This is a genomic window from Synechococcus sp. RS9916 (genome assembly GCF_000153825.1).
Classification (GTDB): Bacteria; Cyanobacteriota; Cyanobacteriia; order PCC-6307; family Cyanobiaceae; genus Synechococcus_C.
In genome coordinates, this window is the sequence record NZ_DS022299.1 from 55753 (window position 1) to 107881 (window position 52129).

The 52129-nt window shown below is 56.9% G+C and carries 72 protein-coding genes and 2 pseudogenes (2 of these 74 running past the window's edge); 35 read left to right on the plus strand and 39 right to left on the minus strand.

What is annotated here, in order from left to right; all coding sequences use genetic code 11:
• Positions 1–639 carry the 5' portion of an aminotransferase class V-fold PLP-dependent enzyme gene (locus RS9916_RS00300; protein WP_007097116.1) on the minus strand. It extends 564 nt beyond the left edge of the window, so the window shows 639 of its 1203 coding nt (coding positions 1–639); its start codon is at positions 637–639; the stop codon falls past the left edge of the window.
• A gap of 180 nt (positions 640–819) precedes the next feature.
• On the opposite strand from RS9916_RS00300, the gene RS9916_RS00305 reads away from it, so the two are divergent.
• A complete protein-coding gene (locus RS9916_RS00305; RefSeq protein ID WP_232199479.1) occupies positions 820–1917 on the plus strand; it encodes a tyrosine-type recombinase/integrase in 1098 nt (365 codons plus the stop codon).
• Between the two features lie 1734 nt (positions 1918–3651).
• Here the strand turns inward: RS9916_RS00305 and RS9916_RS00310 are convergent.
• Entirely contained in the window at positions 3652–3882 is a 231-nt protein-coding gene (locus RS9916_RS00310) for a type VI secretion system tube protein Hcp (protein ID WP_007097120.1), read from the minus strand.
• Between the two features lie 280 nt (positions 3883–4162).
• Here RS9916_RS00310 and RS9916_RS00315 point away from each other — a divergent pair, with 280 nt between their 5' ends.
• The 3 genes and pseudogenes from RS9916_RS00315 (at position 4163) to RS9916_RS14165 (ending at position 6402) form a co-directional block, all read left to right on the plus strand.
• On the plus strand, positions 4163–5284 hold the full coding sequence (locus RS9916_RS00315; RefSeq protein ID WP_007097121.1) for a hypothetical protein: 1122 nt from the start codon (positions 4163–4165) through the stop codon (positions 5282–5284).
• A pseudogene (locus RS9916_RS13645) lies at positions 5241–5461 on the plus strand (PIN/TRAM domain-containing protein); the annotation flags it as partial. The gene RS9916_RS00315 and the pseudogene RS9916_RS13645, both read left to right, overlap by 44 nt.
• Before the next feature lie 617 nt (positions 5462–6078).
• The gene (locus tag RS9916_RS14165; RefSeq protein WP_007097124.1) at positions 6079–6402 is read left to right on the plus strand and encodes a hypothetical protein; all 324 of its coding nucleotides are present in this window, start codon (positions 6079–6081) and stop codon (positions 6400–6402) included.
• A 143-nt stretch (positions 6403–6545) separates the two neighbouring features.
• On the opposite strand, the gene RS9916_RS00325 is transcribed toward RS9916_RS14165, so the two are convergent.
• From RS9916_RS00325 to RS9916_RS14660, 6 genes and pseudogenes are all read right to left on the minus strand, one after another.
• Positions 6546–6806, minus strand: coding sequence for a Nif11-like leader peptide family natural product precursor (locus RS9916_RS00325; protein WP_007097125.1), 261 nt, complete (start codon positions 6804–6806; stop codon positions 6546–6548).
• A gap of 196 nt (positions 6807–7002) precedes the next feature.
• Positions 7003–7272 carry a Nif11-like leader peptide family natural product precursor gene (locus RS9916_RS00330; RefSeq protein WP_007097126.1) on the minus strand — a complete coding sequence of 90 codons (270 nt, stop codon included), beginning with the start codon at positions 7270–7272 and terminating at the stop codon, positions 7003–7005.
• Positions 7273–7455: 183 nt separating this feature from the next.
• Positions 7456–7758 (minus strand): Nif11-like leader peptide family natural product precursor, encoded by a 303-nt coding sequence (locus RS9916_RS13650; protein ID WP_007097127.1) that lies wholly within the window; start codon positions 7756–7758, stop codon positions 7456–7458.
• A gap of 185 nt (positions 7759–7943) precedes the next feature.
• Positions 7944–8225, minus strand: a pseudogene (locus RS9916_RS13655) (Nif11-like leader peptide family natural product precursor).
• Between the two features lie 181 nt (positions 8226–8406).
• Complete coding sequence (locus tag RS9916_RS00335; protein ID WP_007097128.1) at positions 8407–8685, minus strand: Nif11-like leader peptide family natural product precursor; 279 nt, start codon at positions 8683–8685, stop codon at positions 8407–8409.
• A 117-nt stretch (positions 8686–8802) separates the two neighbouring features.
• A complete protein-coding gene (locus RS9916_RS14660) occupies positions 8803–8979 on the minus strand; it encodes a hypothetical protein (RefSeq protein ID WP_007097129.1) in 177 nt (58 codons plus the stop codon).
• Positions 8980–9355: 376 nt separating this feature from the next.
• Between RS9916_RS14660 and RS9916_RS15365 the strand changes: the two genes are divergently transcribed.
• Entirely contained in the window at positions 9356–9466 is a 111-nt protein-coding gene (locus RS9916_RS15365) for a hypothetical protein (RefSeq protein WP_369791598.1), read from the plus strand.
• A 643-nt stretch (positions 9467–10109) separates the two neighbouring features.
• Here RS9916_RS15365 and RS9916_RS00350 read toward each other — a convergent pair.
• Positions 10110–10982, minus strand: a complete 873-nt coding sequence (locus RS9916_RS00350; RefSeq protein WP_156777428.1) for a calcium-binding protein — start codon at positions 10980–10982, stop codon at positions 10110–10112.
• A gap of 408 nt (positions 10983–11390) precedes the next feature.
• Here RS9916_RS00350 and RS9916_RS00355 point away from each other — a divergent pair, with 408 nt between their 5' ends.
• Positions 11391–11636 (plus strand): hypothetical protein, encoded by a 246-nt coding sequence (locus RS9916_RS00355; RefSeq protein WP_007097132.1) that lies wholly within the window; start codon positions 11391–11393, stop codon positions 11634–11636.
• A gap of 18 nt (positions 11637–11654) precedes the next feature.
• On the opposite strand, the gene RS9916_RS00360 is transcribed toward RS9916_RS00355, so the two are convergent.
• The gene (locus RS9916_RS00360; protein WP_007097133.1) at positions 11655–12566 is read right to left on the minus strand and encodes a histone deacetylase; all 912 of its coding nucleotides are present in this window, start codon (positions 12564–12566) and stop codon (positions 11655–11657) included.
• Positions 12567–12591: 25 nt separating this feature from the next.
• Positions 12592–12795 carry a hypothetical protein gene (locus RS9916_RS00365; protein WP_038023908.1) on the minus strand — a complete coding sequence of 68 codons (204 nt, stop codon included), beginning with the start codon at positions 12793–12795 and terminating at the stop codon, positions 12592–12594.
• 183 nt (positions 12796–12978) lie between these two features.
• Here RS9916_RS00365 and RS9916_RS00370 point away from each other — a divergent pair, with 183 nt between their 5' ends.
• From RS9916_RS00370 to RS9916_RS00385, 4 genes are all read left to right on the plus strand, one after another.
• Positions 12979–13239 carry a DUF1651 domain-containing protein gene (locus RS9916_RS00370; protein WP_156777429.1) on the plus strand — a complete coding sequence of 87 codons (261 nt, stop codon included), beginning with the start codon at positions 12979–12981 and terminating at the stop codon, positions 13237–13239.
• A gap of 37 nt (positions 13240–13276) precedes the next feature.
• Positions 13277–13480 carry a hypothetical protein gene (locus RS9916_RS00375; protein ID WP_156777430.1) on the plus strand — a complete coding sequence of 68 codons (204 nt, stop codon included), beginning with the start codon at positions 13277–13279 and terminating at the stop codon, positions 13478–13480.
• Positions 13481–13547: 67 nt separating this feature from the next.
• On the plus strand, positions 13548–15083 hold the full coding sequence (locus RS9916_RS00380; RefSeq protein WP_038022951.1) for a carboxypeptidase M32: 1536 nt from the start codon (positions 13548–13550) through the stop codon (positions 15081–15083).
• Between the two features lie 40 nt (positions 15084–15123).
• Entirely contained in the window at positions 15124–15402 is a 279-nt protein-coding gene (locus RS9916_RS00385; RefSeq protein ID WP_007097138.1) for a hypothetical protein, read from the plus strand.
• Positions 15403–15417: 15 nt separating this feature from the next.
• Here the strand turns inward: RS9916_RS00385 and RS9916_RS00390 are convergent, their stop codons facing one another.
• A complete protein-coding gene (locus tag RS9916_RS00390; RefSeq protein ID WP_007097139.1) occupies positions 15418–15807 on the minus strand; it encodes a hypothetical protein in 390 nt (129 codons plus the stop codon).
• Positions 15808–15979: 172 nt separating this feature from the next.
• On the opposite strand from RS9916_RS00390, the gene RS9916_RS00395 reads away from it, so the two are divergent.
• From RS9916_RS00395 to RS9916_RS00440, 11 genes are all read left to right on the plus strand, one after another.
• On the plus strand, positions 15980–16198 hold the full coding sequence (locus RS9916_RS00395) for a hypothetical protein (RefSeq protein ID WP_007097140.1): 219 nt from the start codon (positions 15980–15982) through the stop codon (positions 16196–16198).
• Positions 16199–16271: 73 nt separating this feature from the next.
• The gene (locus tag RS9916_RS00400; RefSeq protein ID WP_369791584.1) at positions 16272–16487 is read left to right on the plus strand and encodes a hypothetical protein; all 216 of its coding nucleotides are present in this window, start codon (positions 16272–16274) and stop codon (positions 16485–16487) included.
• A 32-nt stretch (positions 16488–16519) separates the two neighbouring features.
• Positions 16520–16774, plus strand: a complete 255-nt coding sequence (locus tag RS9916_RS00405) for a hypothetical protein (RefSeq protein ID WP_038022957.1) — start codon at positions 16520–16522, stop codon at positions 16772–16774.
• 134 nt (positions 16775–16908) lie between these two features.
• Complete coding sequence (locus RS9916_RS00410) at positions 16909–17970, plus strand: hypothetical protein (protein WP_232199480.1); 1062 nt, start codon at positions 16909–16911, stop codon at positions 17968–17970.
• Between the two features lie 13 nt (positions 17971–17983).
• On the plus strand, positions 17984–19060 hold the full coding sequence (locus tag RS9916_RS00415) for a hypothetical protein (protein WP_232199481.1): 1077 nt from the start codon (positions 17984–17986) through the stop codon (positions 19058–19060).
• A gap of 106 nt (positions 19061–19166) precedes the next feature.
• Positions 19167–20099 carry an LOG family protein gene (locus tag RS9916_RS00420; RefSeq protein ID WP_007097145.1) on the plus strand — a complete coding sequence of 311 codons (933 nt, stop codon included), beginning with the start codon at positions 19167–19169 and terminating at the stop codon, positions 20097–20099.
• 121 nt (positions 20100–20220) lie between these two features.
• A complete protein-coding gene (locus RS9916_RS00425) occupies positions 20221–20502 on the plus strand; it encodes a hypothetical protein (RefSeq protein WP_007097146.1) in 282 nt (93 codons plus the stop codon).
• Between the two features lie 108 nt (positions 20503–20610).
• The gene (locus RS9916_RS00430; protein ID WP_007097147.1) at positions 20611–20913 is read left to right on the plus strand and encodes a DUF1330 domain-containing protein; all 303 of its coding nucleotides are present in this window, start codon (positions 20611–20613) and stop codon (positions 20911–20913) included.
• A gap of 123 nt (positions 20914–21036) precedes the next feature.
• Entirely contained in the window at positions 21037–21309 is a 273-nt protein-coding gene (locus RS9916_RS00435; RefSeq protein WP_038022960.1) for a DUF3303 domain-containing protein, read from the plus strand.
• A gap of 243 nt (positions 21310–21552) precedes the next feature.
• Positions 21553–21699 (plus strand): hypothetical protein, encoded by a 147-nt coding sequence (locus RS9916_RS14665; protein ID WP_007097150.1) that lies wholly within the window; start codon positions 21553–21555, stop codon positions 21697–21699.
• A 335-nt stretch (positions 21700–22034) separates the two neighbouring features.
• Positions 22035–22313 (plus strand): hypothetical protein, encoded by a 279-nt coding sequence (locus RS9916_RS00440; protein WP_007097151.1) that lies wholly within the window; start codon positions 22035–22037, stop codon positions 22311–22313.
• Positions 22314–22791: 478 nt separating this feature from the next.
• Here RS9916_RS00440 and RS9916_RS00445 read toward each other — a convergent pair whose 3' ends face one another.
• Entirely contained in the window at positions 22792–24015 is a 1224-nt protein-coding gene (locus RS9916_RS00445; protein WP_007097152.1) for a glycosyltransferase family 2 protein, read from the minus strand.
• A gap of 2 nt (positions 24016–24017) precedes the next feature.
• Complete coding sequence (locus RS9916_RS00450; RefSeq protein ID WP_007097153.1) at positions 24018–24224, minus strand: hypothetical protein; 207 nt, start codon at positions 24222–24224, stop codon at positions 24018–24020.
• 66 nt (positions 24225–24290) lie between these two features.
• Between RS9916_RS00450 and RS9916_RS00455 the strand changes: the two genes are divergently transcribed.
• Both RS9916_RS00455 and RS9916_RS14170 read left to right on the plus strand, forming a co-directional pair.
• The gene (locus tag RS9916_RS00455; protein WP_007097154.1) at positions 24291–24485 is read left to right on the plus strand and encodes a hypothetical protein; all 195 of its coding nucleotides are present in this window, start codon (positions 24291–24293) and stop codon (positions 24483–24485) included.
• Between the two features lie 14 nt (positions 24486–24499).
• Complete coding sequence (locus RS9916_RS14170; RefSeq protein ID WP_007097155.1) at positions 24500–24655, plus strand: hypothetical protein; 156 nt, start codon at positions 24500–24502, stop codon at positions 24653–24655.
• An 11-nt stretch (positions 24656–24666) separates the two neighbouring features.
• Here the strand turns inward: RS9916_RS14170 and RS9916_RS14995 are convergent, their stop codons facing one another.
• Genes RS9916_RS14995 through RS9916_RS00470 form a run of 4 tightly spaced genes read right to left on the minus strand, consistent with a single transcriptional unit; the run spans position 24667 to position 26731 of the window.
• Entirely contained in the window at positions 24667–24867 is a 201-nt protein-coding gene (locus RS9916_RS14995) for a hypothetical protein (protein ID WP_007097156.1), read from the minus strand.
• A 6-nt stretch (positions 24868–24873) separates the two neighbouring features.
• On the minus strand, positions 24874–25350 hold the full coding sequence (locus RS9916_RS00460; RefSeq protein ID WP_007097157.1) for an ureidoglycolate lyase: 477 nt from the start codon (positions 25348–25350) through the stop codon (positions 24874–24876).
• On the minus strand, positions 25347–25736 hold the full coding sequence (locus tag RS9916_RS00465) for a hypothetical protein (RefSeq protein WP_007097158.1): 390 nt from the start codon (positions 25734–25736) through the stop codon (positions 25347–25349). Before RS9916_RS00465 ends, RS9916_RS00460 begins: the two co-directional genes overlap by 4 nt.
• Before the next feature lie 44 nt (positions 25737–25780).
• Positions 25781–26731, minus strand: coding sequence for a hypothetical protein (locus tag RS9916_RS00470; protein WP_038022963.1), 951 nt, complete (start codon positions 26729–26731; stop codon positions 25781–25783).
• Positions 26732–26819: 88 nt separating this feature from the next.
• Between RS9916_RS00470 and RS9916_RS00475 the strand changes: the two genes are divergently transcribed.
• The 4 genes from RS9916_RS00475 (at position 26820) to RS9916_RS00485 (ending at position 28539) form a co-directional block, all read left to right on the plus strand.
• Positions 26820–27194: a DCC1-like thiol-disulfide oxidoreductase family protein gene (locus tag RS9916_RS00475; RefSeq protein ID WP_038023916.1), complete on the plus strand. Its 375-nt coding sequence runs from the start codon at positions 26820–26822 to the stop codon at positions 27192–27194.
• Positions 27195–27226: 32 nt separating this feature from the next.
• On the plus strand, positions 27227–27745 hold the full coding sequence (locus RS9916_RS00480) for a DUF3828 domain-containing protein (RefSeq protein WP_007097161.1): 519 nt from the start codon (positions 27227–27229) through the stop codon (positions 27743–27745).
• A gap of 80 nt (positions 27746–27825) precedes the next feature.
• Positions 27826–27999 (plus strand): Nif11 family protein, encoded by a 174-nt coding sequence (locus RS9916_RS13665; protein WP_007097162.1) that lies wholly within the window; start codon positions 27826–27828, stop codon positions 27997–27999.
• A gap of 261 nt (positions 28000–28260) precedes the next feature.
• Complete coding sequence (locus RS9916_RS00485; protein WP_007097164.1) at positions 28261–28539, plus strand: hypothetical protein; 279 nt, start codon at positions 28261–28263, stop codon at positions 28537–28539.
• 55 nt (positions 28540–28594) lie between these two features.
• Here the strand turns inward: RS9916_RS00485 and RS9916_RS00490 are convergent, their stop codons facing one another.
• The 6 genes from RS9916_RS00490 to RS9916_RS00515 form a co-directional block, all read right to left on the minus strand.
• Complete coding sequence (locus RS9916_RS00490; RefSeq protein WP_232199482.1) at positions 28595–28936, minus strand: hypothetical protein; 342 nt, start codon at positions 28934–28936, stop codon at positions 28595–28597.
• A gap of 83 nt (positions 28937–29019) precedes the next feature.
• Positions 29020–29577 (minus strand): hypothetical protein, encoded by a 558-nt coding sequence (locus RS9916_RS00495; protein WP_007097166.1) that lies wholly within the window; start codon positions 29575–29577, stop codon positions 29020–29022.
• The gene (locus RS9916_RS00500; RefSeq protein WP_007097167.1) at positions 29577–30347 is read right to left on the minus strand and encodes a CsgG/HfaB family protein; all 771 of its coding nucleotides are present in this window, start codon (positions 30345–30347) and stop codon (positions 29577–29579) included. The genes RS9916_RS00495 and RS9916_RS00500 overlap by 1 nt, the downstream gene beginning before the upstream one ends.
• Before the next feature lie 106 nt (positions 30348–30453).
• Entirely contained in the window at positions 30454–30621 is a 168-nt protein-coding gene (locus RS9916_RS14180) for a hypothetical protein (protein WP_156777432.1), read from the minus strand.
• Positions 30622–30692: 71 nt separating this feature from the next.
• A complete protein-coding gene (locus RS9916_RS00505) occupies positions 30693–30878 on the minus strand; it encodes a hypothetical protein (RefSeq protein ID WP_007097168.1) in 186 nt (61 codons plus the stop codon).
• A 737-nt stretch (positions 30879–31615) separates the two neighbouring features.
• Entirely contained in the window at positions 31616–31933 is a 318-nt protein-coding gene (locus RS9916_RS00515; RefSeq protein WP_007097170.1) for a Nif11-like leader peptide family natural product precursor, read from the minus strand.
• A gap of 377 nt (positions 31934–32310) precedes the next feature.
• Between RS9916_RS00515 and RS9916_RS15000 the strand changes: the two genes are divergently transcribed.
• Complete coding sequence (locus tag RS9916_RS15000) at positions 32311–32466, plus strand: DUF3104 domain-containing protein (protein ID WP_369791585.1); 156 nt, start codon at positions 32311–32313, stop codon at positions 32464–32466.
• A 464-nt stretch (positions 32467–32930) separates the two neighbouring features.
• On the opposite strand, the gene RS9916_RS14190 is transcribed toward RS9916_RS15000, so the two are convergent.
• From RS9916_RS14190 to RS9916_RS00535, 5 genes are all read right to left on the minus strand, one after another.
• Positions 32931–33356, minus strand: a complete 426-nt coding sequence (locus RS9916_RS14190; protein WP_198003361.1) for a hypothetical protein — start codon at positions 33354–33356, stop codon at positions 32931–32933.
• A 139-nt stretch (positions 33357–33495) separates the two neighbouring features.
• Entirely contained in the window at positions 33496–33864 is a 369-nt protein-coding gene (locus tag RS9916_RS00525) for a hypothetical protein (RefSeq protein WP_007097174.1), read from the minus strand.
• A 76-nt stretch (positions 33865–33940) separates the two neighbouring features.
• Complete coding sequence (locus tag RS9916_RS13435) at positions 33941–34297, minus strand: DUF3172 domain-containing protein (protein ID WP_007097175.1); 357 nt, start codon at positions 34295–34297, stop codon at positions 33941–33943.
• A 156-nt stretch (positions 34298–34453) separates the two neighbouring features.
• A complete protein-coding gene (locus tag RS9916_RS15005) occupies positions 34454–34609 on the minus strand; it encodes a hypothetical protein (protein WP_007097176.1) in 156 nt (51 codons plus the stop codon).
• A gap of 581 nt (positions 34610–35190) precedes the next feature.
• On the minus strand, positions 35191–36525 hold the full coding sequence (locus tag RS9916_RS00535; RefSeq protein ID WP_007097178.1) for a cytochrome P450: 1335 nt from the start codon (positions 36523–36525) through the stop codon (positions 35191–35193).
• A 101-nt stretch (positions 36526–36626) separates the two neighbouring features.
• On the opposite strand from RS9916_RS00535, the gene RS9916_RS00540 reads away from it, so the two are divergent.
• Together RS9916_RS00540 and RS9916_RS14200 are read left to right on the plus strand one after the other, a co-directional pair.
• A complete protein-coding gene (locus RS9916_RS00540; RefSeq protein ID WP_156777433.1) occupies positions 36627–36869 on the plus strand; it encodes a hypothetical protein in 243 nt (80 codons plus the stop codon).
• 5 nt (positions 36870–36874) lie between these two features.
• The gene (locus tag RS9916_RS14200; RefSeq protein ID WP_232199484.1) at positions 36875–37114 is read left to right on the plus strand and encodes a hypothetical protein; all 240 of its coding nucleotides are present in this window, start codon (positions 36875–36877) and stop codon (positions 37112–37114) included.
• Here the strand turns inward: RS9916_RS14200 and RS9916_RS00545 are convergent.
• Complete coding sequence (locus tag RS9916_RS00545; RefSeq protein WP_007097181.1) at positions 37071–38582, minus strand: hypothetical protein; 1512 nt, start codon at positions 38580–38582, stop codon at positions 37071–37073. The two genes, RS9916_RS14200 and RS9916_RS00545, sit on opposite strands and share 44 nt — an antisense overlap.
• Before the next feature lie 306 nt (positions 38583–38888).
• Between RS9916_RS00545 and RS9916_RS14205 the strand changes: the two genes are divergently transcribed.
• The 3 genes from RS9916_RS14205 to RS9916_RS00555 are packed head-to-tail and all read left to right on the plus strand — an operon-like array spanning position 38889 to position 40873.
• The gene (locus RS9916_RS14205) at positions 38889–39053 is read left to right on the plus strand and encodes a hypothetical protein (RefSeq protein ID WP_198003363.1); all 165 of its coding nucleotides are present in this window, start codon (positions 38889–38891) and stop codon (positions 39051–39053) included.
• Positions 39054–39096: 43 nt separating this feature from the next.
• Complete coding sequence (locus RS9916_RS00550; RefSeq protein WP_156777435.1) at positions 39097–40029, plus strand: hypothetical protein; 933 nt, start codon at positions 39097–39099, stop codon at positions 40027–40029.
• A 4-nt stretch (positions 40030–40033) separates the two neighbouring features.
• On the plus strand, positions 40034–40873 hold the full coding sequence (locus tag RS9916_RS00555) for an MBL fold metallo-hydrolase (protein WP_007097185.1): 840 nt from the start codon (positions 40034–40036) through the stop codon (positions 40871–40873).
• Between the two features lie 5 nt (positions 40874–40878).
• On the opposite strand, the gene RS9916_RS00560 is transcribed toward RS9916_RS00555, so the two are convergent.
• From RS9916_RS00560 to RS9916_RS00590, 5 genes are all read right to left on the minus strand, one after another.
• Positions 40879–41109, minus strand: coding sequence for a hypothetical protein (locus RS9916_RS00560; RefSeq protein WP_038022968.1), 231 nt, complete (start codon positions 41107–41109; stop codon positions 40879–40881).
• Positions 41110–41364: 255 nt separating this feature from the next.
• On the minus strand, positions 41365–41580 hold the full coding sequence (locus RS9916_RS00565; protein ID WP_007097187.1) for a hypothetical protein: 216 nt from the start codon (positions 41578–41580) through the stop codon (positions 41365–41367).
• A gap of 1014 nt (positions 41581–42594) precedes the next feature.
• Positions 42595–42783 carry a hypothetical protein gene (locus RS9916_RS00580; RefSeq protein ID WP_038023928.1) on the minus strand — a complete coding sequence of 63 codons (189 nt, stop codon included), beginning with the start codon at positions 42781–42783 and terminating at the stop codon, positions 42595–42597.
• 92 nt (positions 42784–42875) lie between these two features.
• Positions 42876–43310, minus strand: a complete 435-nt coding sequence (locus RS9916_RS00585) for a secondary thiamine-phosphate synthase enzyme YjbQ (RefSeq protein WP_007097191.1) — start codon at positions 43308–43310, stop codon at positions 42876–42878.
• Between the two features lie 229 nt (positions 43311–43539).
• The gene (locus RS9916_RS00590; RefSeq protein ID WP_007097193.1) at positions 43540–44808 is read right to left on the minus strand and encodes a glycosyltransferase family 2 protein; all 1269 of its coding nucleotides are present in this window, start codon (positions 44806–44808) and stop codon (positions 43540–43542) included.
• Positions 44809–44897: 89 nt separating this feature from the next.
• Between RS9916_RS00590 and RS9916_RS00595 the strand changes: the two genes are divergently transcribed.
• A complete protein-coding gene (locus tag RS9916_RS00595; protein WP_038022971.1) occupies positions 44898–45290 on the plus strand; it encodes a TM2 domain-containing protein in 393 nt (130 codons plus the stop codon).
• A gap of 3 nt (positions 45291–45293) precedes the next feature.
• Positions 45294–45992, plus strand: coding sequence for a hypothetical protein (locus RS9916_RS00600; RefSeq protein ID WP_038022974.1), 699 nt, complete (start codon positions 45294–45296; stop codon positions 45990–45992).
• Between the two features lie 12 nt (positions 45993–46004).
• Here RS9916_RS00600 and RS9916_RS00605 read toward each other — a convergent pair whose 3' ends face one another.
• The 4 genes in view from RS9916_RS00605 to RS9916_RS00620 are tightly spaced (at most 42 nt apart) and all read right to left on the minus strand, a layout consistent with a single transcriptional unit that may run on beyond the window.
• Positions 46005–46571: a hypothetical protein gene (locus RS9916_RS00605; protein WP_156777436.1), complete on the minus strand. Its 567-nt coding sequence runs from the start codon at positions 46569–46571 to the stop codon at positions 46005–46007.
• A complete protein-coding gene (locus RS9916_RS00610) occupies positions 46532–47554 on the minus strand; it encodes a hypothetical protein (protein ID WP_038022977.1) in 1023 nt (340 codons plus the stop codon). The genes RS9916_RS00605 and RS9916_RS00610 overlap by 40 nt, the downstream gene beginning before the upstream one ends.
• Before the next feature lie 11 nt (positions 47555–47565).
• The gene (locus RS9916_RS00615; RefSeq protein ID WP_007097198.1) at positions 47566–50862 is read right to left on the minus strand and encodes a cell division protein FtsA; all 3297 of its coding nucleotides are present in this window, start codon (positions 50860–50862) and stop codon (positions 47566–47568) included.
• A 42-nt stretch (positions 50863–50904) separates the two neighbouring features.
• On the minus strand, positions 50905–52129 hold the 3' portion of the coding sequence (locus RS9916_RS00620; protein WP_007097199.1) for a hypothetical protein. 275 nt of this gene lie beyond the right edge of the window; the window shows 1225 of its 1500 coding nt (coding positions 276–1500); its start codon lies beyond the right edge, outside the window; its stop codon occupies positions 50905–50907.

The window sequence follows — 52129 nt, forward strand, 5'->3', positions numbered from 1 at the left end:
GGCCGCGGCAGCAGCTTCGGCTACGGGGATTTGGCCCATGCTCTGGGCCGCATCCACGAGCAGATAGGGGTGGCTGGGATGGCGTTGCAGCTCAGCGGCGACGGCTGCAATCGGCATCAGTTGGCCGGTGTTCCAGAGCAGGTGCGACAACACCACCAGGCGGGTGTTGGGCCGGAGGTGTTGCTCAAGGACGGAGAGCACTGCTGCGTCGCTGGTGGCTTGCTGGTTGCGGCCACCGCGGATCTGCTTCACCGGCAGGGTGTCGATCTCCAGCTTCTGTCGGCGCGCCAGTTCCTGGCAGGCCGCCACCACGCCGGGGTGTTCACAGTCGCTGATCAACAGGCGATCGCCTGTCTTCAGCGGCAGGCCCCACAGCGGTAAGACGCAGCCGCTGGTCACGTTTTCGCTCAGGGCCAGGCGATGGGGGGCAACCCCGCACAAGGATGCCAGTGCCATCCGGGTGCTGTTCGCTTCCCGGCTGATGAAGGGCCACACATCGGTGGTGAAGGGCCCCAGGTCTTGAATGCGCTGCCAGCTGGCGGTCATGGCCTCCAGCGAGGGTGTCGGCAGTGGGCCCTGGCCGCCGTAGTTGAAGTAATGCTTGTTTGCCAGTGCTGGACAGAGATCCCTGAGTGACACAAGAGTCTTGTTGGTATAGGTGTTGGTATAGCTGTGCCTTTCAGCAAGCTGCCCAGCTACATCGTTCGAGGTCGGTCTAGCTACCACCTGCAGCGGTTGGTGCCGAAAGATTGCCGGGAGGTCCTAGGGCGCTCCAAGTGGACTGAGCCGGGTGGAACCCTCAACCAAGCCAGAGCCAAGGTGCCGAGCTTCCTAGCTCGCACTGATGTTGAGATAAGGGCTGCGAGAGGGGAGCAGATAAGCCCTGAGGAATCACTCATCAGGCAAGGGCAGCAGCCGATGGATCCCCACGAGATGGTCACACAAGCCGCTCGAGGGCTCTCTGACTACATCGAGGTGGATGGCCAGTGGGTTGAGAACCCTGAGTTTGTTCGTCTGTATGAGTTGGCCCAGAGCGTCCAGAAGGGAAAGACCAAGGAACTGCTCAGCACAGACTCCCTCCTGACTATCCGCAGGCTGGATAGGGAGCCATCACCCAGAACATTTGAGGGATGGGACAAGGCACTGAGGGCCTTCATGGCTCACTCAGGCAAGGCACGACCGGGTCTGTGTACCAAGGCTGATGCGTTGGCTTACAAGGATTACCTGCTGGCTCGTATGAGCAGGAACAGTGCAAAGACACAGGTCGCCTACCTCAGTGGTCTTTGGACAACTCTTGTAGAGAGGGAAGGCTGCGAACACATCTTCAAAGGACTCCCCAAGACGCTCACAGCAACCACCAAGCAGGCAGCACTGCAAGAAACAGAGGCCAAGAGGAATAGAAGCTTTGAACCAACCACACCTATCGGGGAATGGGAGGGCTCTGCCTATGTCGATGTCTTCAAGCTGCTCTATTACACCGGCTGCAGGTTGGGTGAGATTGCTGGCCTATCTGGGGAAGATATCCATGAGGACTTCATCTCTGTTGCCTGGTCTGATGAGCGGTCACTGAAGACAGCACACAGCGTTAGGGACATCCCAATCCATCAAGAGCTAACTGCCTGCATTGAGAACCTTCGAGGTAAGAAGGGATTGATCTGGCCTCAGCTGCGAACCACGTCAGAGGTTGGTGGTATTGAAGTAGTTAGGTGGGGTCACAACCTCAGCAAGCCATGCAGGAAGGTGACAGGTCTGAAGCCAAAGGACTTCCGAGACAGATTTGCTACTCAACTGCGTGAGCATGACTTCAACCAAGTCAATATCGAGAGGCTGATGGGTCACTCAGCAGTGGACACGAACAGCAGCTATGGCGGTAGGAACTGGGACAGGTATGTGGCGATGATCAACTCAATTAGCTAACTGCGAAAAAGTTAGTCGCAGCAATGGATCTCAAATAGTGGCGGCTTCTAAGCAAGCAGAGTGGCGCCATGTATGCACGCAGAGTGGCCCCCCGTAAGCAAGAGGACTGCGAAAAACTGGCCCCATTAAGGACAGAGGGCATTGGGTCCCCTTAAGCAAGCCGACAGTTATTGGGTCCCCGTAAGCACAGAGGCGTTTGGTCCAACATGTAAGCAGGGAAGTTTGATTCACCACCTAAGCAGAGGCGAATCAATTTTGGTCCAATACGTAAGCAGGGATCTCAGCGATTCAACCCGCTTAAGGTCCACGTACGAGAAGGGAGTGCTGCGATCAGGATCGCTTAAGTAGCACTTGCGCTAGGAAAGCAATCAGATTTGAAGGGCTAACTGTGCAGGAGGGAACGCTCCCAGACCGGAGCAATCCCCAGAACATCCATGCCGTGAGTACATAAAGCTTTAAGAGGACGCTGTGCGCCCCTCTAAGGGCGCTCATCGCAGCATTGATTTAATCTAAACCCAGAAGTGTTAGGACTCCTCGCAGAGGCTTCTAGAGGGCAATCAGGCAATCCAGCTAAATCTAATGGCAAAGACTATTCAGCGTGACGCCTATATGGCGGTGCGTATTCAGCTGCGTTGCGCTGAACAGGATAAGGAATTGCTGCGAATAGTCGCTCGAAAGAATGGCGCCAACGTAGCAACCCTGGTGAGGCAATCACTCATCAAACAGGCTCTCGTCAAGCCCTGAGGTGGCACCCTGAATAAGGCGTTAAAAGGTTCATCTCATTCAAACAATTCAACACACACATTGATGATGGACAAAATCGTTGATGCATTGTTGCGTATTAACGCGACATAACGTCGAATTGCTGCTCTCCTGGAAAAGACGGAGTGCCAATGAGTTGGGATGCTTATCTCAACAGGATAGAAGAAGAAATCAAGCTCATCGAAGAAGGCTGATGCTCCCAAGGAAAATCCCCCCTGGAGTCTGGTGACTGTCTGACAGGCGAATCAACAGGCTGTCTCAAGGAAGCGAATAGCAAGCTCCTCTGTGAAGCGAAGAGTCCGCTGATTCAGGATGCTCTAGCTCTTGGTGGTTCTGCTGCGAAGATCTACTTGTTCCTCTACGAGGCGGCAAGGATGGATACCTGTCGCAAGATCTACAACAGCAACAACTGGATAGTCAGGGGTATCTCTGGTGAGCTGGGAATGTGCAATAAGACTGTCGGTGAAGAGGACAGCTCCAATGGCTCACGTAATACCGTCTGGGGAGTTGCTCATCCTGACTGGATTGAGAATGTTCGCTATGCTATCTGCGTGATGGGAGGCCTACCGTCAACTCGTCTCAAAAAGATGAGGACAAAGGAAAAAAGATTGATGTCACCAAATTCGTGCAACAAAAGCGCGACGCAAGATGGATAGACTATGACTCTTCCAAGGTCAAAGGTTTTGTTGAGCCTGCTAAGTCTTGGACAGAGAAACAAAAACAATCAATTCAAAAGTCACTTAAATCGCAAAATGCGTGATGTGGCAACGACTCTTAGGGGGGGTGAGGTGTTGTTCCTCACGTAAAGGTAGTGCGGTTCAGAGGAGAGCCGCATTCTGATTTGCAGCTCAGTCACTCTTGCTGAGAAATCAATAAAAAACCCCCACCGTGTGGCGAGGCTTGTGATCGTGCTGGCAGCAGGTGATCAGCATTTGATGACAGCTGCTTACTGATCACTCATAATATATGGTGCTAAAGCGAGGCACTTTTGCCGAGGTTTGACTTGGTAGAAATTTTGTCTAGATCGAGTTTGGGATCACTGATGGCGTGCTCGAAAGAATCAAGGTTCACGCTCCTTAAATGACTCTTGTCAGTGGCTTCGCCTTGAATCCCTTCGAACTTTATATAGGCAGCACCACCAGCAGCATTCTTCAGCTGATCCAGGCTCAGTTCTTGGTCTTCTGTGTTCTTGGGGTCAGCCATTGGGGCTAAAGGTGTTATGTAAGTGATAGCAAAGGTCTCCCCGTATTGCTGTCACCATCGGCGTGATTGCCACCCGCTTCATTGACTTGGCTCAACGGTGGCTGTGATCTTCGTCACAGATGGTCAAAAGCCCTTCGTCACAATGCGATCGAGCCTTGGACCCACATGCAGAAGTCAGATGGCTGGAAACAGTGCAAGCCCAAAGGGTGATGCTTTGAGGCATTAGCTAGCGCAACCAAGCCAAGAACGGCATCATGCGCGCAGTAGTAATACCTTATCCATGCTCCGCCGTCTCTCCATTGGACTGTTGGCTTCTGCTGTTGCCATCTCCCCAATGTCCCTGAAGGCACAGGAAGGAAGTGCAGATGATCTGGGTGATGTGATGAGCATCAGCCTTAAGGATGTGGTGAAGCCACGGCTTGGCTTTCAAGGTGCACTACAGGGTGCTGGTACACCAAATCAGGCAGGCATCGGCGGGTTCCTACCGCTGTCTATTGGCGATAACAGTGTTTGGTTCCTGGATACTCTTGCAAACGTCAACTTCGCTGACCGTGAGGGATATAGCAGCATCGTCAATACCAATGTCGCTGGGACCACCATCAGCACTTCAACGCGGCTGGGCTACCGCTGGCTGAATGGCGACCGAAGCTGGATGTATGGGCTGAATGCTGGGTATGACAGCCGCCCGATGAATACAGGTGGTACAGATACCGGCATCACGGTCAGCGGCACTGAGCAGAGTGCGTTCTTCCAGCAGGCGGCAGTCAATGCAGAAGCAGTCTCTGATAGCTGGAACTTCAATGCTTATGCCTTGATTCCTGTTGGTGATACAGAGCAATGGCTGAACTGGTTTTACCAAGGCGGCGCGCTTGATACCTATGGGCTTGATGTTGGTTATTTCATCACCCCTGAACTCAATGCCTCTGTTGGTTACTACTACCAAAATGGTGATGCAACAGAAGCAGATGCCTCAGGTGTACTTGGACGCTTGGATTATGAGATCAGCAATGGCTTAACAGCAGGAGTCGAACTCTCTTATGATGAGGCGTTTGAAACTAGGGTTTCAGCTGATATTGAAGTGCGCTTTGGTGGTGCAAAAACAACAGCACAGCGCGAAGCAGTTCAAAAGATGCCTGTAATCAATGCATTAGCGTCATCCCCCAGCAATCGCGACGTAAGGGTTCATGATGGCCTTGGCAGTATCGTTTGTGCATGGCTTAGCCCTGAAATTAGGCGAATGAAAAAGGAAATACAGTATTTGGAAGTTGAAAAGAGAATGCTTAATGCGTTACCTGGTGCTAGCGCGCAATGGCAAAGTATGACTCCGAAAGAGCGCGATGAGGCGTGGAAAACGTGTCTTCGGGGTACTGGGTTACCATATAGACCTCTACCTCAGCGCTGAGGTGCATGGACGCACCCAGTTGCGGCTGTTCAACCCCATCTCCACCTAAGCTTTGGTGGTGGAGGTGGGGTGCTCACGCCGGCTACCGCCAAGATCCTCTACACAAGCGTGATCATTGATGGGGGCATCCGCTGCATGCTCGCCTGCGGCTTGCTTGAGGGGAAGGTGATCGTCGCCTAGAGAGAACAAAGCTAGTTCAGCTGAGAAATTGCTGTGGCGGAATCGTTACCTCTCCTTTGGGTGATGGGATTGAGCTTGTGTTGTATTGCGCAAGGGGTTGCGTGATTGCGCCTCGCTAGCTGCTGTTCTCCAAATCCTTAAGAACAGCGCTTACGAAAGGACGTTCGCAATAGCCCTGGGGTTCTTCAATGGGCACGAAATCTTCCTCAGCAACGTTATTAAGTGCGCCGCATTTAAGGGCGCCCTTGGAAACGACATTGCTGGAACAGGGATCCTCACCTAGCCCTGAAATGAGTAGAAACTGAATACCAGCTCTGCTTATCGAACGCAGTCACGACGCTGTCGGTTGGACTGATCTCTTAGTGCATCAATGACCAAAGCAGAGATCAGCGAGCTACTGACAGGCGTAGGCATTGCTCTAGCTCGCTTTCATCTCTCAACACCTTAACCATCACAAGGGTGGCAATAAAAAAACCGCTCGTGCCGGCTGCAGCAGCACGCATGGGGGGTTACGCGCTGGTGGTGACGTTAATAATAGGCTTCACAAATTTCCGCCAAATTTCTTTGGGAATTTAATAACGATAATGCTAAACTGAGTTGGCTCCGATTAAACAGTGAATAAAAACGCCGGCACTCTTCCTCTACTCCTGTTGATATTGGTTGCTTTGCTTGGATTCGCTCAAGTCATTTTCTTTACTTATTTAAATCTTGCTGGCGTGGATTCTATGAGTGTTGAACAAATCAGAATCATAGGAAGCCTTATTCCAAATATTTTGAAGATGATTTTTTCTCTATCTTCGTTTGTTGTTTCTGTATTTTTGCTTTTCAGCAAAAAGTTTGCTTCTAAGTGGCTTGGCCTTTCGCTGACGGCGCTAACAACAATTGTTTGGGTAAACGTTGCGACACAAATACTTAGCTATGTATTGATGTCAATCTAATATGGCTCCTGGTTGATGTGAAAGCTGGAAATGGTGCCAGGTATTGAGGGCTTGTTGATGGGATTAGTTGGGCTATTGAAGTAATAAGAAACCCCTGCCCTGCTGTGCCTGGCTGATGCAGGAATTATTAAGTGTGCAAGTCTCTACTTTCCATTAGCATTGCACAAAGCTCCCGTCATTTTCGTTTGCCCCATACAGCGCATTTCAATCCACTGAGCTCCGCCAGCCACGCCTTCCAACTCCTCTTCACTGAGTTGGTTGATGTGTTCGGCTTCAAATTTGTGACCGTGCTCCTTAGCAATAGACACCACCTCATCCTGTGACTTTGTCGCCTTGAGTCGTTCTTGGAGATTGAGGTCGCCTTTGACCTTCTCTAGGAACGCCTTGAGTTGCTCTTCTGACATGGGTTTCAGGAGTTTTCAACCATTATAACAACGGTCTTCTCCAGTGTCTTTGGCTAACAATTAAAGTGCTCAATCGTGCCAGGCGTTGGATGCTGATTTATTGACTTGTGGGTGTGACTGAAGAAATAAAAACCCCCTGCGGTTGCAGGAGCTTTGATGAGTAGACTGTTTTCTGAGGTGAAAAGCATGAATTTAATTAACGCCTAAAGCACACCCCATCAGCGTAAGATTTTGGGCCATAGCATGAACCTAACGCCGGTAAAGACATGCACCGAGTTCCACCACCAGCCACGCCTTCCAGTTCATTTTCACTGAGTTGGTCAAAGTGCACGGTCTCAAATTCGTGACCATGCTCCTTAGCGATGGAAACCACATCGTCTTTTGATTTCGCTGCTTTAAGTCGGTCTTGGAGGTTGGTGTCGCCTTTGATCTTCTGAAGGAATGCTTTGAGTTGCTCTTTGGACATAGCTAGCTAGGTCGCTTCAGTAGTCATAGCAGAGGTCGGCAGCGACGGCATCAGGTAAGCACAAAGCCCATTAAATGCGGGCGATGGTGCCAGGTATTGGATTCTGATTTATTAGCTTATTGGTGTCAATCGTAGCAATAAATGCTCCTGGTCAAATGCGAGATATGAGCTTTAAGAAATTAGCTAACAGCCTTGAGGGTTCCCTCGTGTAATGTTACAACCAGGATCGGTTCTGGTGTTTCTAGGGCATCCACACCATAGGGTATTGCAAGTATTGTTTATTGAGCTTCCGCCAGCCACTCCCTCCATGTCTTGATCTGAAAGCTCTGATTGAGCCTTAAATAGATCATCAGGAGAAACTATAAAACCAGCCTCTTTAGCAATCGCAAGAACTGCGTCGGCATCTGCAGCTGCTTTCAGCTTCTCCTGAAGACTGGTATCATTTTTGAGTATTTCAAGGAAAGCCTTGAGTTGCTCTTCTGACATGGGATAGATGCTGATACAGCAGTCATAGCAACGGTCGGCAGCGATGTCAGATAGTAATAAAAAGCCCGATAAATGCGGGCGATGGTGCCAAATATTGGAGGCTGGTTTGTGAGGTTATTGGCGATGTCGAAGAAGTAAATAGCCTCTGCGGTTGCAGGAACTCTTATGAGTAAACTTACTCTACCTTAAAGCCTTGCACCCCTAGCCCCCCAGCCCCCCCCCCCCAAATTACAGAGGTTGTTGGTTGCATATTGACAGGTTGTGGCCCACATGGTTGCTAGCCCCCCAGCCAAGCCTTCCAGCTCCTCTTGGCTGAGTTGATTCATATGTTCAGTAGAAAATTTGTGACCGTGCTCCTTAGCAATAGACACCATATCGTCTGGTGACTTAGCTGCCTTGAGTTGTTATTGGAGATTGAGGTCGCCTTTGACTTTCTCAAGAAATGCTTTGAGCTGCTCTTTAGACATAGCTGGCAACGGTCTCTTGACCAGTCATAGCAGCGGTCGGCAGCGATGTCGGTTAGCAATAAAAAGCCCGCTAAATGCGGGTGAAGGTGCCAGGTATCGGAGGCTGATGGAAGGTTGGTATGGGGAAATTGAAGCTGTGAAAAGCCTCTTAATATAGAGGCTTCTAGTTGCTAAGCTGGAGTCAGTCATCGCAAAATTGAATATTCACCACAGATTCATCTGGGAAAGTAGGGACATATTTCTGCGAGTCTGGGGTACACGCGACCCCGCCAGCTACGCCTTCTAGCTCTTCTTCTGAAAGTGTGGGTTGAGCTTTAGTTAGATCATCAGCAGAGATGCTAAACCCTGCATCTTTCGCAATCGCAACAACAGCATTGGTATCAGCAGCTGCTTTCAGCTTTTCCTGAAGGCTGGTGTCTGCTTTGACCTTCTCTAGGAAAGCCTCGAGCCGCTTCTGCATAGCTGGCTAGGTCGCTTCAGCAGTCATAGCAACGGTCGGTAGCGGGGGCAGCAGACAATAAAAAACCCCGCCATGAGCGGGGTTTTTTGCCTCTTCTCTTCGATCAAAAGGTGGTCGTCATTCGACGAGATCACCAGCGGTAGGGCCACCGAGCGCACCAGAGAGGCGGTTGATAGGGCCAAGAGGAGTAAAGCCAACGGCAACGTTGACAACGTCTTTCCAGAAGCCGCCGCCTTGCACGCCCTCCAGATCGTCTTCGTTGATGGTTTGAGCGTCGAAAGTTTGAGTGGTCATGAGTTTGAAGTGAGTTGAGTGAGTGATGTGTGGGGTGTTGCCCCCTCGACTCCTTCAAGGTCACAGCCCTTCTGGTGAACCCCAGTGCATGGATGTGGTGTGGATGCAGGCAAGATCTGGTGATGTACCGGTGAACGGCTCAGAACCCCTTCACCACCTGGGTTGACAGCGCTTCCAGCGTGTTTCTTGCGTATTTGATCATTATTGGATAAAGCAGAGACAGACCATATGCATCGAAGTGATGAAGAGCCTCATGGCGGCTGCACTTGTCGGTTTCTCTATATGCATCCCCACTGTTTGCGCCGAAGAGGTAGAAGATCCCGACGGTGTCTATACCTTCGCTACGAAAGAACAAGCCATCGAAAAGGCGAAGGAAATGGGTTGCGAGGGTGCTTATGAGTGGCATGGCGTGTGGTCTCCCTGTGAAGAAGACGGCGGGGAAGACGATCATTCGGGTCATGACCACAGTCATGGTCACAGCCATTAGCCCCAGCTGCTCCTGTTGGTTCAGCAGCCTGCCTTCCTCGTTCTTCTGGGGGTGACGATCAACAAGGGCCGGTCCTTCTTGGGCAAGGCGCCATGGTGGCGAGCCTTGCTCAGTTCTCTTTGCTGAGGCCTTACTAAGGAGCTCCAGCCTTCCGTACGGCGCAATTGGGTTATCTACTAGTAAATCGGCTATGTGGCTGTGATCGCCGAAATCCCAGCACAAATTTCAGAGGCCCTTTGGCGTACCTGTACGGACGTTGAAAGACCCCCAGCCCCCGGTTGCCTTGCTGTGAGCTGTGTGAGTCCTTGGAGGGGGTTTCAAGCGGCTTTGGAGGGGTAGTGGGGATTGAGGTTTTTGTTGACCCACTGTCAGATGGTTCTTCTGAAGATGTTGGTCTAGCTGTTGGTCTTCCTTTGTTGCATATGGTCGAGATTTATTGCTACGACTGGATTGATAAGTAGGGCTTGCCTAGTTGAAGTAGGTCTTGTTCGCCAGTGCTGGACAGTGATCTCGGAAGGTCATGGCTGCCGGAGCGGGCTGGTAGAGCCATGTTGGTGCAAACCACGCACAACACCCCCTGGCCAAAGCCGGGGGGTGTCGATCGAGGTCCAGGTTGTGTAGACCTTGTCTAGGTGCTTCTGGATCAGCTGGCTTGGGGCATCCAGTTGAAATAGAAGTCGCGCGCCTGGTTTTCGGTTTCGCAGACGATGCTGCCGCTGATGCTTTGACCGTTGACGAGCGTCCCTGAGTAGTTCACAACATGGGCGCTGACGGAGGCACAGATGGAAGCAATGGGCTCGACCATCTCAATGGTGTCGCCTTCAGCAAGGTTGAAGTCTTCGATCAGGTCAACGCCGCGGCCGATGCGGAACACATCGGCGTCATCGCCACCCCAGTAGATGTTGAAGCCTTCGTTGCCGGTCAGCACGTCAGCGTCGGCACCACCATCGAGGTAGTCGTTGTGAACGCCGCCGGTCAGGGTGTCATCACCGGCTCTTCCAAAGAAGGTTTTGTTGCCTTTGCTGTGCAGGCCGGAAATGGTGTCGTTGCCGTCTTCGCCATCGATGAGATCAGTGCCTGTACCTGCATAGGCAACGTCGTCGCCACTGCCCAGATAGGCCGTGTCGTTGCCGGAGCCCAGGTAGACCTGGTCATTGTCGGCCCCGGAATGCACTTCGTCATCGCCACCGGAGGTGTAAATCACGTCTTCTCCGCTGCCGCTGCGGACGTAATCGTTTCCTCCGATTTGGTTTGAAAAAATGATGCGGTCATCGCCACTGCTGGTGATGGCTGTGTTGTCTCCACCCGTGGAGACAATGGTTTGGTCGCCGCCAATCATGTAGAAGCGATCGTCTCCGCTTCCTGAGGTGGCTGTGTTGTTGGTTCCGAAGCTGTAAATCGTGTTGTTGCCACCACCAAGATTGATGACTTTGCTGCTACCCAAGCTGAGCACGGCATCGTCTTGGCTGTCGCCGAAGAAGAGCTTTTGGTTGAAGTTCAGGAACGTGAAGGGCATGGTGTTGTTCGGGTTGATGTGTTGTGGAGGTCTCCCTCCGACGCATTCACCATCTCCGTGATCCACACCCCAACCCTTGATCGGAATCAATCGGGCTTGTGATCTTGCTCACAGGCTGCTCCGATGTTGAAGGCTTACTGTCCTGCGCTCCATCCCCGCTTTGTGCGGTGTTGAATCAGCCCATCAGCACAGGAGGCATGGGTGATGACGCCGCACGAGAAACCCCAGCGACGCGCAAAGCAGCGTTCGCTCTCTTACACCGAAATGATGAATTCCGGTCAGCAGAGGCTTGGTGACCAACCGGTCGATGAAGTCCGGGCTTTGGACGCACCGCCACCGCCACCGCCATCATCACCAGAGGAGCCCGAGACGGCGAGACCGCACGCGCATTCTGATTAACGTCAGCGCATGCATCCTCTCGATCTGTTCGACCGTTTTCGGCGTCGCTGGTTTGGATGGGCGTTGCCCGGCCTGCAGCTCTGGGATCGCCATCCCCAGCAGGTTGCCCCCGATCATGCAGAGGATTGGCTCCTGGAGCCCGCCAGCCGGGAGGAGGCCTGTTTGCTGTTCCCCCAGCTGGATGAAGAGCGCGCTTTGCTGCGTTATCAGCAGCTCCGCCTGGAAATGCGGGAGCGCGATGGGCGTGGGTTTTGAGAGCGCTTTAGGCAGGGTTCAGATCCCGTAAAGCCGCGCCTGTTCAACGGCGGCGCGGAACACCAGGGCATGGCGTTCCACCAAAGGCATGAGTTCGTCGTATCCACCGCCGATCACCGTGGCGATGGGGATATTGCGGCGTAAACAGGCATCGATCACCAGCCGGTCGCGTTGCAGGAGACCGAGATCGGTGAGCTTGAGGCGACCAAGCCGATCGTCTTGGTGCGGATCCACCCCGGCGTTGTAGAGCACCAGATCCGGTTGAAGTCGCTCGAGCAGTTCGGGCAGTTGATCACCGATGGCTTCCATGTAGGCGTGGTCGGTGGTGTGGTCGTCGAGGGGAATGTCGAGATCGCTGCAGACCTTGCGAAGCGGAAAGTTGCTGGCGGCATGCACCGACAACGTGAACACCCGTGGGTCGCTGGCGAAGCAAGCGGCGGTTCCATCCCCTTGGTGCACATCCAGATCCACCACCAGCACTTGGCGAACCATCCCCTGTGCGAGCAGCACCGAGGCGGCCACGGCGCAGTCATTGAAAATGCAGAATCCGCTGCCGAACCCGGGGTGGGCATGGTGAGTGCCTCCGGCCAGGTGGCATGCCAAACCAGCTTCAAGGGCTAAACGCGCCGTGAGCAGCGTGCCGCCAACGGCAAGCCAGGTGCGCTGCACGAGTGGGCGCGTGGCAGGAAGACCGATGCGGCGTTGTTGCTCTCGCGTGAGGGTGCCAAGGCAGAACGCCTGGTGGTACTGCCGTTCATGCACCTGCTCCAGGTCGCGACGGCTGATGCTGACGGGGCGATGGATCTGCTGCTCCTGCACCGTTCCCCTGTCCAACAGCAGTTGATGCAGCAGGTGGAATTTGGCCATCGGAAAGCGATGGCTGCTGGGGAGGGGGGCGGAATAGAGCGGGTGATAGACGAGCGGCAGCACTGCCCCTGCGGATTGGGCGGAGCGCTCAGCTTGCCGCTTTGAACCGATTGTGCGCGAGGTTGGTGGCGTACAGGCGACCAGCTGCGTGGGCTTCCCGAAGGGACTTGAAGTTGCCGACAAAGTCGTAGTCCGCACCGTTCAAGGTGGCTGCAACAGAGAACAGACGGCGGGAGACCTGGGTCACGGTCCAGGAGAGGTGGCAAGCCGGTGCCTTAGTCGGATTGCTCACGGCCTGATCTCCCGAAGTGTCGTCAAAGTCTGACAATCCTTCCAGGGAGTGGGATCAGGCTTAGTCCTTCTTCATCAGCGGCTGAGCTGGATCCGTCGCTGGTTGGGTGTTTTTCCCGTTTGGCTTGGCGCTGTCTGCTCTGATTGCCTTTACATTCTCCCTGGGCAGATTGATCGTTGCTGCATGGTGGCTGCGTCTGGATCGAATGAGCTGTTGGCTGTTGCGGTCGCAGAGACCGAGCGTTGGTTAAGGAGTCCTGACCATCAGCAGGTGATGCGGTTCCAGCTTCCTCGTGAAGGAGACACCTCATCATTGGCTTTGATGGAGGTTCGATCCGTGATGGGCGGACTGCCAATGCTGCGCTGGTTGACGCGACAGGCCGCCATCAGCACCTGGACCGGTTGTCGCCAAAACGGCTGGAGCCGTTGTCATCCCCAGTGGTGAACAAGCACCATGGCCTGATCTCCATCGCCCCGCTGTCGTGAGTCCTTCTGCCCGCGACAGGTTGCAACGCATCCGTCGTGAGGATGCCCTCGAGGAGATGAATCGCACCTTTGTGATCGAGGCGTTCATCCGTCGGGAACGCGTTTGCATCAGCAAGCGCCACGGCGTCTGGGACTGGGATCAGGATGGAATTCCGGCGTGGTTACTGCCGGTGTTGCGGGATTCCGGTCTCTTGCCCTGAGTCGCTCTGCGTGGTGTCGCAGTCACTCGCCTGTGTTTGCGAGGCTGGAGCGAGCACTGTCCGGGCCATGGGAGCGAAGGGAACAACTGCTTGGGCACGCCTGGGTTGTTATCTCCACGAGACGCGGTTGCTCGGCAGCATCCAGAGCACCCTGTATTGGGATCAGAACACCCGTATGCCTGCGGCTGGTGCCTCCTGGAGAGGTGAGCAACTCACCCTCCTGGCCCGTCAGTTGCATCAGCGGCAGAGTTCCTTGGATTACGCCGCTCTGGTCGCAGAAGCTCGCTCCGACTGGGAGGTTGAAGGGTGCAATGGTTCGCTGAGTGAGCACGAGCGCCAGGAGCGTGGCCGCAATCTGGAGCTGCTTGAGCTGGATCTGCGTCGGCAGCAACGCCAGGATCCCGAGTTGGTGGCGGCCCTGGCCACGGCCAAGGCGCAGGGCTATGACCTCTGGCAGCAGGCCCGTTCCGCCAGCGATTTCCCCCTCTTTGCGCCCGCGCTGCGTGAACTGATCAAGTTGCGACAGGAGCAGGCCAGCCAGCTGGATGAGCCGCGGGGATGCTGGGAGACGCTTGCCCAACCGTTTGAGCCCGATCTACGCCTCGAGCGTCTGCTCGAGTTGTTTGCGCCTCTGCGCCGCCGATTGCCGGAGCTGCTGCGTCAGGTGCAGGCTGCTCCCCGGCCCCGGCAGCTGAGCTGGGACCTGACATCGGAGCAACAGCAACGTCTCTGTGATCAGTTGCTCGAGGAGTGGCGGCGTGACCCGGCCATCAGCTGTGTGGCGGAGTCACCCCATCCCTTCTCCATCACCCTGGGTCCTCGCGATTTCCGCCTCACCACGCGCGTGGTGGCTGGTCAGCCCCTCTCCTGCTTCTTGGCCACCGCCCATGAATGGGGACATTCCCTGTATGAGCAGGGCTTACCGACTGCGAGCCACCAGTGGTTTGCCTGGCCCCTGGGCCAGGCCACGTCGATGGCGGTGCATGAAAGCCAGTCGCTGTTCTGGGAAAACCGGGTAGCCCGTAGTGCGCCATTCGCGGAGCGATGGTGGCAGCGTTTCCGCAGCGAAGGCGCCCCTCTCGACTCCGCAGCCCACCTGTGGCAGGCGATGAATCCGGTGGCCCCAGGCACCAATCGGGTGGAGTCCGATGAGCTCAGCTACGGCCTGCACATCATGATTCGCACCGACTTGGAACTGGCCTTGCTGGAGCAGGGGCTTCCGGTGGAGGATTTGCCGACGGAGTGGAATCGGCGTTATCGCGAGCTGCTTGGTGTTGTTCCGGCGAATGATGCGGAGGGGTGTCTCCAGGATGTGCACTGGAGCGAGGGGCTGTTTGGCTATTTCCCGTCGTATTTGCTGGGGCATCTGGTCAGCGCCCAACTCAGTGAGGCGATGACTGCTGCCATTGGCGCTCCTGAAGAGCATGTCGCCCGTGGTGATGTGGCACCTCTCTTGGCTTGGTTGCGGGAGCATGTCCATCCCGTGGGCCGAGCCCTCAATGCCGAAGGGTTGGTGCAGCAGGTCAGTGGTCAGCCCCTGTCCAGCACTCCCTTCCTGTCTTACCTCGAGCGCAAACTGGAGTCTTTAGGGGTGGCAGCGTGAGAGGTGTTGCGTTGTCAATGCCGTTCCCAACATTGGTGGTGTGCTGATGGAACCCATTCAAAAAGGTCTGGAACAGTCCTTCGAAAGCGAACGACTGAAGCGATGGATTCGCGAATGCCAGGAGATTGAGGAGCTGCGCGAGGCGGCATTGGTCTTGGTGCAGCAGTTGGATCAACAAAAATCAGCCCGTGCCTGGTTGGCTGCTCGGGCCTCTGATTCAGAGAATGCCAAGCTCAACATGCTTGCTGAGCTGATTAAGCGCACGGGCCAGCAGGGTGAATCGTCTGACGCACCAAAAGAGGACCAAGACTCGGTCTAGTTCCGGAGCGTCTCCTTAGCGCTTTTGGCGGCAGATCCAGCCAACTTTGGCGGCTGTGTCCGCCCTGCCTGAATAGTCGGCCCACTCCCCATTGGAATTGCGGCGTTCGAGTCGTCCCTCTTTGCACAGGGCCCGCATCACCAGTGGCCGCAGGACCCACTCCGCATCGGGATCCCGCTTCAGCACGAGCAGGCCATCAAAAACCACGGCCTCGCCTTTGGGTTGGAGATTGCTGAGGTATTCCGCGGCCTGGGTGGTGGCGTTCTCAAGTGCCCCGAAAAAGATCCAGTTGGCTGGGCTGATCAAGCTTTTGCTCTGCAGGCTTTCGCGCACCTGCTGCCACGGCTCGGGTTCAGCAGGAGGTTGCCACTGAGCCGCGAATGCGGGCATGGCGATGGCTGTCATGGCACATGTTCGAAGGGCAAGGCGTGCGAACACAGATGGTTTCCAGGAAGGGCGAGAGGGCAGGGAATTTCGAATAGCGCTGAGGGCCTTTGGCTTGTTCTGCAGAAGATTTCGGGCTCAAAGGCATTGATCTTCACCTTAGTCAGACTGTTACCAGCGAACAGAAGCACAGGTGGCTGATCCCAATGATCCAGGCATTGATCGTTCAGAGCCCACCGTTGAGCTCACCCTGAATGGGGGTGGGTTGAGGCTGCTGCTTGATGCTGTGACCTGTCGGTTGGAACGTTGGAGTGGTGGTGACCCTGGCGAGCAGGTGGATTTGCAACGCATGCAGACGCTGCTGACGGCTGCGATTCTTGAGATCAGCTTTGGTGAAACAGGCCAGCGTTGAGGCTTTGGCTGGCAGGCAGACTGAGTTGGCCGTCATCAGGTCAGGGATGGATCACAACGAGGCAAGTGAGTTGGTGCAGCAGATTGCCGATGCCATGGAGCAGTACGCGGCTTCTTTGACACCGGATGTGATTCGTTCGGCGAAGCAGACAGAGAGTGGTGCGCAACAGCTTCAGCGCATGGAATATGCCATTGGCACGATTGGTAAGGCGCTGATCCTGACTGATTTCAAACTCGATCAGAGCAAAGATCTCGACAAACTGAAGGGGTTTCGTTCACAGCAGTCGTAACGCAAACTGCATTGAGCTTTTGGGTATTGGAGATGTCGGACCACTCCGGACAATCGCTTTCCGCACGCGAAATGGTGCGGGCCCATGCCTATCCGGTGTTGGCGCTGGTGAGCAGTCTCAGTCTGGTGTCCATCGCCCTGTTGCAGATTCCCTCTGCCGTGAAGGACCATCGCTACAACCGCTGCATTGATCACCAGGTGCAGCTGCGCAGCACGGTGCTCAAGGGTCAGGATGGACCTGGGCGATTGGTTTATCTCAAAGCAGTCGAACACTGCGAGGGGCGCTGAGCGCGAGTTCCGCATTCACTGCCCCGCACGCGGTTGCGGTTTGCAGTTGCTTAAAGGCTTGATCGAGCGCCTGCTGTTTTTGCGAGAAGTTGGCGTTGCTGTCAACGTGGAAGCAATCGCGAGCGTGGAGGGTGGTGGCAGCAGGGCACCGTCGGCGGCGATGGCTTGTGTTGGGTGTTGTGCTTGCCCTGGTGGCGTCCCTGCTCGTCACCATGTTGCGGGCTCCGGCTCCTCCGCAGCCCGAGCTGGTGATTGATCAGCAGGAGCAGATCAGTTGGCCTACCGGGACGCAAACGGAGATCAACAATGCCGGTGAATTGCAGCCACGCCTGAAGGTGGGTGCCTATGTCACCAACATCAGCGACTTTGATCTTCTCGATGATCAATTTTCGATTGAGTTGTTGCTTTGGACCCTCTGGGATGGTGCAGCAGACGCCAATCCCAGTGACCATCTGACCCTGCTCAACGGCATCTATGACGGCGATATCCAGCGCTTTCAGAGGGTGCGAGAGGAGCAGCGACCGGAGGGGGCCTGGATCCTCTATCGGGTGCGTTCTGCTGTGGTGAAGCGCTGGCAGCTGCAGCGTTATCCCTTTGACGATCAGATTCTCCAACTGCAATTCGGTTTTGATGATCCTCTCGAGACCGTGATGTTGGATGTGGTGCAGCATCAGCCTTTTGAGGTCAGCCCGGGATTGCTGCTCTCGGGCTGGTTGTTGAAAGAGCCGAGTGCCTATGCCAGCAGCCTCAGCTTGATCAGTGATCTGGGGATTCCCCCGGCTCCCGGGGGCACCGTTCGCCGTCAACCCACTGTGTCCTTTGATCTCCCGATTCAGCGGCGCAGCCTTCTGTTCGTGGCCCCTGATTTTTTGGGCTACATGCTCGCGGTTGGACTCTGTTGCATGAGTTTGATGATCACCCGTAGCCGTGATGATTTGATCCTTGCTGCGGTGGTATCGGCGGGGGGGAACTACGTCTTCATTGCGGGCAAATTGCCGGTGACGGCGATGACGGGTTTCATTGGAAACCTTCAGCTGATCGTCTTCCTTGGCATCCTCTACGTGGTGGCCGCTGACGAGATCATTGATCACCACCTCAGCAGCTACACGCCGCGGGTCTCGAATCTCTTGAGGGTGGTGTTGCTTCCTAGTTATCTGGCGATCACGTTGCTGGGCATTGCCTGGATCATTCCCTGAGGCCCTGGATCACATGCTTTCCAATCGCCTGTCAGCACGCTCCAAGCAAGGCGCTAAGGCCCTCACCACCACCTTGATCAGCATTCTGATTCTGTTGTTGGGGGCTCTGATAGTTCAACCCCGCCTTGGGCAGCGCCGTTTATTCATTGATGATCGCCATGTCTTAACGCCGGTGGAGGTGGAGGCCTTACCCGCCGGTACCTTGCCCGTGGTTTTGGATCGCCGTCTCGGTCAGACCGAAACGAGCTTTGCCTACCGCTTGCTTCAGTTGGTGATGGAGCGCAGCGGTGAGCCGTACGCCATCGGCTTCAGCAGCGAGGTCTTCCCGCAAGACGAAGTGATGAATGCCCTTGCCTCAGGGCTCCAGAAGGGGGATCACAATTCGACCGGAATCACTGTGGGGGCCTATGGCGCTGGGGTGCAACTCAACCGTCGCCTGCGCCCCATTCGCATTCCCATCTCCGGCGGTTTGCTGGGTCTGCGGGCCGGCTGGACCAATGCCAGTCAGCAGCCATTGCTGGCGGAGGTTCGTGATCTGAAGGACTTGCGTCAGCTGTTGTTGATTCAGGGCCTTGGCTGGAGTGATGTGGAGATCCTGGATGCGGCAGGGCTCCGCACCTACACCACAGCGCCGCACTACCTGTTTCGCCTGCTGGAGAACCAGCGGGTTCAGTTGTTTCCCAGGGGGATTGCGGAGTTGGAGGGGGAATCGCAGGAGGTGCATCGTTCCGGCAGGGAGATCGTGCTCGACCCGCACCTGTTGGTTACCTATCCCTTCGCGGGCTTCTTCTACGTGAGCCCTGCCAATCCCAGGCTGGCCAAGGCGATCGAGACCGGCTTTGAGCGGGCGATTGCGGATGGCTCGTATCAAGCCTTGTTGGAAGAGGTGATTTTCACCCCCTGGCTGCGACGCCATCTCAAGCTTCGGGATCGCCAGGTGATCCATCTCCGCAATCCCGAAGCCGCACTGGCCTTGGCTGATGTCGATCCACGGCATTGGATCGTGCCCTGGAGGGCATTGGATCAGAAGCAGATCACCCGTGGTAGCCAGCTCTGTGCGTTGCCACGTTTGCGTGAATTGTGTCTGTGATGGTGTTCTGCTTTCGCTTGGCTCACCGATCACTCCGTGAAGAATCGGCACGAAGAAGTGAAAAATCTTCGGGATGCGCTGAGATGGTTTCAGCGAAAAGAGAAAGATGGCAGATCAATTCCCTCGCAAGCAGACCCTGAACACTGAAGCTGCTGACTTGAGTTGGCGAAGTGAAGACCAATCCCTCGTTGATCAAAACCTGGGGAAGATTCTGGAATCAGCTAGTTATCGTTTGGCGCATGCTGATGGGGCTCTGCTTGAGAGTGAAGAGATGCGTGGTGTTCGCATGCTTCTTGAAATTACTAAGCCTCAGCAAATTTTGGATGCTGAAGGAATCAGTTCCACCATCATTATTTTTGGTGGTGTGAACATCATTGAGCGCGCCGATGCCGAAGAACGTCTGGCGCAGGCTGAGGCGGCAGTGGCCGCGGCGCCCGAGAGCCGCACGTTGCAGCGTCAGCTCCGACGCAGTCGAACCCAGCTCGAGTTCTCGCGTTATTACGACGCTGCCCGGGAGTTCACCCGCCTGGTCTCTCAGGATCAGCAGAACGGCCATCACTCCCATGTGGTGGTGACCGGTGGTGGGCCGGGCGTGATGGAAGCGGCCAACCGTGGAGCCTTTGATGCCGGTGGTCGCTCGATCGGTCTGAGCATCAAGTTGCCTGGGGAACCTGAGCCCAACCCCTACATCACGCCTGAGCTGTGCTTTCAGTTCAACTATTTCGCGCTGCGCAAATTCCATTTCGTTATGCGTTCAGCAGCGGCTGTTCTCTTCCCCGGAGGCTTTGGCACCCTCGATGAGCTGTTCGAAGTGCTCACCTTGCGCCAGACGGCGATCAAGAGTCCCATGCCGGTGATTTTGTATGGCAAAGAGTTCTGGAGCCGCTTGATCGATTTCGACTACCTGGCTGACTGCGGTTTGATCCGTGATGAGCATCTCGACCTTTTTCAGTTTGCGGATACGCCTGAGGAGGCCTGGAGCTGGATTCAGGCTTTTGAAGCGGAGAGGGATCAGGCCCAGGAGCCACTGGCGGCTTGATGTAATCAGGCGCGTGTGATCAAGATCACATCGCGCTTTGACGGCGGTCATCCCTTCAGGCATTGCATTTGGAGAGGGTGGGGGCACCGGAGGGAGACCTCCCCGCAACCCCATCAGACCAATGAGCGTTTCCGCCAACACTGCTGCTGCCAATGACCAAGGCCTGAAGTCCGCCATGGCAATGGCTGTGGTGCTGGCCGCCGCTCCGATGATTGCAGTTCTGTCTCTTGGAGGGATGACGGCTGGCTCTTCAGACTCCGACGCTGTCTCCTGTGGTGATGCAGCGTCGGTCAAGGCTTGCCCGCAATCGTCCGGTGTCGCGCTGATTCCGGCCGAAGGACTGTTGGATCTTCATCGCTTGAACTTCACTTCAGGCTTGTTAGGCAAAGCCCAGGCCTTTTAGTTGGAGCCTCCGTGTTGAGACCGACGGGGCAGCCGCAATGGACTGGGCATTGAGGCCCGTTAGCGCAGAAAAATCATGAGAGAATGGTTCAAGAAATTTTCTGCTGAGATGGCAAAGGGATACTGGAATGTCGCAGGTTCCATCACCAACCCTGAAGGGATGGGTGCCTATCTCACTGCTGCTCAGCCCTATCTGGCCAAGTGCGGCGCCCGTTTTCTTTGCAGAGATCTGCAAACGGATGTCCGAGAAGGGACTGCTGGACACCTGACCGTGATCATTGAGTTCGAATCACTGGCTGCAGCGCAAGCTGCCTATGAGGCTCCTGAATACCAAGAGATGCTCAAGCTTCGCCAACCTCACTCTGATGTCTCGCTGTCAATCATCGAAGAAGGGGATCACGCTGGTCACTGACCAGCTCAATTAGGCGCAATTGCACCATGCGTGCTTTTCACAACGGACTTAGTTGATGCGTTGGCTTGAACAGACAAAACAAGCCATCCATGCAAGGGTCGGGAGGTCCAAAATTCAATGTCCATGACCTTTTTGATGCATTGGTCGTTCAAGACCGGCTACCACGAAATTGCCGCTAAAAAGTTCATGGCGACTGGTGCACCCTTCCCGGAGTGCAAGTCATGGAAGCGTCTCCATGGCCCTGGTTCTGTGGAGGGTTGGATTCTTGTCGAAGCCGACAACGCTGATGCTTGCTACGAACACGCGGCTGAGTGGGCGGAATGCCTCGACTGGGAGGTCACCCCTGTGCTGACCGATGAGCAGGCTGGCCCCCTGATTGCAAAGGCATACAGCTGAGATCCCTGGATTGAAAAAAGCCTCGCCATTGGCGGGGCTTTTGTGTTGTCTGTTCTCTCGCTCCTTAGGAGGTGAAGTGGGGGCTGGTGGGCTTGAAGCCAGTGAGCAAATGCCCATGGGCGTGTTCTGGATGACTCAGCATGCGCCTAGAGCACGTTATCTTTGGAACACGTTGGCCACGAGTGTGTGGCGCAGTTCGATCTCAAGCAAGCAACGGGGCTTGAGACGCTGTAGGAGGTTCTGATGAACACCCTCGCATTGATCAAGAAAAAGCAGCTCAAGGCACAGAGCCTGCAAGAGGCCCAAAAGGTTCTCGCCACGGTTTCGGAAGCGAAGGACTACACCTCAGCCCATCTGTCTCCGGCAAAGCTGGCCCAGCTTTCTGCTTGATCACACAGCCCAGTGATGGGTTTGCCCCGCCCGCAAGGTGGGGTTTTTTATTGCTTGCCTTGCAATCCCTGATCAAAGTGATGCCTCATCAGCACGTGCGTTATGCGAGGGGTCTCCTTTCTAGAGACTGTTTTTTATCTGATGTCTTGGTTCAGAAGTCAGTGATTGCAGGGCTCTTGTAGCCAACTCAGTCCGGCTCGACTGATGGCGGCCAAGCGCTGTTGTCAGTGATCACCGTCGTGGTAGAAGAAGTGCGCTTTGGCGTCTTAGGCGGGGTGAAGGAAAGACAGAATTAGAAAGATTGTTTATGTTGAAGCCTCTGTGGGCTGGAAGTCATGCAAGCGGCACCGTTAATTATCCTGACTCTGGCATTCCTTTTGGATTGGGCATTTTCGGTCTTTGGAATTCTCACGAAATGGAGTTTGTTCCCTGATATTTTCAAATTTCAAACTGCGGTGACAGCCGTCGTCTGTATTTTTAGTGCTTTCCTTGCCGCGGCGTTGCTAATTGCCAAGAAGTTTGAAAGCCGGCTGATGGGCTTTTCGGTCACAGCGGTCTGTGCTGCGGCAAGTGCTTATTACGTGACGGCGGCTTTGTCTTGGTTTGTCGACTGATTGATGTTTTTACTGCCCTTGTGGAGGTATTGCGCTTCTTGATTGTATTGATTGCACTTGTTGAGCTTGAATTGGTTTCGTGGAGATGTGTCTCTGCTGTGTTGATTTCGGCGAATTTGTATCCAGCCTGAATGGGAAAAACTCAGGCCTGCTGACCCTTGAAATCTTGGGTATTAGTGGCTTCGGGAGGGTGGGCGTCTGGCTAAGTGCTGCTCGTGATGGGTGCCGACATGGCCAATGGAGATGGTCTGGGCTCCAGTTGTTCCCAAGGAAAACTCCGGTGAAGCCAAAGTCGAATCCAAAATGTCTGGTGGTTTTAAAAAGCCTCAGGAATCGGTCGCTGTTGCGATCATTGCTTGATCGCTGATTGTCAGCACGTTCACTGGCCCCGCCACAAGCGGGGTTTTTTTTGCTTGTGCTGCAACCCTTCACGCTCGTGCTCCAATCCCTCACTTGAGCGATGCGCCATCAGCAGGCGCTACGCGAGGGGCCGTCCTTTCCAGGTCCAACCTCGCCCAGTCAGGCTGCGCCACACAGACGTGGGTGCGATCGCGGCCACGATCAGTCCTCCCAGCCCCATTAACCACCAGTGGGTGAGGGGTACGGCAAAGCGTTGGCGAATCCAGAGCCGCAGAACGAGTTGCAGCCCGATGCCGATGCCCCCCAGCAGAGCTGCGGCTGACGCCAAGCCGATCGTCTGGGTTGGCGTGTGGCTGTTGTTGATCAGCCAAAGCAACGTTATGGCCGCAGATGCTGTGATCAGCCACGGACCGCTGAACATCAGCAGCACCACGCCGCCGGCTCCCAAGGCCTTGGTCACACTGCGATCCAGTCCCAGAAACCAGTTTTTGCTCCAGCCTTCCCACAGCGCCCCGAGATTGGCGTACATCTGCAGATCCACTGCATCGAGGCCCAGGCAGTAACGCAAGCGATAACCGCCTCCCTTGATCCGGCGTGCCAGCGCCAGGTCCTCCACGACCTCATCGGCCAGGGCTTGATGGCCGCCGATGGCCGTGTATGCCTCGCGGCGAAACAGCATGAACGGACCAGCCGCGAATGCCACTGGGGAGTCGGGGTTATTGGTTTCCTCCATGGGGAAGCCGAGGCCGAGCAGGCTGGCCATGATCGGTTGCACCATCCACTCCGCCAGGCAGCTGCACACCAACCTCGGTGCGAGGCTGAACAGATCGGCTTCTTCAGCGTTGGCCTGCGCCAGAGCGCGGCGCAGGGTTTGGGGCGCCAGTTCCACATCGGCATCCATGAACAGCACCCAGTCGGTCTCCACCGACGCCATCGCACGGCTGCAGGCCCAGTTCTTGCCCACCCAACGCTCTCCGCTGGGGCGAGGTCCGGCCTGAAGCACGGAGGTCTGTGCCTGTGAGGGCGTGGTTTCGATCGTGGCGGAGGCCAGGTTGACCGTGGCGTCACTGGAGTCGTCATCCACCACCACAACCCTCCAGTCCGCGCAGGGGGTCTCGTTGCGGAGCACGCTGCTGAGGCAACGGCTGATGTTGGCGGCTTCGTTGTAGGCGGGGATCACCACCGTGAGCGATGCGGTTGGTGGTGATGGCGCGATGGTCGACGCGTTGCTGAGCACCGGGGCGACTGCAAACACCCGTTGCAGGCCGATCAAGAGAATGGTGAGGCCGAGTGCGGCCGCTCCAGCTCCCAGCAGCAGAGCCGTCAAAACCAGCAGGAGCATTCCTATCGCTTCAGGGCTGTGCGTTCATCACGACTCCACCACACCAGCAGCATCCCGATCAATGGCATCTGCAGATTGGTGACCAGGCTCCTGTGAGCGACCAGTGCCATGCCATTGGCGAAGAACGTGGTGCCATCCATCCCCATCACCACAACGAGGGCAGTGATCAGGGCCGAGATCCAAAGCGTTATCTCCCCCTTTTCAAGCATTTCTTTCTGTTTTTGGGATGCGAGATCTCAGGTGGCCGATAGCGTTGATGAAGCCGATCGCAGGGGATGGACGCTGTAGATCTTGAGGTGGTGAATGTGCTTTTTTTCCAGCAGATGCTGGATGCTGTTGAGCACGAGCGTTGGGACGAGGCGGCGATGGCCCTCTTCAAGCTTTATGCCATCGAGGATGGTGAACGTTTCACAGATCTTGAGCTGCCGCTGAGTGATGGGGAGGAAGACCTTACGGTCAGGGCTGCCTGAGGAGCTCTCGCTTCATGCTCTGGATCTATGGGTGGATCACAGCCATCGTGCTGGTGCTCTCGATTGTGCTCTGGGCTTTGAATCTTGCTGAGGTGGACCGGGTACTGTCCAAGCCGCGTCGCATGATCAAGTCGTTGCGCCATCGCACGCGCCGCCGTATGCGTTGTTGATGCGGAATGCATCACGGTGTGTTGCAGCTCTTGGCCCGAGGCCTGGAGTGAGTCGCCATCCAGCGGCATAACCCGAACAGCAGTTGCTGATAGGCCGATGACAGCCAGTCGGACGCCGATCCGATTTCATCACGCTCAGGATGAGGCCCCTTGCCGTTGCCTTGATTGCCGCCGGCTTGAAGATGCGATTCGTCGCGCGGTGACGGCCCCACCCCTCGTTACGTCAGTGTCAGCCTGAGCTTGTTTGCCAGGGTCTGGCAGTTGTGGTCATTCTGATTCGTGTCGCTCAGTTCGAGATTGAAGAACAGTGCGGTGGGTGTTTGAAAGAAAGGACCGGCATGCCAGGTGCCTTGGTGCAGTTTCACGGCCTCCCCTGCTTCGACTTTCACCAGCTGCACCGTGTTTTGGTCCAGCTCGTCGGCGCTTCGTGTGGGTTCGGCCACGGCTAACCACCAGGGTTGGGCATCCGCTGATCCCAGGCATTGTGTGGCGCGCAGGTGCCGGGTCATGCTCCCGACCACCGGCGGTCGGCTTTGCAGGCGCATCAGGTAGTAGCGGAGATTGTCTCCATCGAACAGCAGGCTCGCCTCCGCTGGACCGGCGGGAGTCATGTCATCGACTGGCAGGATTGCTGTACCGAATCGCTCAAACCGACAGTCCTGCAGTCCCTTGGCGCTGAGGGTGGTGAGGCTCATGGCGTTGGCTGCGCTGGATTGCAGGTGTAAGTGATGATGTCCCCACGGCGCTGCTTCCATTCCGGATGGTCAGGGTCAACAGCGCGCCACCACCAGCGACCATCGGTGTAACTCGGTGGGCCAGCGTTATTGGTGCGGGGCAGCTGAAACGTCTGCCCGCGCCAGCTGATCAGCACGCCATCCCCCGGCACGGTTCCAGATTCGATGTTGGGAACAGAGTCGGGGAGTCCGCTGATATCCACCGCTCCCGCAATGGGAGTCAGGGTTAACGGATCGCCATCACAAAGCCATGTGCTGGGACTCGCAGCCGATGCGCGGAGCGGCGACACGAGCAGCATCACGACCAGCATCAGGCTCTGCAGCAGCTTGGGGATCCCCTTGGGCACAACAGTCGTGCGTCGACTCTCATGTTGACGTCCAGCGGGCGTGTTTAGCGGTTCCCCACGCTTTGAAACGGCTGCTCGCTCCCCTGGGGTCTCCAGGCCACATCCCAGCCTGGGGTATCGATCACGATGGCCTGGGTTTCAGCGGTGATCGGGATGCGCAGGGGGCTGCTGCTTTCGAGCAGCAAAGCGCGCATGGCAACCGGCTTCAGCATCGAGACGCCACACGCGCGTCGTGGCGACCACAGTCCTCCGAGCAACGCACCGCTCAGTCGGTAATGGCGCACCTGGGCCGTGCTGGTGGGCTGTTCGTCAAGTTGTCCCTTTTGGGCAGGCACGGCAAAGCCTTTGGGGATGTCGATGCTGAACTGAACGTCGATGGCCGTCAGGGGGGAAGCGGTTCGTTTCAATCCGGCAACCCAGATGATCTGGCGGCTGTCCTCCGACCACAGCGGTAGCTGTTGCCACGTCGGTAAGGCGACGAGCCCGGTGGCTATGGAGCTCTGAAATGGTTGATCGCTACCTGTGGGTCGCCATTCCAGCAACCATCCTTTCGGCAGATCGATTCGCACGGTTTTGCCCTGCCAGGGAATGGTGGTGGGACTCCCGTTGTTCAGCGCAAGGCGCTCTCTTGTGATCGGGTAGTCCGGCTCACAGCCCATCACTGTGGTGATGATGTCACCACCAGGTTGGCCGTTGTCGCTCATCAGGCGCCAGACGCTCTGCCCGCCGCTGCCCAGGGGTTGCGGCTGCAGTTGACCCGTGATCTGCATGTCGTTGCAGTCCCGCTCCACCATGGTGCTGACACGCACTTCAATGCTGGATCGGACCTCGATCCGATGCCGTTGCTGTGGCGGTTGGTTTGGCGGTGTGGGGCTTGGCTGCGATTCAGCGCGCACTCCCATGACCGTTGAAATCAGGGGCAGCAGAGCCAGGCCGGTGGCGGCAATGACGCGCCGGGTGACAGACAACAGCATGATCTGCATCAGAGAGGTCATGGCTTGATCCTCACCGTCATGTAGAGGTTTGGGCTTGATTCCAGTCACGCTGGTGGGTGAGATTACGCAACGTGTTGGGCCTCCAGAGATGACACTCACACTCATCTACGACGGTGAATGTCCGTTCTGTCAGGCCTTCGCCTTGCGCAGTGAGCTGGCAGCGGGTGTTCCGGATTTGTCGATCGTGGATGGTCGTCAAGCACCAGAGTTGCGGCGCCAGCTTCTCGATCAGGGGCTGAGCCTCAGAAACGGCGCCATGCTCATTGATGGTGATCAGGTTTGGCATGGCAGCGCAGCCATTGCCGAACTCAGCAGCCGGATGCAGCCAAGTGATGCGCTGTTGAAGGTTCTGCACCGGATGTTCCGCCACCGTGGCCGCGCTGCTTTCTTTTATCCCGCGCTTCTGCTGGCAAGGCGTATCGCCTTGGCGCTGAAAGGATTGAGTCCCGATCCGGATTCCTGAATCAGACTGACTCTGCCATTTGCTGTGCTGTCGTGCTTGATCTTTTGGCGGCCACGCTTCTTGCCACGGGTGGGGCGTCTTCGGCGCAGGCTGATGGGTGCCCGCAAGGGGTGCTGGAGCAGCTCAATGGGTTGTATGCATGGCAAGTGGCTCGTCAGGATGCCCCTGGCCGTGGGGATCTGGTTGCGCAAAGGCCGCGGTTCACCGCTGCCCTCTTTGATCAGCTGAAACAAGCCTGGGATCTGGATCCACGCACCGATGGTGCGTATCTCGGTTTTGATGTGTTCAGCGGAACGCAGATGGCCACCTATGGCGCTCAAGTGCGTCGCTGTCAGACCCAGACCCCTGATCAGATCGCCGCAGAGGTGTCCGTTGCATGGGGTCGCGGTGGTCAGCCGGCACCCACACCCTCGCTCCTGGAGTACCGCATGGTGCGTGAGAACGGTCGTTGGCGGATCTCGGAGATCACCTATCGCTCCGCTGAAGAGCCCTACACCCTCTCCAGCAGTCTCGCCAACATCCTTCAAGCGGCATCGCGCTCCTCTCCCTAAGTGGAAGAAAATCAGAGGCCTGTTGTCAGGGTGTCATCGGGCTGTCTAGCGGTGCAGTAACCCATCGCGAGGTTTCACCCATGTCGATGAAGCAACTGGAGACGTTCCTGGCCAAAGCACACAGCAATGATTCGATCCGCAGCGAAGTGGAGGCCTGCGGACAAGACAACACCTGTGTTGCCAAGGTTGGCCTACGTCATGGCCACAAGTTCTCCCCCGCCAACCTCACCCGTTGGCAGCGGGAGCATCACTGATCCGGTTCGGGGGGAGTCGAACGCTCCCCCCAAATTTGTTCGAAGATCAAGAAATGGAACACGGGGCTGTTGGGCGTCCCAGAAGCGGAGATGCTCGGTGAATGGGAATCACTCACTGCCCTCTTTGCATCGGTCTGGCCGTGCTTTCAGCGGTTCGTTTCATGGCCAATGCCGTGATGCTGCTGCAACTCGAACGTCGCGGCGCGGAACAGTCCACCCATCCCGCCAGTTTGTTGGGAACGGTGTTCGAGCTCTGAGGTCATGAAGCAGCTGCCCGGTCGGCGGCGACCACGTTGGTTGCAACAGCTGGCGGGATTTGCCGCTGCAGTCATCGTCAGCATCTGGCTTGTGTCCTTGTTGCCGGTGCTGTTGGTGATTGGTTTGGTGGCTGCACTCCTGCTGCTTCCGGTCCTCCGGCAGCTGCGGCGGGAACTGGAACGCATCGACGCTCAGCAGTCTCCAGGATCCCGCCCGGCTTCGGACGAGCTTCGCAATGCCACTCCTTGGCAGCAGAAAGTGCGCAATTGGATGGGGTTTTGAGAGCGACTCAGGTCGGTGGCATCAGCAAACCCCATCTGAGCTAGGGCTGATCCGTTCAGGGATCGTTGGGGTCGACCAACGCCAGATAGGCCTCATCCCTGAAGCGCATCACGGCATCGTCATCGTGCTGATCGCCGCACTGGAAGAGCAAATGGATAATCCTTCCTCGATCGAGATCCCGTTCTGCCACGTCTTGCCAAAGGCGGGCTGTGAGCTGGCCGTCGGCTAGGTCGAACTGGGCATGCGCCAGATCACGCACCACCTTGAAGTAGCTCTGGCGGTCATTGCGCATCCGGCATTCGTGGCTCGATGCACCAGAAACAACCACCTGGGGGGCCAGATGGTCGCTGCTGTTGGCCTGGGTGAGTGGCGACACACCGGACGAATGGGGAGTCATGGCCACGCTGCAGATATCTTCACTGTTGTGACCCCTCGGATCGCTGACAACAGAGTATTCATGCTTATTCGCTCCACAAGGGGTCAGCGCACGATGATCAGCGGTCTGCCGAACCATAGGGGCCACCAGCGAGCTGCTCGGGCTTCCGCGGCGCGGCGCCGCTCGACGGCCATTCGGTAAGCATGTTCGCGTCGTTCACGCTCCTTTCGCTCGCGTTCGCCCTTGAGGCGGTCATAGCGATCTGCAGACCGTTGTTCTTCCAGTTCACGGTCGTAGGCGAGCAGCGCTCGCAGTTCTCGCAGCTGGCCGGTTCGGGCTTGCAGCACCGTTTCCACCTCGTCGACACCGCTGAGATGGCGGTGGCTCTCGAGGAACGCGTTGATCCGCATCACCGTCATCTCGCTGACGCGGTCGGCTTCTTCGAACATCAGAGCCCGATACAGCTCTTCAGCCCGATCGAGCTGGCGCAAAAAAGTCTCCAGTGCCTGGCGGCTGCTGGGTGAAGGCCCTGATCCACTGCCAGCTCCTCCGACGGCATCGTTGCCCGCCTGCACTCTGCCTGGCAACGCAGGGGTGAGCAGCAGAGGGGTTAGGAGCACAGCCGACAGCAGTCGTGCGGCGGGGCGGTGCAACGTCCCCATCAGAATTCGAGAACGTCTTTGGTGGCTTCGCGACGCCTCTGCTCTTTGCGGTCGTATTCAGCAATGCAGCTATTGCGCAGATAGAGCACGCAGTTGAGGTATTCGCTCACCTCGATCATGGCCGCACGCACGGCCTTGGATGCGGGCACCTTGTTGGACGATGACTGGGAATCGCTAAAGGAGAGGCCATACAAACCCCCAGAGGTTGACTTGGACTCAGATTTTGAGGTGGCCTTGCCTTCAATGGTGCGGCTGTAGGCAATTTCCCCTGTGGTGGTATCAACCACACGCACATCGAGGGCGACGTAAGCCTTGCTTTCGCTCGATGATTTGCGCTGCCCGAAGCCCATGATGTTGAAGCCTCCACCACCGCTTTTGGTCTCCGTGCCTTGCTGGTAATCGCTGACAGCTCCCAGCACGTAATACTTCGCCCCCGTCACCATGCCTCTTTTGGGAGCGGTGCTCTGGCGTGTGATGCCGAGTTCGGCAAGCTCCTGTTCATCGAGCACTTTCTTGAGGCCAGCGCGTTCGACAAGTGTGAAGTTGCCGGTTGCTTTGAGTTCATTCGACAGCATGTCGGTGAGTTGCTTCGACACGCGCGGACTCCACCACCACACGCCACTGGCGTTGTTGGTGATCTCCTTCACCGCCACGGTCACGGGCTGACGTGGAGCAACGCCACGAACCTGGGCCTGAACAGTCCCGGGAAGGCCCAGGGCCAGGGGCATGATTCCTGCGAGGACCAGACCAGACAGGGGGGAGCGAGACATGGGCCGTGCTGCGAACAAAACCTGCCCTACCCCTAGATGCGATTGTCTCGTCTGTGTACTCAGATGATTGATTCAGTAACGCTTTCGAGCCTTGTGATCAAGCGGTTCAGGCGGCTTTTCCGTGCTGATGTAGCGGTGTGACGCGGCAGGAGGGTGAGCGCAGGCCACCACTGAGCTCAGCAGCTTCCCGAAGGATGCGCTGCGCTTCTGCCCGCGACAAGCAGTGGTAGGCAGTGGCTTCAAGGTTGACTAGGCGCTTATGGGCTCCGTCCATCACAGGTAAAATTTAGGTTAAAGGGATATTAAAGGACGTTTCTCGATTTGGCGAATGTCCATGCGTTTGGCTTAACGCTGCTGCCAGATCCGTTCCAGTCGCTCGCGCATGGCTTGGGTGGATGACCTGCTTGGCTGAGGTGGGCTGTTCAGGCTGCCGCGCATCGCTCGGGCAAGTCGCGCAAATTTGAACGCTGCTGCCAAGGCGCACACCCCCCAGGCCAGCAGGATCCAGCGCAGATCGTGCGAATGGGTCAAGATCTCTGGTTGCGGCTGAAAATTGTTGCCAACACTGGGCGCGTGTCCTGACTTTTGTCCTAACGCGTATCCTGAAAACCTGAGATGCCCAGGCGGAACGCGCTTCTCAAGTATTTAAAGGCGGATGGGCGGGGACGACTGACGTATTGATGCCAGATCCCCACAAAACACTGCCCTTTTCTGGACACAAGGGGGAAATTCCCCTTATCCAAGCCGGAGGTTGCGAGTATTGCAGGGCAGTTGCTGCTTGATGTTTGGGATGGTGTGGAGAATCAGCGCCTCGCTACCCGTGAATTCACTGATTGCTTGGTGGCATTGATGTTCAAGTCCAGGAACCACGGAGTTTCAGGGGTCTCAACTGCTGACTCCGCCGTGTTGGCAAAGCTGACGCTGGATTCACTATCTAATAAGCCGATACTGCAGATCTCATGCGATCGGAGAGGTATGGCTGGGATGCCTTCCCGTATGTCGGCAGGGATGGAGAAGCTCCAGCAGATGGACGTCAGTCCGCCTAACTTACAGGAGATCTTTCTACTCCTTTCGAAGCTTTTCGTAGTCTGGGGCTAGATGCTAAGCCCCTTTTGATCAATGCGTTCCTGCGCTAAGGGAAGGATCTGATGTGTGGTTAATCACCAATCTTGAGTTAGGAGAGCAGCAGAATAAATGCCCTTTGAGTGCTGGTATTCTGCTGCTTAAGATCTAAGGTGTATTGGGTCTTGTATTTGAACTAAAATGCTTTAGTTCATGACCATATGTGAGACGACTACGCAGGCGCCAAAGACCCTTCCGTCAAATTCAATTCGTCCTCCGGAAACTGCCTCTAGCTCGGATTCGGAAATTTCTGATCGAGATTTCTGTATTTCTTCTGCCGAGATGTTGAAGCCTAGCTCGCGAGCGATGGAAATCACCGTTTCGGCGTCTTCTGCTTTGCTTAATTTTTCGATAGTCGATTTGTCGGACTTGGCCTTTTCCAGGAAGGCTTTGAGCTGTTCGGATGACATTAGATTGATTGTTGGTGTACTTTTGCTTTCTAGCAGCAGGTGTTTTGTTGTCATCTGCCTTGTTGAAAATTTTGTCAAGAAGTGCGGTGCGATTGGTGGTGGCGACATTGAGCTTGTCCATAGGCCTGTTTCCCCTAGTCGCGCAACAGTCAATGGCCGTGGAAGGTCACCTGCTCGTCACCCTCTCTGTGGATGCACGGACCTGCTCGCAAGTATGAGCAGGTCTACTTGCCGTTTGCTTGGCGGCCCGACCTAGAGCCAAGTGTGAGCAGCCGTACTAATGGGTGAGCGGCACAGCTCTGGTGTTACTGGCCCCATTGACAACCCTTCTTCTCCTGATCTTCTTGAGCTTCCGTCCTGGTCAGCACGTCATCGCGCAGAATATTCAGCCCACAGGGAAGACCGGAGCCCTCGGCTGGTAGGTGGGATAGGTGATCTTCTGCGAGGGGGGAGTCAGGGAGCCGAGGGTGAACAGCCTGTTCCAGATTGCTGAGGTTGACCGCGGAGAGATCAGGCAAGTCATGTGCTCTGCGGGATTGACTTATTGGCGGCTTGCGCGGTGGGAATTCTCTGTCCAATCCTGTTAGGGCAGAGATGACTTCTTTCCTCCAGACCTATTGAAAAAAACTCGCGTGCATAAGTTGCTTAACGATCAGAGCAGATCGTGCGAATGGCTCAAGATCTCTCGCTCATGCTGAACTGCATTGCCACCACTGGGCGCTTGTCCTGTGGCATCTCCTCTAAACCTCTGAATGCCTAGCCTAAAAAAGCATCTCATTGATTAAAAGCCTGCTGGAGGCGATGGCTTGCATCTCTGTCGCCACTCGCGACGAAACGGTGCCCGATCTGAAAGCAAGGGGGCATCAACGCCTTGCCACCTAAGCGCTCAGCGAATGCCTGCCTTTCGTCATGGCTGGTGCTGACGGATGGCGGTACAGGTCTCTCAATGGATGGGTGAGCTGAGTGATGGCTGAAACGAGCTCGTCAATTCACTGCATGCTTGCTTGACCTGGCCGATCAGGGTTGGGTTGTTTATCGCTCCGGTTAATCGTTAGTACTTGAATGTTTTTTGCGTGGTGTAGGCACCATTACTCTCTTTCAGTCCACTTTCCATGGCGGCATTCTTCCGGCCTTCAATGGTGTTTGTTGCTTTGTTGTTGATGCAGTAGCGAGACTTGACCAGTTCCTTGCCTTGCATTTGTTTAGAGAATCGCCGTGTTAGTGAGGGTCGGACGAAGTCACAGCTTCCTTGTCCGACTTCTCGGCCATAAATGGTCCAGGCTTCTTCGTCTGTTAATGATTGGTGGATATTGCCTGACTGTTGCCAGGCAATGCAGGCCTCCTCTGCTTTCTCTAATGAGGGATAGGTATTGGCGCTCACTGCATTGCCGATGATTGGCATTAAAACGCCAAGACAGACAAGGGCACTGAACGCTTTGCTCTTCGGCGATTTCCAGTTCGGCATGCTGACCTGCAAGGCCTAATCTCATTTGGTAGCAGCTTAATGATTCTGTCTGGGTTTGTCTGGTTTGGTTTGAGCTGATATCTCTAAATCTTGTTGCCCTGTTGTGCATCGAGGCAACTGAGGCGGACTCGTCGGAGGTGCGTTGACTTTATTAGAGGCCGACGTAGGTGCCGTAGTCTTTGTAGGTTCCATTCCAGATGATGACGTTGCCATTGGATGGGTTCTTGAGGCTGAAAGATCGACCTGTGTCAAAGTCGAGGTAGCGCCAGGATCCGCCGAGTTTGTCGGTGAGGTAAGAGTTGTACATCCGCTCTCCATAATAGGTTTGTTTCTTTCCGTCAATCCAGCTGATTGTCAAATACTTTCTTCCTCTGCTGCTGATCTTGCAGGGAATGATTTGATAGTTGAATGAGCATTGTTTGTACTCGCCGCCAGCCTCTGCCTTGAGGGCCTCAGTGCCGAAGAAGGCTGCAGTGGCCGTTGTTAAAGCTAAGGCTAGAGCCTTCGAGATGAGTCGCATTTTGTTGGTGTCTCAACTCTTTCTCTCAGAATAGGTAAAGCCTCTTTGGGCTGCAAGGATGTTGCTTGTTGCGGTTTTAGAATTTGTTGTCGATGTGGTCAACGCAGGAAGTTGTTTTTATGCCGTCCTTGTCGAGGGCATAGGCAAACGTGTTGCTAGGTTTGCTGCAATGGCTTTCCTGGGCTGGTGTGATGTGATGACCTCTGCGCAACTCTGCCCAGTGTTTGCGTCGAATGACGCAGCCACGTTGGGCTTCGGGCTTGGCCACGAACGTGCTGGCGGGCATCGTTGTGACGAAAACCTTGCTTGTTGTGATCACTGCTTCGGCGCCAAACTGTTGGCAGAATTGATCTTGTGCAGACGCAGAGTTGATGGCTGGGGGCGCAATGGCGAGTAGTCCACCCCAAATTAATCCTGTTGAGAGGTGGCGCATTGCTTGAAACTCTGATTGAGTCGCTCCTCAGTTTAAAAGAACGTGTCTTGCCGTACTAAGCGTTATCGAAGAAAAAGCCCCCATGCCGGAGCAAAGGGGGCGGGACTCTTTACTGGTGCAAGCTAATCGGGTCTCGGTCGCCATCGTGGATGCGACTCATTGTGGATGCGCTTTGTCGATGGATTTGGCCGCAGTCGCGATGTCGCCACCGATCAGGGCGCATGCCACCAGTGGGATGAGCTCCATGCCCATGGTCCAAGTGAAGAAGTCGCTCAGGTACAGGGCTGTGATCGTCAGGAAGCCCCACAGCATGGGTGCGGTGAGGGCAAGATGGCGCCAGCTGTTTCGCCTTTGTGTATGAGTCGCAAAAGCGAGTGAGCTGATATGAAAAAATTGGTTTGTAAAAGACAGGCAGAGGCTCGATTGCTGGGGTGGGGATGCCAAAGACGTTGAAAACAATCAGTAATAAGTAAAGGCCAATTGCTGCAAATGCGATCACTGTTGCATCCCGCAGGGCGATGAAGAGTGCTCGTCTGAGTGCAGTTTTCAAGCGCTCGGCGGCGTTTGTTCACCCTAGGTCGCTCCATGCGAGGTGAGGCGAGTGATGAGCGCGTTATTGCGCATTCTTGTCCATGTGTTCAAACAGACAGTCAGTGGAGCAAAGCGTGCCTAGGCTTGCAATAGTCGTTGCTGGCTTTGATGCGCGAAAGAATTCTGGATGAGCTAATTGAGATTGAGACATGGGATTGGTGGAAGCAGCAAGTGTTTCAGCTGCGTTCCAGTAAAGAGTATGCCGAAGCTGAGGCTTTGTTCCTGGAGTTCAAGATCACGACCAGCACTTAATTCGGGTGCATCGATTACATTGTTGTTCGTGTGATTGATGGGTAATATTGCTAGTCAGTCTTCAGTGATGGGTGTCGTTCGTGGTCGGCCGTTGCGCGGACACGGAGACCGTCTCGTGGTGTGGGGCTTGGGATTAATTGCAGGGAAACATCCTGATCGGGGGTTAACTCCAAATCAACTTGTTGCAGCAGCCCCACCACCATCAAGCGAATTTCCAGTTCCGCGAGGGCTTTGCCAAGGCAAACCCGCTCGCCTCCTCCAAAGGGCATCAAGGTGGGTCCGCCGTTTCCCGGTTCGAGATGTCGACTGGGCCGGAATGCGTCCAGGTCACCGGCACCATGCCGATTGGAGGCCGCAAGGGCCACCTGAATCACACTCCCTGCTGGAACTTCGACCCCCGCCAAGGTGACAGCCCCTGTGGTGCGTCGAAAAAAGCCCCCGACAGGGGGTGTCATGCGCATCACTTCCTGGACCACCGCATTCAGGCGTGGGGCGCGCTGGCTGTCGTAGGCCATCGCTGCCTCGGCGTCATGCGGCGGCCAGGCCAAGGCATTGGTTTCTTCCCGTAGCCATTGGTCGACTGTTGGCTGAAGCAGCAGTTCACGCATCAAACAGCTGAGGGATGACGCGGTGGTTTCGTAGCCGGCAAACAGCAGCAGCAGCAATTGCTCCACCAGGTCGTCATCGCTGAGCGGAAGACCAGCTTCATCCAAGCCACCGGTCATCAGGTCCAATCCGCCGCGGCTCCCGTCGGCTTTGGCTAGCACCTCTTTGAGGCGAATCAGCAAGCGCTCTCGTGCTGCTAGGGCCTTCGCAAAGGCTGTGCCGGGGATGGCCAGTGGCACGGAAAACAAGGCTCGGGTCCAGATCTCAAAATCTCCAAACAGGGCATCGCGATCGTTGTCGTCGAGGCCCAGCACGGTGGAGGCAATCACACTGAATGCGAAGCGACGCATCCGCTCGGCCAGAGGGATTGGGGTGTGGGTGCTGTTCAGCAGGTCCTGCGCTAATGCATTCACCTGCTCCACAATCCGTGGGCTGTAGCGCTGCAGGGCAGCGCTGGAAAATAGTTGTCCGACCACCCGTCGTCGGGCTTTGTGGGCCGCACCATTGCGGTTGGCGAGGGAGCGGCTGCCCAAGAGGCGACGCACGCTTTCGGGCCACCAGCCCTCGACGGCCTCGGCTTGTCCCAGCAGGTCGCTGATGGCGGCATCACCGCGGATGAACACCAGCCGCTGGCCAATCAGTTTGGTCTCGAACACATCGCCAAGGCGCTCGAAACGTTGTTGGGCGAAGTCGGCGTTTCGGAAAAAAGCAATGGCCTCGCCCACTCCGGTGATGGCTCCGGTGGTCGGCAGTGGGCGGGCGCTTGGTGAACGGGTCATCCCATCAGTGTGCGGGATTTGGAAATGATTCCGTCGTTCTGGATTCTGCTGCTGTCCTGATCTCACCCCGGAGTCATGGTGAGACCAGCGGCGTGGTGCTGATGAAGACCGTGCTGAATCTCGGGAAGCTCAGGCAAACACCGGTGCTTTGTGGACTGATGTCGGTGCTTACGGCCACGGCCCTCGGCTGTGGTGCGGCAGTGGGGTCTGTTCTTCTGGTGGAGACCGTCTGGAGTGATCCGTCCGCGGCAGCGGAGCCGACGGTGCTTGTTGCATTGTTGGCTGCGTCCGCGGTGCGAGAGAAATCTGTCCGGGTGCACTCACGTGGGGAGGTCGAGGGATGACTGACATGAAGTCGTTTCGAGGGCGCTATTCGCCCGGTTGTGGAGGACGCATCAGCCCCCGCACCCTGGCGGCCGATCTTGAGGGTGAGCTGCTGGAGCAGATTGCCTTTGAGGGGTATGCCCCGCCACTGCGTTCAACGTCAACGCAGGCCTGGGCCAGGCCGCCTCGCCCATCCGAAGCGCAGGGTCCACGACGTGTTCTCAGTCGTCTGTTGAAGCGTTTGCGTCGCTGGTGGGCGCACTAGCGACCACGGTCTCTAGAAGGTTGGCTCCGCGTCGGTGAATCTCCCGGGCGTAGTCCGTCCAGGTGCCTTGTCCCCAATAGCGGAAACAACTGGTCTCCAGCAGCAGCAGGTGCAGCAAGCAGTCGCGGTAGTGCGCGTTGGCGGTGAGGGATGGATCGGCTTGCACCGCGGCATCAAAGCGGGCATGAAACGCAGCGCTGAGCTGATGCATCGGCGTCAGCACGTTGCTGTAGCCCTCTACCCAGCTCAGGTTGTTGGTCCAGGAGGCTCCATCCATGGAAAACCCTGGATCCATCTCTTTTAGTTGGGTGATGGCGTTCTCCACTGAGGCTGGATCGAGGGCCCCTTCGATCGCGTCCCACAGGCGTTGTTGTTGCACCGCTTGGATCGGCGGGTAGTGCTCCGGATCGAAGCCCTCTGCTTCCAGCAGTTCGAGGTACTCCGTGCCATTGATCGCCTGGGTTTTGTCCGCGCGGATCCGCTCGTGGGCCTGGATGAAGGCGGCAGGAAATTCATTCATCATCACGCCACCGTTTTCACCGTCGGCGATCTGGCTGACCAGGGCCGGCACCTGGCGTCCCGCCAGCACGTGCTGTTCCAGCCCCAGGGCTTCGTAGCAGGGTTGCATTTGACCCACCAACTTGGTGTCGGAGCCCTGAGTCTTGATCAAGGCTGTGATGCTGATCTCTCGGCCGTTGGAGTCGCGGGCGATCAGTCGGTTGGGCACCAGGGTCTGCTCCCGTGGCAGGGCATCTCCCTCCAGGGTTTCAACGCTGTGTTCCTGCACCAGCAGCCAGCGGTAGCCGCATTGCTTCAGTGCACTGATCAGCGCGTAGAGGGTGTCTGGGTGGTTCGGAAGGTGCATCTCCGGTAGCGAGAAACCCCTCACCCGCTGAAGAGCGGCATCACCGGCCAGAGCTGCGAACTGGTGCTGCCAGGCCTGAATCTGCAGGATCAGGTCTGGAATCGGTGTGGAGGGCGCGACTGCATGACCCCAGAACGTGCCCAACCATTCCACGTGGCGTTGCATCTCGGGGTCACAGGCCAAGAACCGCAGCGCCTCGGTGATGTCGCTGCGTCCCATTTGTTCCATGCCCCAGAGCAGGGTGCCCGAGTAATCGAGCGTGATCCGCGGGCTGCAGCCGGCATCGATCAGCTGGGGGATGAGCTCCGCCATGCGCCGGTAGCAGTGGGCGAATGGCTCGGCATTGTGGTTATCGCCCTGGTCGGGATGCTCCAGCATGAACTGGAGATGGGAAATCAAAGCTCCGTCTGTCCCGGCAGGGATGCTGGGCTGATGCATGTGCAAAGCACAGCTGAAGCAAGAGCGGAGGGCGTGGAGTTGTCGGTCTGTTGCCGACAACCAAATCGGATCGTCTCCCTGCATGAGCGCCTGCAACCTGCGCTCCTTGCCACTGATCTGAGCAGAAACGCGGTGATGGCTGCTTGAGCTGAGCACGTCAGCCATGCACGGTGGTGGGTCGCGGTGTTCTGTCGACACTCTGTGGGATCAGGTCGGTTGTCAATCCAATGGCTTGGAAATGGGTGTTCTGGTTCATTGGTTGGGCATGGGCACAAAAAAGCCGGGGGTCTCCAGTCCCCGGCTCGTCCCCCCAACAGGAGTACCGATGCTTGCCGCCTCGGTGCGCTAGTTATCCCGCAGCCTTTGGGCTGCTGGCGTCGGCATTGCTACGAATTGCGGCCTTGGTCAGCGTTCCAGCACTGGCGTTTGACCAGGCACCTGAGTCAGAACGAAGGGTGTGCCTTGGCCATGATGCGGTCGTCCTATGAAGTGAGAGTGGAGCTGCCGGGTGGCTCCAAGATCCTTTTGGTGCGTGCTTCTAGTCGCAGCGAAGCCTGTCGCATGGCTGCAGAAGCGCATCCAGGTCGCCCTTTTGTGGTGATCGGTCGGATCGACGCCATTCCTGCGCTTCCCTGAATCACAGTTGTCGCTAAACCGAGGGTTGTTGTTCCTCGTGCTGATGCTCCGCTCTTGGATGCTGCCGCGATGGGTGCTCCTTGGTCTGGTCGTCGCCGGAATGGGAATGGCCTCGCCGTGCAGCGCTCGCTCCATGGAGGACGAGGGCACGGTGCTGCGCACGGAAATGCTCAAGCAGCGTCGTTCCGCTGAGCTGAAGCAGGGACCGGTTTCGGTCGAGGTTCAGCTGCGCCCCGCTGTGAATACGGCCGGTCACCAAGCCACCCAGGCGGTGGCCACGGTCAGGGTGAAGGGAGAGGTGGTTGGCGTTCTGGAAGGCCCGGAATCACCTGTCGGGATGAATGGGGCGGCGGTGGTTCAGATCGTGAACCTGGATCCCGCCAACGTGTACCCGGAAGTGCTGTTGTCAGCGTTCACCGGCGGCGCCCACTGCTGCAATCAGATGCAGGTGCTCACCCGTCCAACGGGGCAGCAGCTCTGGCGCACGGTGAATCTGGGGCCCTTTAACGGAGGTCCTGCCCCGGCGCGCACGCCCTACGGCGGAACGGTGCCGTTGATTGTGAGCGCAGATAACCGCTTCCTCTATCAATTCGCCTGTTACGCCTGCGGTCGGGCGCCGACGCGGTTGTGGCAGCTGGAGGGGGAGCAGTTTGTCGATGTCAGCCATCAGCCCCGCTATCGCCCCTTGTATCGGCGTGAATTGGAGAGTTATCAGGGCCTGCTCGATCAGCCACGCGATCCGGATGGCAACCCCAATGGCTGGTTGGCGGCTTACGTCGCCACCAAGGCTCTGGTTGGCGAACGGCCGCAGGGATGGCAGCAGATGCTTGAGCGCTATTCCGCCACGAGTGACTGGGGCTTGAAGGCCTGCTTGGGGGGCTACGGCGCCCAGGGCTGTCGCACCCCTGAAGTGGTGTATCCCAATTTCCCGGAGGCCTTGAAGGCTTTTCTGCAGCGCACGGGCTACTGGAACTGAGGTCATGTTCCGGATTAACTCCCGTTGCATCAGCTGTGGCACCTGCTGGCAGTTCGACCCCGAGCACTTTGCGAATGGGGGTGCTGCGGCTGTGGTTTGTCAGCAGCCGCGCGAGTTGCCGGCGTTGCAGCGAGCTCTGCTGGCACTTCAGGCCTGCCCCGTAGCGGCTATCGAAGCCAGTGCAGAACAACGTCTTCAGAGGCCTGATGATGGATTCCCCGTGCCTGTGACGCGACATCGTCACGGTGAGGTGTTCTATTGCGGGTGGGCCTCCAAACGCAGTTTCGGAGCCTGCAGCTGGTTGATTCGCCGTCCGGACGGCAACGTGATGGTGGATGTACCGCGCTGGAGCGCACCCCTGGCCCGGCGGATCGAGGCCCTCGGCGGTTTGGCGACCATCGTGTTGACACATCGCGATGACGTGGCCGACCACGCGCGTTGGGCCAGGGCTTTTGGGGCCGAGCGCTGGATCCATGGTGCCGATGCTGAGGCCGCTCCTGAGGCCGAGCGGCACATGGAGGGTGCGGCTTCTCGGCTGATTGGTGACGGGCTCCGCCTGATCCCCACGCCAGGTCACACAGCGGGGTCGATGTGTCTTCAACTCGGGGAGCAACGGGCGGTGCTCTTCAGCGGTGATCACCTTTGGTGGAACCGGGAGCTGCAGGTGGTGGTGGCATCAGAGCGCTACTGCTGGTGGGATTTCGAACGGCAGATTCAGTCGGTGCGAGCGTTGTTACCGCTGGATGTGGCCTGGTTGCTGCCTGGTCATGGTCACCGCCATGTCTTTGCTGTTGGTGAATGGCAAATGGCTCTGGAGCAGACCCTCGCGTGGGTGCAGGGCTGAGAGGATCAACTCACTTCTGGAGCCCAGCCCACCTGTTGCTGCCAGGTCGGTGCCCAGAGCCGGCAACGTTTGATCAGGTGATCCCCCTGGGGCAGTTGGCGGCGTCGCACGGTGCAACCCAGGATCGTGCGGCAGTGGCGATCAACGCCGTAACTGAAGTGCTGGCAGGTCATGCAGATGCAGGCCCCTTTCCAGTTGCTCAGGTCGTCGGGGTCCACGAAGTCCCAGTCATCCATCAACACTCTTGCGTCAGTACGTCTGTACTACTCGCGATCGGTGGCGTTGGCAAGTAGCTGCTGTTGGCTCGCCATGCAAAAGGGTGCTTTTGGAATTTTCCAGGGCGGTGGGCTGCGTCAGTCTTGGGTGGTCGGTAGTTGATGCTGCGTGTGCATGGTGTTGGGTTGAGGGCTGCTCGATGGATTGGGGGGATCAGATTTGAACGCAACAAAAAACCCCGCCTGTGGCGGGGAAGGGGTTGATTGGTTGAGGCATCACCACTCACCCATGGGATAAAAATCAGGGATGACAAGAGTCGAAGAGTTGTTGTCGTCGTGCTTTTTGATGTACTGCTGTTTGATGGCTTGTGGGGTTGAAGTGGTCTTCTTTTGTGTTTTGTTTTCGTAGCCTTTGAGGCAGTAATTACCGATCTGCTTTTTGGCAGCACTGATCGATGAGAGCTCGTCGAGCGTGAGTTTTTTGTTGATCATTGTTTTGAAAGGGGTTTTGGAGGTGTGTTCCTCCGAGGTCCCATCGTTGTTGAGATTTTCAGTCGCCTCATTGATCTGAGACGAGAGCAGTTGTGATCTTGGTCACAGGCAATGGCCCAGTCAGCCTGCCCTTCAGAGGTGCAGGTGCTCCTGTGCTGCAAAGGGTTTGGCCAGTGGTGACCTGCCTGAATCACAGATCTGCAGTCAGCCATCACCCGCGTTCTCGGGGATCGCACCTCAGGCAATGGTTTGCATGGTGCTGCGCCTCCTGCCACCGCATCAGCTTTCCGGAAGCCATGGTGACGATGACGATGACGATGACGATGCCCTCTGGAAGGCTCAGCTTGGTCGATAATCGGCGCGTGCAGGCCACTCAACGGGACCTCTCGACATGAACAAAATCAGGCTCTTAGTCCTTTTCGCATCAGTGTTTGCGGGAGGACTATTCACGCCAGCGGGTGCCCAAGAGGAAGGCTTCGAAGTGCCTTTTTTTATTGGTAGCGCGTACACAGTGTGCACCCTCGCAAAAGAAGGGCTCCTCGGAAGAGAGATCGCGAGAGACTTCTTGAAAGGGCTAACCGATCAAGATGAAACGTCGGAATCTGTTCAACAAGCCTACAAAGCCTTGCGGGACGATCCAGACCTCAAAGACTGCCCACTGCCACCCGCTCGGTAAAACGTTCCGCTCGTAGAGCGCTTGCTGCTGGGTAGGGTCGCTGCGCAAGCCAAGAGCAAGTGGCCCGGCTGACTCTCGCTGGGGGGGCTGGGGACAGCCAAGTCGGTTGTCCATCCTGTTGTCTCAAAGGCTTGGAGTATTCGTTTGGCTCGCTGAAGAAAACGACTGCCCAGGAACCGAGAGGGATGCTCATCACCACGAAAAAGGCACCCCTGGTCAAGGAGTGCCCGATGAGGAGTCAGATCAGTTTGCTCGTCAATCTCCTTTGGGGACGCTTTCGTTCTGGCATGGCTTCTGAGCAGGATTCATGAGCGCATTTGCTCAGCGATGCCGCTGGCTCAGCTGCTCTCGGGCTTCGGGCAGGGCATTAACGGCAGGATGCCTCCTTGGGGATTGAGCCACTCTTTGAATTCATGGTCGATGGCCAGGGCGTCGGCGTCGCGATCACCGCTCGTGAGAACTTTCTGGCGTTGACGGCAGTAATCAAGAGCGCCTTCGATCAGGGCCATCGCTTCCTCGGTTGTCATCGGGAGCGTGCAGGTGAAGCCATGCTTGAGAGGCTGAGCCATGTTTGCCGTGCCAACGGCAACAAGGGCCCGGTTTTTTGAGCATTTGCGGATCAGGCTGAAAGCCATTGCAAAGCCACCTTGCGTTGGCGAGGGCCGTCGAGCTCCACCAAGATGACGTCTTGGTACTGCCCCAGTACCGGCTGGCCATTGCTCACGGTCACCATCACTTGGTTGCCCAGCAGCAGAGCCTGGAGATGGGCGTGAGCATTGCGGGGTTCATCCGCTGGGATGTTGGGTCTCAGCTCTAGATCGTTGTGTTTCCACACTGCAGATGCGGGGGCAAGTTGGCTGAGCCATTGCTCGAGGTCGATCAACAGCCGTTCTTCCATCTCATTCACGATCACGGCTGTGGTGGTGTGTTGGCTGGCGATGACCACAGCCCCATCCCGTTCTCCATGCACGCGGATGAAGTCGTGCACAGCTTGGGTGAGTGCAATGCATTCGAAGGGTCGGCAGGTGGTGAGGTTGAGCAGTTGGGATGCCATCGACGGTGCGGTCAAGTGAAATGCCCTTGCTGCACTGTGACGCCTTGCTCATCGAGGATGGCCAGCAAGTGCAGCGTGAATAGCTTGAAAACAGCGGCTGCTGGCGAATGGGACTCCCCTTCGGCACACCACCACCGGACCCGAAGCTTTGCTGTCATGTGGGCGCATGGTGGAGATCCCAAGTGCAAGCCTTGATTGATGCCCATCGACCCCTCGATGCTCGCAGTCTCTATCTCGAATTTGCCGATGATTTCAGAGGCCGCTTAAAGAAAGGATCTGAAGCGTGAGAGACGCGCTCTTGATTGGCTCGTCGCCAGTGCAGTGGTTGCCGGCGAAGCAGCTGCCCAATGGCTGACCAGGTGATGAATGGATTGAACAGGCTGAAGAAGAGGAGATGGCGTAGATAGTCGGGTATGGATGGCGTCTTCTGTTGGGCTGCTGTATAAGCAAAAACAGTCGCGGCAATGTCAATGGCGACGAAGCCGGCAACGGTCGCGATTGGTTGTTGCCACAGGCCTTTCTGGATCACGTAGACGCCTGTGACGGCAAGGACGAAAGGTGCTGCAGCTGAAATCAAATTCGTGCTTGCCGTGTCGACAAAGAAAAAGGCCGTACTCAGGGACTGGCCGCAGAGTTTTCGGTGTTTCCAGAGGCATTGCAGTTGCCCCACGCGCCAGCGGATGCGTTGCTTGAGCAGTTCTTGAACCGTATTTGGGCCTTGGGTGATGGCACTGGCGCTGCTGGTGAACAGCAGCCGATTCCGGCGCAGCAGCAGGCTCATGGTGGCATCGGCATCTTCGGCAAGCGTTGAAGCGGAGAATCCACCAATCGATCGCAGTTCGGTTGCCCTGAATGCGCTGACAGCGCCTGGGAGGATCATGATGGCATTGACATGGCTCTGCGCACGTTTGAATGTTTGGATGATTTTTGTGTATTCAATTGACTGAATATTTGGAATTGTCCTATCTGGGTTGGCGATTTTAAGGTTGCCTGTGCAGGCTGCAATATCCTGGTATTGAATCAGTGGGTTAAGAAGTCTTGTAAGGCTGGATGGATCGGAAAACCTTGTGTCGGCATCGAGGGTGACAATGAATTCGCCATTGGCATAGAGCAATCCCTCGTTGAGGGCTGCTGTTTTGCCTTGGTTGCAGGCGAAGTCGATTACGGTGATGCGAGCTTTTGGGTGGTTTGCCTGCGCAATGTGGGCTTGATCGGATGTGGCGTCGTTCGAGCCGTCGTTAATAATGATGATCTCCTTGTTGCCGTAATTGGATTGAATGCATGATTGAATGCAGTCTGTGATTGTCGCTTCTTCGTTGCATGCTGGAATCAGAATGCTGACCAGCGGTTTGCAGGGAGTTGATTGTTGCTCTGACCAGTTGGCTTCTTTTGTTCGCTCGGCTTGGTTGTGTTGATGGGCGAGGGCGACGACAATGGCCGTTCTGATGATCCAGGTTCCCAGTAATGCGCTGAGGATTAGAGGCCAGAAATGAAGCATTGTTGTCAGGCTCTCATGGGTTTGGAGGGTCGACCCGCTTGATGATTAGAGCTTTGGATTGTAAGATCGAAGCTCCTTAGTGTTCTTGGATGAGTACTCCGCCAGAGAAAAAAGAGGTCGCCATAGGGTATTTGCTCTGGACTTTATCTTTTGTTGGGGTGTGTGGTGTCCAGCGCATGTACCTCGGTCAAGTGGGTTATGGGATTGCTCTGTTGTTCACCCTCGGTTTCTGTGGCATCGGTCAGTTGCTTGATTTGTTGCTGTTGCCTGAGGCGGTGAATCATGCAAATCGCTCCTCGGGGGCATCAAATGGCGGCAGCATTCCGGCTGCATCAGTGTCGGCTGTTCCTGCTGCTACCTCCCGCGCTAGAGCCTCTGAAGTGTCCCCTGTGGTGAGTGCGGCAGACGATGATGAGCTGGGGGATCTGCTCAAGGCCGCCGAGGCCTCTGTTGATCGTGCCCGTCAAACTCAGGAGGAGTGATTCATGGACAATGACAGGTTGGTTGATTCGGTCAAATTTTTATTGAAAAGTGTTCGCCAGTTGAGTGATCACTTCGTTGAAACGAATGAAAATATTACGAGGAGTTTTGACAGCGTTCGGCGTGACGTCACTGAGCTCACAGAGCGTTTGGAGCAGCTCGAGACTTCGCTTCAGAATTACAGGGATGAAGATCTGATCGCGTCAGGTGCTCCTCGCCGTGAGCCAGAGCTGCCAGTTCGATCTGACACCCAAGAGAATGCGATTCCAGCGCTGAACCTCCCACTTGATGGGCTTGTTGATGTGTATCGCAACACTCCAGCTCTGCTGCAGCCTTTTGCCCGACCCTGCAGTGTCAGCGGCCGCACGTTGAGTGGGGCAATTGAGGAAATTGAGCTGGAGGTGTTTGCACAGGGCACCACGTGGATGATCGAAACTCAGGATGGTGAATGGGTTTTGCTACCCCGACCAGGCATGCTTCAGCGACAAACGCAGATCGAAAGTTTGGGGCGTTTGTTTGATCGAAGTGCTGAAGCTTCTCCGCCTGCAGAGATGGAGTTGATCAAACCGGGGTTCGCCCATGGTGTTGAACATGGTCGTCGTTGGTATCTCAAAGAAAAGGGGGTGATTGGTTTGCATGCTGATCCGCTGCAGACCAGCTTGGAAAAAAGGTTGCAGGCACTGGAGTCCAAGCTGTCGGGCTGACTTCGTCTCTAATCAGGAGCGAGGTTTGATGACGGCGACAAACTCTGTGGCGGTCACAACAGGTTGAGATTGTGACAGCACATTGACTGTGAAAGTACGTGTTTCCCTTTGCGTTGATCCATCGGGATAGATGAATGTCATCACGCCGTTGAGATTGACGTAGGAGCCGCTGGTGCTCGAGGCTTGTAAATCTGAGACTGTGACCCGTTCAAATTGCGAGAAAAAGTCAGGGTCATAGAGCGTGGCAGCCCCATCGGTCATGAGGGAGCGGGCTTTCGTTGTGTTTCCGTCAGATAAAGCTTGCACCCATTGGCTTACGGTGCTGATCGCCAAGTCCACTGGGTTGATCCTTGGCGTCACGCGCTCGGCTTTGGCCAAGGGTTTGGGTTGTTCGGCTTGCTGGGCTTGGGGTCTCATCAGCACCGTGAAACCCACGCCCAGCACGACCAGCCCTACTGGAAACACAAGGAGAAGCGCGAGGAGTGCCTGCTGATTGCTGAATCCGGGGGACTGATCCGATGCCCTGCGCGATCGAAAACTCACGGTGTGCCGATGCGTCCGAGAGTTTTTACGCTCCATCTGGATCCGGTTTGTTCCAGCAGGGCTGGTTCAATCAACTGGGCTTTTGAGATTGTTTGTTGCTCGTAGGAGAACAGTCCTTTGGAAGGTTGTGCAGCTGCAAATCCTTTCAGTGTGCGGTCGGTGGGGAACAACCAATGCTGTTGATTGAGTGAAATCAGCCAGTAGCTGCCTCCCCCAGGCACTTCTTCCAGTTCGGTGGCTGTGGCTCGCCCAGTCGCGATCGCATTCTCCGACTCGCTGGTGATGTTGAGCTCAGCCTTGGCTGCATCGCGGAGTTGCTGTCGATCGCCGTTGTTCAGAGCAGCGATCAGGCCAGCCTTGCTGATGGGAGCGGGAGCAGGACTCTGAGCAGGTGCTGCTGCAGGGGTGGGCGCCGGCGGCGCCGCCGCTGGAGTGGCTGCCATGGGCGTCGGCCTGGGGTTGGCCGACGGAGGTGGGCTCGAAAACAGCTGGGCTGTCGCCGATGGGGTCGGACGTGTGCGATTGACGGCACGGTCCTGGTCCACCTGCATCTCGAGCGTGTTCAGTCGTGTGCGCAGATTGTCGTTCTGTCGCCGCAGCGACTGGTGGCTGCGGCGTAAGTGCAAGTGAGCCGTGATGCCTGCGGCCAGGCCAAGCAGAGCCAGGACCAGGCTGCTAACTGTGAGAAAGACAAAGGGCAGGCGAATCGGGCCGATGGGTAGATCGGCTTCAGCTTTGCTGCTCTCGAGTCGCTCTAGGCGTTGCTCAATTGTGCTCGTGTTCTCTTGATCAAGATCAAGATCAAGATCAGGAGATGGAGCCGCTGGTGGTGCAGAGATGGCGTCGGGTTGTTCTGATGACGGCTCGAGAGGCTCTTCACCAGGAAGACCTCGACTGTCTTCTTGCTCTTCCTGAGTAACGAGCGGCGGGCGGGCATGCGCTGGGATCTGATCATTGAGTCCCCAAAGGCTGGCGGTCAATGCCACGGCAACCAGACTGAGTTTGCTTGCAGTGTTCATGGCGTTCTCCCTCAGAAACGTTCGGCCCACAGACGGCCCAAGGTGTTGGTGAGCGCCCTCAGGCCGAGAATGAAGCCCGGTTCGGGTTCGAGATCACTGGCTTCCTGCCCAACTTTGGCCAGGCAGAGGGAGCGAACCTCCGTTTCCACTTCGGCCCAGAGCGTGTCCAGGTCACACAGCTGCCGAATCGGCAGCAGGCTGCGGATGCGCAGTTCCGCAATGCTGTCGTCGTAGTGGTCAACAAAGGCTCGGATGGCGTCGAGATTCGGCAGCTCATACCGCTCAATCTGCGACATGGTGTGGGGTAACTCCACCCGGTCTCCGGCCTCGAAGGTCAGATCGTTGACCACCAGGGTTGAGCCACACACCATCACATCGGCGCGGGGATCGAAATCCCCGATCAGATTGACGCCCGAGCTGATTAAGCCGCAGGAGGTTTCGTCCTTGTAGGCATCGGAGAGTGTTGTCGACGCATTGCCGGCCTCACTGCCGGATGCCTTGATCTGCAGCATTTCCATCAGGCGGTCGGGATCCCCCCCCTTTTGGAAGCTGGAGCTGGCATCAATCCAATTGATCAGCCGCCCGCCATTGCCTCCGATGTACACCGGAGTAGGGGTGGATCGGGTGAGCTTTCCTTCCTCGCGCAGCACCTGCTGGATCTGGCCGAGGTAGTGGTAGATCCCCCCAAAGCTGACGGCGAGCAGGCTGAGGAAGTGCTGCAGAGGTTCCTGCAGCGTCGATTCCTGATTCACGAGCATGTCGAGCCGACCGGCCAGCAGCTCATCAGAGCCGTAGCGCATGATGTTGTCGAGGCGACTGGTGAAATTGCGGTCCTGCCGAGCTCTTGCTTCGTCATCACTGATGTCGGCAGTGAGGCTCGGCGGGAAGAGGGATTTCAGGAACGATGGCTTCCGTCGCAGCAGCTGGGAGCTGATGTCGCGACCGGCGAAGGGAATCGACACCTGGTGAATGAGGCGGTTGTCCTGCCAGATCGAAATGTCGGTGGTGCCGCCGCCCACATCGAGGCAGGAGGTGTGCACCATCTGCCGGTTCTGAAAGTTGCCGAAGTAACTGGCGAAGGCCACAGCTTCTGTCTGCAGGCCACCCTCACCAGCTTTGCTATTGAGGGCATGGCGCAAACCTGTGAGTTTGTTCAGGTCGGCGCAGAGTTCCACCCAGACCCGGCGGTAGCGAGCCACCTCGTTCGGTGAGAAGGCGCTGGGATACGACACAGACCACTGCAATTCTTTTGCGCCATTGGCTGCCGCATTGGCACTGATCAGCAGTGCGACCTCCTTCAAGAAAGGTTTTTGATATTGCATCTGCTCCCACTTGAATCCTGTGCGCAGTTCGGCGCCACCGAATTCGCCGGGGCTGGGAACCCGCAAGCGGGCCTCATGGAAGAGCTCCGGCACCTGGCCCAGCACTTCCTGCCAGCCGCGCAGGCTGATGGCGGTTGCGGTGGGTGGGTTGCCGCCGTTCTCGGCGTTGGGCAGCATCTCCTCCGGAACGAAGTACTGATTCAGCAGGCGCTGGCGTTCTTCTTTCTGCGACAGGGTGAGGGAGATCACCCTGGTGTCGAGGTGGCGCCGTTGCGGACCTGCACCTTCATCAATGAAGAAGTTGGTGAACGAGGTGCCGAAGTCGATGCCCACTTGCCATTGGGTTCCCTGATCCGGACTGCTGGCTGGTGGGGTCACTGGCAACAGACCACGGTCTTGCCCGCGCTCACTGAGGCGGACCAGATCCGGGAAATGGTTGGTGGTGAAATACTTCACGACCTGCTGGCCATCCCGGCCCAGTTTGCGGTCGTAATCGGCAAAGCCATCAACGGTGAGTGCTGATGGGCTGTCTTCGCAGAAGAGGTAATACAGACGCCAGCGCTCATCGCTGACAAAAGGCCATAGCGTGATCACCGGGAGGTCTTCCGCCACCAGGTTCTGCTCCTTCAAGGGATAGGAGCGGGAGATGGCATACCCATCGCGCTGGCCTTGCAGCGGCAGGGTGAGACGAATTTCCAGCTCACTGCTCACACTGGTCTGCATCACCCGCAGTTCGCAGCGCTCCTGCAGTTCACGGCTGCTGAACAGACGGCGGATCTCCGGTCGCAGAGGGAGAAGGGGAGTGACCGCCTCGCCATTGACCATGGGCACGCCCTCGAGGCGGCTGGGCAGCCATGAATGCATCAGTGCTTGCTCGCCTGACACCAGATACAGCTCGTCGAGAAAGATCTGGTCAGGTGTGAGAACAGTGATCTCCTGTCCGTATTGCCGCTCGAGCTGACCGGGATCAAAGCCGATGGACTCAAGCGTGGCTGATTTGTACAGGCAGATGTCAGCTGCACTCACCCCGAGCTTGTTGGGCATGTCGGGATCCACCAGCACCACCGGTTCGCTGGTCGGCGTGTCCCCAAGCGGCGCCTTGAGGCGATCGCCCAGTTCGATGGTGGCCTGGCTGGCACTGACGCCACCTTTGGCGGGGCGGGCCAGCAAGGACAGGGCCACTGGGTTGGACGGCAGGTTGGCGACGCGCCCGCTGTCCGACAGGGTCGGGGTACCCAGGCGCCCGGCGGTGAGTTTGGTGATAAACAGATCGAGCACTTCAGCCAGTTGCCCTGCAGTGGTCTGGCTCTGCAGATCGGGTGCCTGCAGCATCCCGTTTTTCACATGGCTGAACCAATCGGCCAGGGCCTGACGCTGGGGACCGCCGAGGAATTCAACGGGGTTGCTGAAGCGTCCACCCGCAGTCCAGCCCATCCCCTGGATCGCTTGGGGAAGATGCACCGCAGGGCAGAACAGGGTGCTGGGAGAGCTGAAGCCCACCACGGTGCCCTGAAGGGTAAACACGTAGACGACGTCCCAGGGATTGCGACCGTCGGGTTGACGGGACAGAGACGTCGTTCCGTCAGGAAGCGAGCTGGCGAGGCTGCGAGAAAACGGACCGACGGCATCGTCTTGCAGGTCGGCATGGTCGAGCAGAGCGACCCGCTGCGCATCGAGCCGTAAGCCGAACATTTCCCAGAGGCCCAGACAGGCCATGCCGCCAAACAATTCCTCCAGCAGAGAATCGCGGGTGGGATAGCGCGTGTTGAGCACGGCTTGCTCGAATTGCAGAGCCCGCGACCAGGGTGAAGGCAGCGAATTCACCCTGGAGGTCGACACCTCGTACACAAGGCTCTTGGCGATGGTGCCCAGACTCTGCTGATCACGTCCCTGCCACTCTCCCGACTGTGCGCCTCCAGCAAGTGGTGGGTCTGTTTTCGGAAACCAGGGGATTTGAACGATGTCCTGGGATTGGGAAGAGGTCATGGCGAAGGGAGGAGGTATTCAGTGAGCTCTATGGAGAAGACGTCAGACCACCAGGGTCCAGAGGCAGTCAGCCAGACCTGCCATGCCGCGATGGGGGATCGCATCGCCGCTGAGGCGATCCATGCGCACCTTGATGAACTCGACGCTGTCGGAAGACTCAGCGATGCGGGGTCGAGCCTTGCCTCTGACGATTCGATTGAGATTGTTCTGGTAGCGATCACTCGGCTTGAGCAGATCGGCGGTGAACAACTCCTGGCGGAACCCACTGCCCAGATTGCTTGAGATCTGATTCAGCCACTGCAGCAGGGTGTCGCAGTACTGATCGATCGCGCTTTGCACTGTCAGTTGTTCCTTGTCGCGAATGCCTGGTCGGCCGCCGCGGCTGGCGCTGGCTCCCGCTGGGTGGAAGAACCGTTGAACCCAAGGGGCACCACTGAGGAAGGTGCGCATCGGAACCTTTTGGGCAGCGTTGATTTCTCGGCTGATGTTGTTGCGCCAGGCCACAGCGAAACGGGCGCCGCGGGCCAGGGCTTCGCCAACAACTTCGTTGTCGGGCAGATCTTCCCAGCTCATGCTCTGTTGCTCGCTGCGGCTGAGCACGTGCGCGTAGCCATTGCTGCTGCTACCTGAATGGCAGACCCCAAGAGCGGCCAGCAGCTCCACCACATGGGCGGCATTCGATTGAGACGTGCCGCCGATGCTGAAGCCATAGCGGGCTTTGATGTCGCTTCCCACCAAATAGACCCTGTCGAAGCAGGCGCGGCCGCTGGTGCGCAGGTATTGCAGTGCAGCGTCGGTGTTCAGCTGGAAGTTGCGCGACTCGGCGTGAACGCCGGTGTCGTCATCTGCCATGCCTTCGAAATCGAAGTAGGGCAGCAGCAGAGAGGCCTGCACCTGGATGCTGGTGAGCCCCTGTTGTTTCAACCAGTTCTTCAGCAGCTGCCCGAGGGTGGGCACACCGGAGGCACCGGTTCCACCGAAGACGCTGCCAAACAGATGAATCACTGGAGCCTCACCGCTGCCAGCCGCGGTTTGGATATCGCTCAGCATCTGCTGCCACTGGCCGACCTGCGACTCCTTGTCGAGGCTGATGCGACTCATCACGGCGGATCCGATCGGAGGTCGGCCGCGAAAGCCCACTTCCAGATCGGCGCTTTGCTCTTCTGGAGGGAAAAGGCAGTCGAAGAGGGCAGCAACCCCTGGGGCTTGCGTGCGCAGAACGGCTTTGGGGAAGACCTGATCGAGGCTGAGGGCGCCTGACGAGGTG

Bases quoted from the DNA above. Each gene is read 5' to 3' on its own strand.
- RS9916_RS00310 (WP_007097120.1), bottom strand. From the start codon at position 3,882: ATGGCTGACCCCAAGAACACAGAAGACCAAGAACTGAGCCTGGATCAG.
- RS9916_RS00315 (WP_007097121.1), top strand. From the start codon at position 4,163: ATGCTCCGCCGTCTCTCCATTGGACTGTTGGCTTCTGCTGTTGCCATC.
- RS9916_RS00325 (WP_007097125.1), bottom strand. From the start codon at position 6,806: ATGTCAGAAGAGCAACTCAAGGCGTTCCTAGAGAAGGTCAAAGGCGAC.
- RS9916_RS00330 (WP_007097126.1), bottom strand. From the start codon at position 7,272: ATGTCCAAAGAGCAACTCAAAGCATTCCTTCAGAAGATCAAAGGCGAC.
- RS9916_RS13650 (WP_007097127.1), bottom strand. From the start codon at position 7,758: ATGTCAGAAGAGCAACTCAAGGCTTTCCTTGAAATACTCAAAAATGAT.
- RS9916_RS00335 (WP_007097128.1), bottom strand. From the start codon at position 8,685: ATGCAGAAGCGGCTCGAGGCTTTCCTAGAGAAGGTCAAAGCAGACACC.
- RS9916_RS14660 (WP_007097129.1), bottom strand. From the start codon at position 8,979: ATGACCACTCAAACTTTCGACGCTCAAACCATCAACGAAGACGATCTG.
- RS9916_RS15365 (WP_369791598.1), top strand. From the start codon at position 9,356: ATGGGTTGCGAGGGTGCTTATGAGTGGCATGGCGTGTGGTCTCCCTGT.
- RS9916_RS00350 (WP_156777428.1), bottom strand. From the start codon at position 10,982: ATGCCCTTCACGTTCCTGAACTTCAACCAAAAGCTCTTCTTCGGCGAC.
- RS9916_RS00355 (WP_007097132.1), top strand. From the start codon at position 11,391: ATGCATCCTCTCGATCTGTTCGACCGTTTTCGGCGTCGCTGGTTTGGA.
- RS9916_RS00370 (WP_156777429.1), top strand. From the start codon at position 12,979: ATGGTGGCTGCGTCTGGATCGAATGAGCTGTTGGCTGTTGCGGTCGCA.
- RS9916_RS00380 (WP_038022951.1), top strand. From the start codon at position 13,548: ATGGGAGCGAAGGGAACAACTGCTTGGGCACGCCTGGGTTGTTATCTC.
- RS9916_RS00390 (WP_007097139.1), bottom strand. From the start codon at position 15,807: ATGACAGCCATCGCCATGCCCGCATTCGCGGCTCAGTGGCAACCTCCT.
- RS9916_RS00405 (WP_038022957.1), top strand. From the start codon at position 16,520: ATGTCGGACCACTCCGGACAATCGCTTTCCGCACGCGAAATGGTGCGG.
- RS9916_RS00415 (WP_232199481.1), top strand. From the start codon at position 17,984: ATGCTTTCCAATCGCCTGTCAGCACGCTCCAAGCAAGGCGCTAAGGCC.
- RS9916_RS00420 (WP_007097145.1), top strand. From the start codon at position 19,167: ATGGCAGATCAATTCCCTCGCAAGCAGACCCTGAACACTGAAGCTGCT.
- RS9916_RS00425 (WP_007097146.1), top strand. From the start codon at position 20,221: ATGAGCGTTTCCGCCAACACTGCTGCTGCCAATGACCAAGGCCTGAAG.
- RS9916_RS00430 (WP_007097147.1), top strand. From the start codon at position 20,611: ATGGCAAAGGGATACTGGAATGTCGCAGGTTCCATCACCAACCCTGAA.
- RS9916_RS00435 (WP_038022960.1), top strand. From the start codon at position 21,037: ATGACCTTTTTGATGCATTGGTCGTTCAAGACCGGCTACCACGAAATT.
- RS9916_RS14665 (WP_007097150.1), top strand. From the start codon at position 21,553: ATGAACACCCTCGCATTGATCAAGAAAAAGCAGCTCAAGGCACAGAGC.
- RS9916_RS00440 (WP_007097151.1), top strand. From the start codon at position 22,035: ATGCAAGCGGCACCGTTAATTATCCTGACTCTGGCATTCCTTTTGGAT.
- RS9916_RS00445 (WP_007097152.1), bottom strand. From the start codon at position 24,015: ATGCTCCTGCTGGTTTTGACGGCTCTGCTGCTGGGAGCTGGAGCGGCC.
- RS9916_RS00450 (WP_007097153.1), bottom strand. From the start codon at position 24,224: ATGCTTGAAAAGGGGGAGATAACGCTTTGGATCTCGGCCCTGATCACT.
- RS9916_RS00455 (WP_007097154.1), top strand. From the start codon at position 24,291: ATGGACGCTGTAGATCTTGAGGTGGTGAATGTGCTTTTTTTCCAGCAG.
- RS9916_RS14170 (WP_007097155.1), top strand. From the start codon at position 24,500: ATGCTCTGGATCTATGGGTGGATCACAGCCATCGTGCTGGTGCTCTCG.
- RS9916_RS00460 (WP_007097157.1), bottom strand. From the start codon at position 25,350: ATGAGCCTCACCACCCTCAGCGCCAAGGGACTGCAGGACTGTCGGTTT.
- RS9916_RS00470 (WP_038022963.1), bottom strand. From the start codon at position 26,731: ATGACCTCTCTGATGCAGATCATGCTGTTGTCTGTCACCCGGCGCGTC.
- RS9916_RS00475 (WP_038023916.1), top strand. From the start codon at position 26,820: ATGACACTCACACTCATCTACGACGGTGAATGTCCGTTCTGTCAGGCC.
- RS9916_RS13665 (WP_007097162.1), top strand. From the start codon at position 27,826: ATGTCGATGAAGCAACTGGAGACGTTCCTGGCCAAAGCACACAGCAAT.
- RS9916_RS00485 (WP_007097164.1), top strand. From the start codon at position 28,261: ATGAAGCAGCTGCCCGGTCGGCGGCGACCACGTTGGTTGCAACAGCTG.
- RS9916_RS00490 (WP_232199482.1), bottom strand. From the start codon at position 28,936: ATGACTCCCCATTCGTCCGGTGTGTCGCCACTCACCCAGGCCAACAGC.
- RS9916_RS00495 (WP_007097166.1), bottom strand. From the start codon at position 29,577: ATGGGGACGTTGCACCGCCCCGCCGCACGACTGCTGTCGGCTGTGCTC.
- RS9916_RS00500 (WP_007097167.1), bottom strand. From the start codon at position 30,347: ATGTCTCGCTCCCCCCTGTCTGGTCTGGTCCTCGCAGGAATCATGCCC.
- RS9916_RS14180 (WP_156777432.1), bottom strand. From the start codon at position 30,621: ATGGACGGAGCCCATAAGCGCCTAGTCAACCTTGAAGCCACTGCCTAC.
- RS9916_RS00515 (WP_007097170.1), bottom strand. From the start codon at position 31,933: ATGACAACAAAACACCTGCTGCTAGAAAGCAAAAGTACACCAACAATC.
- RS9916_RS00525 (WP_007097174.1), bottom strand. From the start codon at position 33,864: ATGCGACTCATCTCGAAGGCTCTAGCCTTAGCTTTAACAACGGCCACT.
- RS9916_RS13435 (WP_007097175.1), bottom strand. From the start codon at position 34,297: ATGCGCCACCTCTCAACAGGATTAATTTGGGGTGGACTACTCGCCATT.
- RS9916_RS15005 (WP_007097176.1), bottom strand. From the start codon at position 34,609: ATGCTGTGGGGCTTCCTGACGATCACAGCCCTGTACCTGAGCGACTTC.
- RS9916_RS00535 (WP_007097178.1), bottom strand. From the start codon at position 36,525: ATGACCCGTTCACCAAGCGCCCGCCCACTGCCGACCACCGGAGCCATC.
- RS9916_RS00540 (WP_156777433.1), top strand. From the start codon at position 36,627: ATGAAGACCGTGCTGAATCTCGGGAAGCTCAGGCAAACACCGGTGCTT.
- RS9916_RS14200 (WP_232199484.1), top strand. From the start codon at position 36,875: ATGAAGTCGTTTCGAGGGCGCTATTCGCCCGGTTGTGGAGGACGCATC.
- RS9916_RS00545 (WP_007097181.1), bottom strand. From the start codon at position 38,582: ATGGCTGACGTGCTCAGCTCAAGCAGCCATCACCGCGTTTCTGCTCAG.
- RS9916_RS14205 (WP_198003363.1), top strand. From the start codon at position 38,889: ATGCGGTCGTCCTATGAAGTGAGAGTGGAGCTGCCGGGTGGCTCCAAG.
- RS9916_RS00550 (WP_156777435.1), top strand. From the start codon at position 39,097: ATGCTCCGCTCTTGGATGCTGCCGCGATGGGTGCTCCTTGGTCTGGTC.
- RS9916_RS00555 (WP_007097185.1), top strand. From the start codon at position 40,034: ATGTTCCGGATTAACTCCCGTTGCATCAGCTGTGGCACCTGCTGGCAG.
- RS9916_RS00560 (WP_038022968.1), bottom strand. From the start codon at position 41,109: ATGGATGACTGGGACTTCGTGGACCCCGACGACCTGAGCAACTGGAAA.
- RS9916_RS00565 (WP_007097187.1), bottom strand. From the start codon at position 41,580: ATGATCAACAAAAAACTCACGCTCGACGAGCTCTCATCGATCAGTGCT.
- RS9916_RS00580 (WP_038023928.1), bottom strand. From the start codon at position 42,783: ATGACAACCGAGGAAGCGATGGCCCTGATCGAAGGCGCTCTTGATTAC.
- RS9916_RS00585 (WP_007097191.1), bottom strand. From the start codon at position 43,310: ATGGCATCCCAACTGCTCAACCTCACCACCTGCCGACCCTTCGAATGC.
- RS9916_RS00590 (WP_007097193.1), bottom strand. From the start codon at position 44,808: ATGCTTCATTTCTGGCCTCTAATCCTCAGCGCATTACTGGGAACCTGG.
- RS9916_RS00595 (WP_038022971.1), top strand. From the start codon at position 44,898: ATGAGTACTCCGCCAGAGAAAAAAGAGGTCGCCATAGGGTATTTGCTC.
- RS9916_RS00600 (WP_038022974.1), top strand. From the start codon at position 45,294: ATGGACAATGACAGGTTGGTTGATTCGGTCAAATTTTTATTGAAAAGT.
- RS9916_RS00605 (WP_156777436.1), bottom strand. From the start codon at position 46,571: ATGGAGCGTAAAAACTCTCGGACGCATCGGCACACCGTGAGTTTTCGA.
- RS9916_RS00610 (WP_038022977.1), bottom strand. From the start codon at position 47,554: ATGAACACTGCAAGCAAACTCAGTCTGGTTGCCGTGGCATTGACCGCC.
- RS9916_RS00615 (WP_007097198.1), bottom strand. From the start codon at position 50,862: ATGACCTCTTCCCAATCCCAGGACATCGTTCAAATCCCCTGGTTTCCG.